Below are 57,671 nucleotides of genomic sequence, written 5' to 3' on the forward strand. Positions count from 1 at the left end.
CAAAAGGTTTAAACTCATCATTTCTTTCATGGTTTGGTGCATGGCGTCGGTTGATCCATCAAGGAAGATCACGTTGCCTTCAGAGTTTTCGGCGAAGTGTTTTATAGATTCTGTCCACATGGTAAACAATATTACCGATGTATCCATATGTGCGGTTTCCATTTCTTTAGCAGCTACGGTCATACCCTTGGCCACCTCCTGCCTGAACAGTGCCACACCCTGCCCGCGTAACTGCGATGCCTGGCGCTCGGCCTCGGCAGAAATTTTGATCGCGTTACCTTCGGCTTCGGCAGCCTTTGTTTTGGTGATCAGTAAGGCCTGGCCTTCGTTCTCGGCAGCGGCTTTTAAGTTATTTGATGCCACAACCTGGCTCATTGATTTCATGATCACATCGTCAAACGTAATGTCATTCAGTTGCAGGTCCTGCAGGTGATAGCCCCAGGTTTCCAGGATCTGGTCAAGCTGCTCTTTTACATGCTCAACAATATCTCGCCTTAATATCAATACCTCTGATTGCCTTTTGGTGGCCACAAAGGCGCGAATAGAGCCCTCTACCGTACGAATAAGCGCTTGCATAAGGTTACGTTCATCAACAAATTTAAAGGCCACGTTCTTGATGGTTTCTTCCTGCTGATCTAATACCGAGTACAACAGCATGGCCTTAAAATACACGTTGGCCTGGTCGAACGTTACAGCCTGGAACTCCAGTTCGACAGAACGGTTCTGGATAGATATTTTAGAATAGATGGATTCAACAAGCGGGATCTTGAAATTCAAGCCCGGGGTTAAAATGCGACGGTATTTACCAAATACGGTAATTACAGCAATAGTGCCTTGTTTAACCGTCACAAATGACGATAAAACAACTACTAATAAAATGAAAACTATTAAGAATGTAACTACCTGAGCTGCCATGAATGGTGATGTTTATATGTTGATAAGATTTAATAAATATAGGGCTATTTTTTTGGCGGGAATATTTGTTTTGCTAAAAACTAATTGTAACTTCCCCGTTACAATTATGCCCCACCCGGTGTGGATTTATGGGGACGTTTTACACAGTAAACGTTTCTTTTTATAACCTATTTATACACGTTTTTGAACTTAAATTAAGCTTATACACGCAATGGTGTGCTATTTGTATATATGATATTAACTAATTAAAAACTATTAAACTAAAGATGAACACAAAATCAAATTCTGGGCTTTCATTAACCGTTATCGGTATTAACGGTGTAACTTTTTCTACAGCAGGTTTATTAACACACGCAATAACTAAAGGCTTGTTTGAGGGGATAATATTGGCAAGTGTGGTTGTACTTGTTGCGGGTATAGCTATTTTACGCGGAGAAACAGCACATTCCTAATTTATAATTGATTAATATAGTTTTTAAGTATCCGTTCCTCTAAGACGGATACTTTTTTATTGCCCTGTTTTTTCTGCGGATATTATACCGGCCAGGTATAAGGTGATATTGCAATAGTGCCCTGTTTTACAGTCATAAATGCTGAGAAAAGTATTATTAATACTATGAATAATAATATTAAAGTAGTTATCTGGCCTTGCATTTATATATAATTTAAGTTATAGGTTAGTTGTTAAGGTTAATTGGATTGTTATTTGTTCTAAAACTAACGGATAACTTTTTAGAAATAACCTATGAATGTAAAACGAATATTTGGTACAATACTTACAATTTTGGGCATTATTGGCCTTATTTATACCGGCATAGTAATTATACAGCGCGAAGGCAATGCGATAAATCTTACTGTGATAGGCGCAATAAGCCTTATCTTTTTTTTAACGGGGATTAGCCTGGTGCGTAACACCAAGGACGAGGCTTAGCTAGTTTATAAAGGTAAGCATTCCGGTCTCTGAAATAGACAACTTATTATCCGGAAAATCAGTTTCGGTAAGCAATTTTATTCTTGCTGCCGCCCTGTCAAGGCTGTCTATCAGTAATCCCGTTTCATGCGATTGTTTAACAGATATGATCTGTGCTTTCAAGAACTCTCCTTTCCGGTTAACATGCACCTTTAATAAAGGCGCTATACCGCATATGCTGGCAATGCTTACACATTTATAGGTGCAAAAGTTCCCCAAACTGTAGGCTATCAGCCGGTTTTTGTATAATTCCATAGCCCGGCTAACATGCGGCCCGTTCCCGAAGATCAGATCTGCACCATTATCAACAGCATTGTGGGCAAATGCGTAAACATTGCCCCGTTTTTCGCCGATGTATGATTCATGTGCTTTTGTAACATGCTCAAAAGCGGGTCCCTCGCCGCCGCCATGAAATGAAACGATCACAATATCGCATTGCTGCTTCAGGTCGCTGATGATCCGCCCTGCTCCGCGCAGGTCAAAGATGGATACGGTATTACTGTTGGGCGCAAATGCGCAGAAGCCATATTTAATTCCTTTTACCGTAAATATCACAGATGGGTGATCCAGCAATCCGGCGTAGTGTATGCCGCAGCTATCTAAAGTAGCGGTGGTACTTATGCGCCCTGTTTTGTCAAAATCGTTGATATGATTATTGGCCAGGCTCAAAACATTAAAACCGGCATCCTTTAATACCCGGCCGTTATCTACCGGCATTCTGAATAAGTATGATTTGGATCTCTGATGTAATTTAAAATTGGCGGGTAATCCATTATTGAGCAATACACCCTCTAGATTACCAAAGGTAACGTCTGCGCTTTGCAGGTATTTAACCACATATGTAAAGCTGTTTTTACCGCTGTCGGGTTGTAAGGTACTATTGGTAGGATAAGAAGTCCCCAGCATAATGTCACCAACAGCCGCTATGCAAATAGAATCGGGCACTACTGGCTTGTAGGGTATCTCAATATATTTTTTAGGAAGTTGTTTTTTAGGAACCTGGTTTATAGCCCCGGTCTCGTTTTGCTGACATGACTGCGATGCAAACAGTAATGTTATTATAAATGCAGCAAAACGTATTTTCATAGCAAAAAAAAATCCTCTCATAAAATGAAAGGATCTGTTTAAATTCTTTATTCTGCCGGTGGCGTGTCTCCATTGTCGGCCGTCGTCGGCAGGTCTTTCTTAAAGGCTTCCAATACGCGGCCGCCTTTGTAAAAATACCTGCTATAATAAGCGTCGTCAAGGTTGCTGATGGCAACACCTCTTAAAGAGGCATGTGCAAACCTGCCATCGCCTAAATAAATACCAATGTGCGATATGCTGCGGCTATGGATCTTAAAGAAAACCAAATCACCTTCTTTCAGGTCGTCTTTACTAACCGGGCTAACCATGCTGAAAATATCGCGCGAGTTACGTTTGATATCAAGGTTAAAAACCTGGTCATATAGCTGTTTTGTAAATGCAGAGCAATCAACACCTTTTTTTGAATTACCGCCGAAACGATAAGGGGTGCCTATCCAGTCATAAACAAAACTAAAAAGTTTCATGTTTGATGTTGCCGATACAGCAACGTGCATAATTTGCGAGAGGTAATCTTTTGCTAAGCTTTCTTCTTCGTCCGGTGCCTTGTCAGTAGCTTGACTTGGAACGGTTTTTGTTTGTGCCTGTACGGCTAAAACGCTGAAAAATAAGGCTATTGCCAGTATTGTTTTCTTCATCTAATCCTTGTTTCGTTCTCGTTTAACGGACAAACTGTCCATTATGTTACACATATTCGATAAGGCTGGTCACAAAACTATCCATTTTTTTGGGAAACACAAATAAATGTCATTTTTTTATTGCAAAAGTAATTCTCCACTGTTGATAACAAAATTGTAGCGCAATGATTAAAGATTTGTATAACAGCTTAAGTTTAAACGTTGAAAATCAGGCGCGAAGTGTAATGCCCACTATCCAAAACTAATGCATTTAATCAGTTATTCTAACCAATCATCAACCTTTGATCACTAATCTTTAAACACTAAATAAAACTTTAGCAACAAATCCGTTCATGTTTCGATAATTTGCAAGATATAATTAGATTTGCGCATTCTACATAAAAAGATTGTTTGACAAATGAGTTCAATCGAAATAAATAAAGACACCTACTTAATGTGGTACGAGTCTATGCTTTTGATGCGCAAGTTCGAGGAAAAAGCAGGACAATTATACGGTCAGCAAAAAATAAGGGGCTTTTGCCACTTATACATTGGCCAGGAAGCCGTATTGGCCGGCGCTATGTCTGTGTTAAAGCAGGAAGATAGTATGATCACTGCTTATCGTGATCACGCCCATGCCATCGCCAAAGGCGTAACCTCAAAATCGATCATGGCCGAGCTTTATGGCAAGGCGACTGGTTGCTCAAAAGGTAAAGGCGGTTCCATGCACATGTTTAGCAAAGAGAAACACTTTTACGGTGGCCATGGTATAGTAGGCGGCCAGATCCCTTTGGGTGCTGGTATTGCCTTTGCAGAAAAATTTAAAGGTACCGAGTTTGTTAACGTTGCCTACATGGGCGATGGTGCTGTACGCCAGGGTGCATTGAACGAAACCTTTAACATGGCCGCGTTATGGAAATTGCCGGTAATATTTATTTGCGAGAACAATGGCTACGCTATGGGTACCTCGGTTGAGCGTACTACCATACAAACTGATATTTATAAACTGGGCTTGCCTTATGGTATCCCTTCATCAGCTGTTGACGGTATGGACCCGGTAGCGGTACACAACGCGATGGACGAGGCGGTACAACGCGCACGTAAAGGCGAAGGCCCTACCTTCCTTGAAATGCGTACTTACCGTTACAAAGGCCACTCGATGTCCGATCCGCAGAAGTACCGTACAAAAGAAGAGCTGGAAAGCTATAAAGCCAAAGACCCTATTGAAGCCATTAAATTAGCTATCGAAAAAAATAAGTATGCTGATGAGAAATGGTTTGAAGAGATCGAAGCTAAAATAAAAGCCGAGGTTGACGAAGCAGTTCAATTTGCAGAGGAATCACCATGGCCGGAAGCATCAGAATTATATACTGATGTTTATGTACAAAAAGATTACCCGTATATCAGGGACTAATTTTAGCCAATTATTGAATTAATGAATTGTTGATTTATTGAATTAAATCACGGAAACCAGGAAAACATCCCAAAGCATCATTATTCAATAATAGTTTAATTAATCAATAACTCAATAATTAGATAATTCAATAACTAATATAATGGCCGAAGTAGTTAAAATGCCAAAAATGAGCGATACCATGACTGATGGTGTAGTAGCGAAATGGCATAAAAAAGTTGGGGATAAAGTAAAATCAGGCGATGTGCTGGCCGAGATCGAGACAGACAAAGCCACCATGGATTTTGAATCGTACCAGGATGGTGTATTGCTATACATCGGCGTGGAAGAAGGAAAATCTGTACCTGTTGATGAAGTAATTGCTGTTTTAGGTAAAGAAGGCGAAGATTATAAAACTGCTTTAAGCGCTACAGCTGCGCCTGCAGCAGCCGAAGAAAAAGCGGCGGCACCTGTTGCTGATAAAGCACCTGCTGCAACGCCTGCTCCTGCTGCCAAAGTTGATACATCAAACATCCCTGCAACAGTGATCCGTATGCCGGCACTGAGCGATACCATGACCGAGGGTATCATTAACAAATGGAACTTTAAAGTTGGCGATAAAGTAAAATCAGACGACTCGTTAGCTGACGTAGAAACCGACAAAGCTACCATGGAAGTGGTAGGTTACGAAGCCGGTACACTATTATATATTGGCCCTAAAGAAGGCGAAGCCGCTCCTGTTAACGGAATTATTGCTATTGTAGGTAAAGAAGGAACTGATATTACCCCTTTATTGCAAGACGCCCCTGCCGCGACAGAAGCTAAACCTGCTGAAGCAGCAACATCTGCACCTGCCGCCGCAAGCGCTCCTGTCGAAGAGGAAGCAGAAGTGAGCCACAGTGATGGCCGCGTAAAGGCATCGCCGCTGGCACGTAAAATAGCCAAAGAAAAAGGAATAGATATCAATGCGGTTAAAGGCAGCGCCGAAGGTGGCCGTATTGTTAAAAAAGATATTGAAGACTTTAAGCCGGGCGAAGCAAAACCTGCTGCAGCTGCCGAAAGCGCTCCTGCATCAGCACCGTCTAAAGCGGCTGCCCCGGTAACTTTGCCAACCTTTATAGGCGAAGAGAAATTTACCGAGAAACCGGTTACCCAGATGCGCAAGGTTATTGCCAAGCGTTTATCTGAAAGCTTGTTTACCGCGCCGCATTTCTATGTTACCATGTCTATAGATATGGACCAGGCTATTGCTGCCCGTAACAAGATCAACGAGGTTGCCCCGGTTAAGATCTCATTTAATGATTTCGTATTAAAGGCTTGTGCTATCGCATTAAAACAACACCCTACCATTAACTCATCATGGCTTGGCGATAAGATCCGCACTAACGAGCATATTCATATTGGTGTTGCTGTTGCAGTTGACGAAGGCTTGCTGGTACCAGTTATCCGCTTTGCTGACGGTAAATCATTAAGCCATATCTCTGTAGAGGTTAAAGATTTTGCACAACGTGCAAAAGCCAAAAAACTGCAGCCTGCAGATTGGGAAGGTTCAACCTTCACCATATCAAACTTAGGTATGTTTGGTGTTGACGAATTTACCGCTATCATTAACCCGCCTGATGCATGTATCCTGGCCGTTAGCGGTATCCAGGCTGTGCCTGTAGTTAAAAACGGTGCGGTTGTGCCGGGCAATATCATGAAGGTAACCTTAAGCTGTGATCACCGCGTGGTTGACGGCGCATCAGGTGCAGCCTTCCTGCAAACCCTTAAATCATTATTAGAAGAGCCGGTAAGGCTGTTGATATAATTTGGATTTCGGATATCGAATTTTCATCCCGATAGCTATCGGGATCGAATTTAAAGAGCGATGGGTTTATACTTATCGCTTTTTTTGTTTCTGTTAGGCTATTTTGGGCAATAGTTCAAAATTCTTATCTTTGCAGTCTAAATATTTCAATACCACACACTATGTGATTCTGACAGATAGACTATAGCTTATTTCAAATCGAAAACAATTCCGCTATATTCATCCCCGCATTATAGAGTTAATTAAAGCTGCTGCATTTAAATGGCAGACCTGTTACAACAGCTTATTGCTTTTTGTAACTTGGCATTCTGATTGATAAATCAACATTAATGAAACAAAAATTTTATGATACTGCTGTGAAGCAGGAACGTGCTGTTTTGGTTGGCGTTATTACCGCTAACGAAACTGATGAACGCGCAAAAGAATATTTAGAAGAACTGCAATTTTTAGTAGATACCGCCGGTGCGAAAACCGAAAAGATCTTTACCCAAAAACTATCCAAACCTGACCGTGCTACGTTCGTTGGCTCAGGCCGCTTAGAGGATATTAAAGCTTATGTAAAAGAAGAAGAAATTGATATTGTTGTGTTTGACGATGAGCTTACGCCATCGCAACTGCGCAATATCGAAAATGAACTGCAGGTTAAGATATTGGACCGTAACAACCTGATCCTGGATATTTTTGCCAACCGTGCGCAAACAGCTCAGGCCAAAACCCAGGTTGAGCTGGCACAGCTGCAATATCTGTTGCCACGCCTTACCAGGCTTTGGACGCACTTAGAGCGCCAAAAAGGTGGTATCGGTATGCGTGGACCTGGTGAGAGCCAGATCGAAACCGACCGTCGTTTGATCCTGAATAAGATCTCCTTATTAAAAGAAAGACTCAAGCTGATAGATCGCCAGAACGAAACGCAGCGTAAAAACCGTACACAAATGGTTAGGGCAGCGCTGGTAGGTTATACCAACGTGGGTAAATCAACAATCATGAACATGATCTCTAAATCAGATGTATTTGCCGAGAATAAGCTGTTTGCCACGCTGGATACTACAGTGCGCAAAGTGGTATTGGAAAATGTGCCTTTCTTATTGTCAGACACTGTTGGGTTTATCCGTAAACTACCGCATGATCTGGTGGAGTGTTTTAAATCTACGCTGGACGAAGTACGTGAGGCAGACTTGCTGATCCATGTGGTGGACGTATCGCATCCAAGTTTTGAGGATCATATCCGTGCGGTTAATGACACTTTAAAAGATATCGGCGCAAGCGACAAGCAAACCATCACGGTATTTAATAAGATAGACGCGTTTAAGCCTATCCAAATGAACCCGGATGAGGAAGTTGAACCTGTTACGCTTGAAGATTTTAAGCATAGCTGGATGGCGAAAAACAATAGCCCTGCCATATTTATATCAGCCACTAAAAAAGAGAATATCGACGAATTTAGAAACCTGATCTATAAATATGTAATGGAACTGCATGTTGACAGGTACCCGTATGACAATTTATTGTATTAACCCCCCCCCAACCCCCTAAAGGGGGAGTAATTGGCTAATGTTAGGTTGTGAAGCAGCGTTTACATTGCTATATTCGTTTAAATTAAAATTAACATGATCAGATTTATTCAGGGCTTGCTATTGGCCGGTACGGCTGTAATGGTAGTTTCATGCAATCACAATAATACTATTGACGATAAAGACGGCTTATCCGCTTTCAATAAAGACAGCTTGGTCAATCATATCAAGGTTCTCTCATCTGATGAATATAAGGGTCGTCGCCCATTTACCGAAGGCGAGGTAAAAACGATAGCCTATCTGCAAAAAACATATAAAGACATGGGCTTACAACCCGGCAATGGCGATAGCTATTTGCAGGATGTGCCGATGGTCGAGATCTCGCCTAAGTCGGTATCTCCGCTTAAAGTACAGGCTGCAAAGGGGAGCTTCGAGCTTAAAAATATAGAGGATTTTGTACTATGGACAGAACGCACCGACACGGTACAAACTTTAAACAATGATGACTTGGTATTTGCCGGTTTTGGCGTTGTAGCACCCGAATATAACTGGAACGATTATGCCGGGCTTAATGTAAAAGGAAAGGTAGTAATGGTAATGGTAAATGATCCCGGCTTTGAAACCGGCGACACCACGATGTTTAAAGGTAAAACCATGACCTACTATGGCCGCTGGACCTATAAGTTTGAAGAGGCTGCCCGCCAGGGTGCAAAAGGTTGTATCATTGTTCATAATACTGCCGCGGCTTCATATCCGTTCCAGGTGGTGCAAACCTCAAACGGTGGTGTTAAACTGCATTTGGATAAGCGTGCAAACCATGCCTATCAATTGGCCTTACAAGGCTGGATGACGCATGAAAGTGCTGTTAAAATATTACATGCGGCCGGTAAAGACACCAGCGTACTACACACTGCCAATAATCGCGGTTTTAAAGGTTTTGATACCGGCGTTAAATTATCTGAAAAATTAACCGCTAAGGTTGTATTCAATAAATCGCACAACGTAATTGCCAAAATTACCGGCACAAAGCGCCCGGACGAATATATTATTTATACCGCCCATTGGGACCACCTCGGCGTAGGTAAACCCGATGCCAAAGGCGATACTATTTATAACGGCGCCCTCGACAATGCCAGTGGCACAGCCGCAATTTTAGAAATTGCCCGCGCATTTAAAAGCCTGAAAACTCCGCCCGAAAGGACCGTAGTTTTTCTTTCGGTAACCGCGGAAGAGCAGGGTTTGTTGGGATCTGAATATTATGGTGAGAACCCGGTATATCCATTAGATAAGACGGTAGCTAATATTAATATCGACGGTATAAACAATGTTGGTAAAACGCGGGATGTAACTATATCAGGCAGCGGGCAATCACAGCTGGAAGATTATTTAAAAGATCAGCTTAAAAAGGATGGCCGCTATTTAGCGCCCGAGGCTCACCCTGAAGCAGGGCATTATTTCCGGTCGGACCATTTTAGTTTCGCGAAGGTGGGCGTGCCATCAATTACTATCGGTGGCGGTATTGATAACGTTGAAAAAGGGAAGGAATACGGAAAGAGAATGGATGACCAATATACTGCCGTACGCTATCATCAACCGGCAGATCAGTATGATTCGACCTGGAACCTGGATGGCGGTTTAGAAGATATCCAATTGATCTTTAAAATAGGTAAGCGCCTGGCATTTGAAGGCACTTTCCCGCACTGGAATGACAATTCTGAGTTTAAGAAGTTGAGAAAGTAGGAGTTTTAAAAAAGGTCACTCTTGAGAGTGACCTTTTTTATGTACCGCTGTCTGTGTCCTCACAGACAGCTTGCTATGCAATTGCCGCCCGGCAGATGCTTCGTTCCTCAGCATGACAATCGGCTCTTTCAGGCATTCTTCAATAAATAATCCTTAAATCCTTCAAAATCTATCCCTAATTCAACCGATTGTTTATCTTTTGCCTGCAGGTCTTTCACTTGTGCGGGTACTTCAATATGGTCGGCAATTTTCTGCGGAAAAACGTCAGGGAATTTACAAGGGTGTGCAGTCGATAAAAAGATGCCGACTGTATCGTCAATGTGTATATCTTGCTGGTAATCTTTTAAAGCCTGCCAGGCAATAGCGGTATGCGGGCAAACCACATATTTGTAATGGTCGTAAACTGCGTTAATAGCGGCTAAAGTCTCGTCGTCATTAAAGCTGTAGCCGGTTATCAGTTTATTTAGCTGGCCTGCATCGTCTTTAAACAGATCAGCAATGCGTACCCAATTACTCGGGTTACCAACATCCATGGCGTTTGATAGGGTAGCTACCGATGGCTTAGGCTCATATACGCCATGCTTTAAAAACTGTGGTACGGTATCATTAGCATTAGTGGCTGCAATGAATTGACCTACGGGTAAACCCATCTTCCAGGCCAGTAGGCCCGCGCCGATGTTACCGAAATTACCGCTCGGAACAGAAAACACTACCTGGCTTTTGCCCTGTTTAAGCGCTTGTGCATAGGCATTAAAGTAATAAAAGGTCTGCGGGATCAATCGGGCTATATTGATAGAATTAGCTGACGTTAAACGGTATTTAGCGTTCAGTTCCGGGTCGGTAAAAGCCTGTTTAACCAATGCCTGGCAATCATCAAAAGTGCCATCGATCTCTAACGCGCGGATGTTTTGGCCGTTGGTGGTTAACTGCAACTCCTGTATATCGCTTACCTTTCCTTTTGGGTATAATATAGTAACACGGGTATTCGGTACACCCAAGAATCCCAATGCTACCGCGCCGCCCGTATCGCCTGATGTGGCTACCAATACATCCAGTTGCTTTTCTCCGGCCTCTAAAAAGTAGCTCATTATGCGGCTCATAAACCTTGCACCAAAATCTTTAAAAGCTAAAGACGGGCCATGAAAAAGCTCGAGTACGTAAACATCTTCCTCCAGCTTAACAATGGGCGCATAAAAGTTAATGGCATCTTTAATTATCGCTTTCAGGTCATCTGCCGGGATATCATCGCCTAAAAGATTCTGCGCGACATGAGATGCTATTTCGGGCAGGGTATAACTATCCAGGTTGTTGATGAACTTATCATCCAGGCGCGGGATCGTTACCGGCATGTACAAGCCTTTATCCTGCGGCATGCTGTTAAATACCGCCTCTTTAAAACTTACTCTTGATGATGTATTGTTGGTACTGTAGAATTTCATTTCTTTATTTCGGATTTCGAATGTTCGATTTCGAATTTATTTAATTATAGTAGTTACTCTTTTTGAGCGTTAGGTTGTCATCCTGAGGCACTCGAAGGGTGGGCTTAAAGGCCATCCCGCATACTTCGAGGACCTCAGGATGGCCCCTCCTTCTCATTCACTCATTCACAACTCACTCATTCACTAATTATACCACCCTTGGCCCTGCATCATTGATCGGTGACACATAACCGTTTGACCCTATTTTAATACCCGTTAAATGCTGCTGCAGTTTTTGAGTGATGGCATGTGCGGTTGCTTCATCGCGCGTAAACGCGAATACGGAAGGGCCTGAGCCTGAAATGCCGAAACTTACCGCGCCAAGCTCCATGGCCATATCGCGCATTTTGTAAAAATCGGGTATCAGCATAGAACGGACCGGCTCAACCAGTACATCCTGCATACTGCGGCCTATCAGGTCAATATCGTTCATAAACAAACCGCTTACCAAGCCGGCAATATTGCCCCATTGGGTAACGGCATCCTTCATATTTATTTTTGTGCGGATGATCTGTCGGGCTTCGCGGGTGGGCACGTCAACATCCGGGAAAACAATGGCGCAATACAGGTCTTTTGGATGTGGCAGTCGCACTACATCAAGCGGCTCATAACTACGGATCAGTACAAATCCGCCAAACAGGGCCGGAGCTACGTTGTCCGCATGGCCATGCCCGCAGGCCATCTCCTCGCCTTTCATGGCAAAAGGTAATTGATGTATCGGGTCGCTGGTATCGCCCAATAAAGTCTTGGCGGCAAACAAACCCGCAACCGTACTTGCCGAACTGGAGCCTAACCCGCTGCCAATCGGCATTTTTTTATGCAGCTCGATATCTAAACCAAGGTCGGTACGGCCTATGCTTTCCAAGTAATGCTTAACGCTTACACTTACAGTGTTTTTAGCTGGGTCCATTGGCAGGCGGCCATCATCGCCGGTAATTTTACTGATGGTAATGCCAGGTTTGTTGGTTACCCGCATCACTACCTCATCGCCGGGCGCGTTAACTGCGAAACCCAGTACGTCAAACCCGCATACTACGTTGGCAACGGTTGCAGGGGCAAACACTGAAACGGACGAACCAACGCCCCCCCCGCCCCCTAAAGGGGGTGCTAAATGTTGGGTGGGCTTTAAATCTTGTATATTATTTTCCATATAAATTTCAAACTATTGTTCCCCCTTTAGAGGGCGGAGGGGGCTTAGTTTGCCCCTACATTTATTAAATCAGCAAATACACCCGCGGCGGTAACCTCGGCGCCTGCGCCGGGGCCTTTAATAACCAGTGGGCGTTCTTTATAACGATCGGTAGTGAATGATATGATATTGTCGCTACCCGATAACATATAAAAAGGATGGCTTTCATCTACCATTTCTAATGTGATGGATGCCTTACCATTTTCAAGCTTACCAATGTATCTTAAAACTTTACCTTCAGATTCGGCTTTGTTTTTCAAGTTGGCAAAGTGCGCGTCTTCAGCTATTAAGCTCTTATAAAAATCATCTACGCTTGCTGCATCCAAACATGCCTGTGGCAACATACTTTCAATAGATACGTCTGACGTTTCTAAGGCATAACCTGCATCGCGGGCAAGGATCAGCATTTTACGCATAAAGTCTGTACCGCGTAAGTCGTCTCTCGGGTCGGGTTCGGTATAGCCTTTTTCCTGTGCCAGCTTTACAGTATCGTGGAAATTGGCATCGCCTTTAAAATTATTGAACAAGAAGGATATGGTGCCCGACAGGATAGCCTCAATTTTCTGCACCCTGTCGCCGCTGTTCATCAGGTCCTTTAATGTACGGATGATAGGCAGCCCTGCACCCACGTTGGTTTCGTAAAAGAAATCAACCCCGTGCTGGCGGGCGCTGTCCCTGAATGTTTTGTATTGCTGATAAGGTCCCGAATTGCCGATCTTATTACAGGTAACTATAGATATGGTCGACTTTAAAACCTGCTCATAAAAAGCTGTCGGCACCGGGCTGGCGGTATTATCAATAAATACGCAGTTAGGCAGGTTCATGCTTTTCATTTTAGCGATGAATGCCGGCAGGTCGGCCTGGTCAGGCGCCTGGTCGAGCGTTTCTTCCCAGTTGTCTAAGGAAATACCATCGGCATTGAAAGCCATTTTACGGGTATTGCTGATGCCCGCAATTTTAACCTGGATGCCATTGTTTTCCTGCAAAAACGCGGCATGCCCGTTTAATTGCCTGAACAAAGTTTTACCGATATTGCCGGTGCCCAAACAAAATGCGTGCAGGGTTTTGGTAAGCTGCACAAAAAAGGCATCGTGTACAGCGTTCAAGGCTTTTGCCAGATCGGTTGACGAAATGATAACCGAGATGTTATATTCTGACGACCCTTGTGCAATAGCCCTTACGTTAACACCGTTACGGCCTAACGAATGGAACAGTTTGCCGGATACGCCAGGAGTTTCCTTCATGTTCTCGCCCACCACGGCAAGGATGGCCAGATCTTTTTCTATTTCAACATGCTCCAATTTTTTGGCCAACAGTTCCAATTCAAACTCATGCTCTATTACCTGGCGGGCACGTTCGGTATCGCCGGGCTGTACGGCAAAGGTTATGCTATGTTCTGACGATGATTGTGTAATCAGTATCACGTTGATCTGCTCGCGGGCCAGTAAAGAGAACAGCCTACCGCTAAAGCCCGATTTACCCACCATGCCGCTGCCTTCAACATTTAATATGCTGATATTATTGATAGACGAAATGCCTTTGATAGCTAGGTTTGACGGTTTACAATCATGCTGAATGACCGTCCCCACAAATTCAGGCTCGAAAGTATTCTTGATAACGATAGGGATCTTCTTTAAAAACGCCGGGATCATAGTTGGCGGATAGATCACCTTGGCGCCAAAGTAAGATAGCTCCATGGCTTCTGTGTAAGTAAGCTCTGACAGGGAGAAGGCCTTTTTAACCATGCGCGGGTCGGCAGTCATCATGCCGTTAACATCGGTCCAGATCTGGATCTCTGACGCGTTAAGCGCCGCTCCGAATATGGCAGCGGTATAATCGCTGCCGCCACGACCCAAAGTAGTTATTTGCCCTGAATCATTACTGCCGATAAAACCGGTAACAAACAGGATCTGATCTTTATTTTCATGATAAAGACCACAGATCAATTGCTCGGTCAGTTCGGTATTAACCTTAGCCTGGCCAAATGTGCTATCGGTCTTTATAACTTCAGATGCGTCGACAAAAACTGACGGAAAATATTGAGCCGCTATTTTACTGATCATCAGGGTTGAGCAGCGTTCGCCGTAACTGATCACCAGGTCGCGGGTTTTTTGAGTAAGCTCACGCAGTGTTAAAATACCCTGTAACAATTCTTCCAGGTGATTGAAGTTGATCTTTAAGCGGGTAAGGGCAGGGTTTTGATCGCGGATCTCGAGCAGGGTCTTTACCGTGTCGAAGTGGCGTTTCTCCAATTCGGCCAGTTGAGCGGCAAAATCATTGCCTTTTGCGGCCTCTTCGGCCATCGCTATCAGCAGGTTAGTTACACCGCTCATGGCCGACAGCACCACTACAGGTTTATCAGCAGCGGATTGTTTTACTTCATCTTTTAAGATGTTTAACAGGGTTTTAATACTTTGAGCCGAACCTACGGATGTCCCGCCAAATTTTAGAATCTTCATTAGTAAGTATATTTAAAACAAAACGCCTTCCTCTTTGTGGAGGAAGGCGTTCATGTGGGTTTTCTTTATGTTTTTATACCATACGACTATCTTCCTCCGCGGCTTTTGCCGGTGGTTGTAATCGTTGTGGTGGTTGTGTTTATCAGTTTCATATAATGTCTGTAAAGTAAGTAGATATATTTTTAATAAGCAAGTACAAAATAAAAAAAATGATATTTGGCTAAAAGCGCTATACCCAAAACCTAATGTTGTACTACTGCAATGCCTACTCCCGTCGAAATTTTTGAGGATAGCTGGGTAAGCGTGTTATTTTTCCAATACACGGCGTATGTGTCCGAATAGCCTTTTGTGCCGGCTATATAGATGTTATTGTTATTTATAGTAAGCGCCGTCGCAGTAAATTGCTGCGTACCGTCGGTTATTTTATTAGCGATACCGTTTTTCCAGTATATGGCAAAGTAATCATAATAGCCTGTGGCGTATACATCAGATCCATTAATGGTTATGCTATTTGCTTCAGACGATAAGTTTTGATCGGTCATTAACGGAATACTCGCGCCATTTTTCCAATAAGTAGCCATTACCTGGTCGCCGGCCTTGTTTTGAATATTACCGGTAATATAAACGTCGGTGCCTGCTACGCCGATAGCAACATTACGCGGATAATACGGAACAGGGCTGCCGGGTAAATTTGACGCAACGGATACCGGTACTTTATTTTTCCAATAAGTAGCCGTTTGGAAACCGCCGGCCAAGCCAACATTGCCTGACAGGTATACGTCAGTCCCTGAAACTGCTATGCCGCTTATATAATTACATGATTGATCAGTAAATATCACCGGCGTTCCGTTTTTCCAATAAGCGGGATGATATAATGAGACATCGTAATTCATGCCGCCAATATAAATATCTTGCCCACTAATGGTAATGGCATTTGCCTCGGTACAATTGGGTAAGTGATTGGGTACCCCGTTTTTCCAGTAAGTGGCAACATTGTCAACCATGCCTACTATGTAAACATCAGTATCCTTAACGGCTATGGCATTGGTAAACGAATATAAGGTGCTATCCGCCAGTAAATGAACAACCCCATTTTTCCAATAAGCGGCAACAGTTACACTCTTGGTGGTAGTGATGGTGCCGGCTACATAGATATCTGTACCCGTTGGTGTAACTACGGGTGGCGTAACAACAGGTGGTGTAACTACCGGCGGGGTAGCGGTTGTATTTTGCTTGTTATCGGTTTTTTTGCAAGCTGTAAGGGCCGCAATAGCAATAATAAAAATCAGGGGCTTTTTAAAATGCATGGTACTCAAATGAAATTGTGATAATATACTACCGCAAATATCTGCTAACTATTTGGTTATAAGCTAAAATAAAAAATATTTACCGCTTGGGCATTAAACCTGTGCTCAGATAATATCTTCCGCATTCCTGTCAACTGTTGTCAAAACCACATGCAGGCTATTCCCGTAAATGCTGAAACACTATCGACACTAATGCACACCACTAAACTTCTTTGTCTTTTTATTTTCTGCGGATTTTTAACCAATGCTCAGGGGCAAAGTTTAGATACGGCAACCCTACATAAACGTACCATTAACCGTGACTTTAATGATATCTACACCCAGAATCTGAAACCGGCTACGTTTGGCAATGATTATGGCGGACCAAACAAAACCATGCTAACGTCCGACCTGATCGGCAATTTTGTATTGGTTAACTCACCCAAGCTGCCATTTTTTGTGGTGGCAACGCCCGAGATCAGCATCCGACTTTTTTCGGCCTATGGTTCGCCGGTAAAATCACCAAGTTATACGCCGGGGTTTGCCATATACTTCAGGGCTAACAATGACCAATATCACCCAAAATTCTTTTCAGTTGGCTATAACCACCACTCTAACGGCATTGAAGGCCCGACAGCTAACCCAAACGGAACTATTAATGTCGACAGCGGAAAATTCACTACTAACTTTTACACGTTTTTATACCATACCGGTACACGCACAGATAAAGAAAACCTGATCATCAACAGTTATATCACAGCGGGTACCGAGTTGCACGCGGCATTGATAGGGCTGGGTTATGCACATGCCTTACAGGGCAGATACGGTTGGGTGCGTGCAAAGGGCAGCTGGCTATATAGCCTGGCGAAAGGAAACAACGACCCGCTCGATCCGAATAAAAAGGTTTTTAACGACTGGATGCGTGTTCAGCTTGACCTGCAATACATTATGGACAAGTACAATAACTACAGCTTTGGCAATGTTAAAAAGCGCCTGAACGTAGGGCTTAAATATTATTACCAATTGCCTTTTATGCAAAACGTAGCCTTTACCGTTGGTGGTGGCTATCGCGGACAGGACGAGTACAATATTTATTTCCAGGACAGTTACGCTTACATGAATGTAGGCATAGCCGCAGGGCTATCCTTTGGTACGCGGAAAAAATAATCCGGTCGTTTTCTACGACTGGATATAATTTTTCAATTGCTCTATCGTATCTTCATGCGACAGGATTGTTTCTGTTACCACATCGCTCATGGAGATAATGCCCGATAATTTATTGTGGCTAAAAACCGGAAGATAGCGCAATTTGCTCTCCGTCATGATATGCATACAATGGTCTATCGTGTTATCCGGCAATAAAACCGGCAATGAAGTGCCCATAATTTCGCCAACGGTGGTATGGTCTGACGACCGGCCCTCTAAAATCACCTTACGTGCATAATCCCTTTCGGTAAGTATGCCGGCATATTCGCCATTTTTAGTAACAACTACAGATCCGATATTTTTATCGGCCATTAACCTTAGGGCATCCAAAACTAATGTATCGGCATCAATAGCAAAAACACTGCTGCCCTTACGGGCAAGGATATCTGAAACTTTACGCATAACATTTTGGGTTTAATAAACGGGTTATTCCAAATATAACGATATGAAAAACAAAAAAAGCCTCAATAACAGCCTTTTATATTAACATTTGTGAAATTCTTTTGTTTATATCGATATTTTTCGTGCGATCTGCGGCCTAAACCCTTACTAAGATGAGGCTATTTTATCCGGATAATTAATTACTCCTTTAGCTGCCCGGGCAACCAAACCCAGTATAGCGCCGTAATCCCTTTATCGGGATTAACCTGTTTAGCGGCCCCATTTAAGTAAATGACTCAACAACTACCGGCTTTAAAATTTAAAACCCTAAAACAATACGCCGACTGGAAATTACTGTTGCTTTTATTGCTGTTTTTAAATGTAAAGCTGGCCATAAAGATCCCCGCGATAGCGCTGATCTACCTGTTACAATTTGATTTCCGGTTTGGGTTCCGGTTTAAAGATCCAAGACTGCCGCTATTTTATCCGCTGATCATTGTTATAGCTATTGCAGGTTTTATTATTAACGGTAAGTATACTGATGCCGATTACAATTTGGTTTTTATAACCGGCATTGGCTTTTGGTTGTTGTGTATTTTGGCAGTACACCAAGTTAAATTATCTGTCGAACGTAATACTACTGCGGTGGTCCATCAGACCATCCTCGTGTTTTTCATCATTAACATTATCGCATCGCTGCTTAACCTGGCTTTTATTGTGTTGGAGACACACGCCTTTAACCCCTATACTTACCAGGGTCAATATCAGAAATACTTTATCAGCACCGGCGATTTTGTGAAGGGCATTACTTTTGATACCTCGACCACCAACGCGGTACTGAATGCTTTCGGCGTTATTTATTTCCTCATCAAAAAAAACATGGGGATGACGCTGGCCTGCATGGCTATATTACTGCTTACCGGCAGCAATTTTACCAATGTTTTTATACTGGCTGTGCTGGCATTCCTGTTTGTATTTAATAGCACGCGCGACCAAAAAAGCGTGATCATTATTTGCGTTTGTTTCCTGGTGCTGTTTATGGCCAAGATCTCGCCGCAGAATAATAATTATGTGATGAACACCGTCAAAACTGCTTTTTATGGGCGCGAGATCATTTCGCCATGGCCTAAAAGCCAGATCCCGGTAACACAAAGGCCTGATAGCACGCTTAACCCCGAAGAAAAGAGAGAAAAAATAGCGACTCTTTATTTAGACAGTATTGCCGCTTTACCTATTAACCAGGTACAGCGTGAAAAACTACCGCCGGGTGTGCCTGTAACGGCTACCGGCAGGGTGGTTTTGCCCCAGGCCGATGTTAATTCGCCGTCTTACCAATGGCTCAGAACAACCCCGCCCGAGCAAAAGCAACTGGTTGACTTTGTTAATACCCACGAGGCCGATCTGCCCGTTTCGCGAACCAGAAAATTAAGCCTGGTGCCGGGCAAGGTGATGGGGCTATTGCAAACATTTAACTTTTACAAGCACCATCCTGCAAAGATCTTAACGGGCGATGGCGTTGGTAATTTTTCGTCAAAGCTGGCTTTCAGGGCTACGGGGTTAAAGTTTACCGGAGGGTACCCGCAAAAGTATATTTATATCAATCCTGATTTTTTGAGTAATCACCTGGATGTTTATTTAAGTTTCTTCAGCCAGTCGGCGGCAACACACTCATTAACTAACAGCCCTTTTTCTGTGTATGATCAGCTGCTGGCAGAATACGGATTGTTGGGCCTTTTGGCCTTATTTATTTTTTACCTGGGCTTTTTTGCAAAGCATTATGCAACTCTTACCTATGGTATCCCGGCGATATTATTGGTGATGTTCCTGTTTTTTATTGATTACTGGTTTGAACAGTTATCGATCATCATATTTTTTGAACTGCTGCTCTTTTTAAATATCAAAGAGGGCAAAGAATTACTTACCGCAAAATCAACTACCGCTAAATGAACGCTAACCCCAGCATAACCGTTTTAATGCCTGCCTATAATGCCGAGAGGTATATCAGCGAGGCTATTACCTCTGTTTTGCAGCAAACTTATACTGATTTTGAACTGCTTATTGTAAACGACGGATCTACCGATAACACGGTGAATATTGTCCAGAGTTTTAAGGATGAACGCATTGTATTGATCAACCAACCCAACAGGGGTGTAGCCGATGCCTTGAACACCGGCTTACAACACGCCCGTGCACCGTACATTGCCCGGTTTGACGCGGACGATGTTTGTTACCCTTACCGGTTGGAAAAACAGATCCGCTTTTTGCAGGACAACCCCGAATATATTTTAGTGGGCAGCGAGGCCAAGTATATTTTAGAGAACGGCGACTTTTTGTTCGACTTTCATTGCATAGCCTACTCGCATGAGCAGGTAATGGATAAGCTATATTTTTATTGCCCCTTTGTGCACCCCAGCGTGATGTATAAAAAGCAACCGGTGCTTGATGCCGGTGGCTACCCAACCCATGCCCATAATTTTGAAGACTATTTACTGTGGACCAACCTTGCCGGGGCCGGACGGCTTTGTAACCTTACCGAGCCTTTGATAAAATACCGGCTTAACTCGACATCAGTAACTATTGACGAAAAATGGCGCGGCAGGCGTTTCAGAGAGTTAAAGCGCGAGATCGTATTGCGCGGATCAATCACAGCAGCAGAGGGGAATGAATTACTTGCCATCATCAAAGACCAGGACATCCGCAAAATAAAAGAGGGGGCCTACAACTCACTATGCGGTAAAAAATACCTGACGGATAACCATCAGCCCGAAAAGGCCCGGGATTATTTTAACAAAGCTATTAAGATCTATCCTTTACGGTTGGAGAACTATCTATTGTACACCCTAAGCTATTTCCCCGAAGGGCTAATTAACTGGCTGCATAAATTAAGCCCTAACCGGTTATGATAAAGATAGCTATCATAGCGCGGTCTACTTTGTTTACGGTGCCCGGTGGCGATACCGTGCAAGCCGTGCAAACGGCCAGGCATTTAGCGGATATGGACGTTTGGGCGGATATTAAGCTATCCAACGAGACGATCGACTATGAGCTATACGACTTACTGCACTTTTTCAATATAATCCGCCCTGCGGATATTTTATACCATAGCAGGCAAGCTAAAAAGCCTTACGTAGTATCAACCATATTGGTTGATTATAGCGAATACGACAAGCATCATCGCAAAGGCTTGGGCGCTTTGTTTAGTTACCTGCCGGCTAATGGTATTGAATACATAAAAACCATGGCCCGCTGGCTGCTGGGCCGCGATCATTTATCAAGCCGTGATTATATCTGGAAAGGTCAGCGGCGAAGCATCATGGAGATCATGCAAAAGACCAAAATGATCCTGCCGAATTCGACGTCAGAATACCTGCGGGTTTTTAAGGCATATTCGGTACCCGTAAAATATCAAGTGGTACCTAACGGTATCGACCCACAATTATTTAAATATACTGATACAGATCGTGATGCTAACCTGGTTTTATGCGTGGCAAGGATCGAGGGGATAAAGAACCAGCTAAATCTGATCAAAGCTTTAAATAATACCCGGTTCAATTTATTACTTATAGGCAATCACAGCCCTAATCAGCAGGCTTATTACGATGAATGCAAAAGTATCGCCGCAGCAAACATCAGGTTTATTGACCATTTACCCCAAGCCAAACTGGTGGCTTATTACCAAAAGGCCAAAGTGCATGTATTACCCAGCTGGTTTGAAACAACGGGACTCAGCTCGTTAGAAGCCGGTGCAATGGGCTGCAACCTGGTTATAACCGACAAAGGCGATACCCGCGAGTATTTTGAGGATGATGCGTTTTACTGCGACCCGGCGAGCCCAGCCGGTATTCTGGCAGCTGTTGAGCAGGCAAGCCTGGCACAAGAAAGCAGGCACTTACGCGAAAAAATATTAAAAAAATATACGTGGCAGCAGGCAGCCAATTGCACACTTGCAGCGTATCAATTAATAATAGCCACAGCATGAAACTTAAAATAGCCATTTTAGGAACCCGGGGCATCCCCAATCACTACGGTGGGTTTGAACATATTTCAGAATATGTTTCGGCCGGTTTGGTTGAACGCGGACATACCGTTACGGTGTATAATTCGCATAACCATCCTTACACTAAGGACACCTGGAATGGCGTGAATATTATTCATTGCTATGATCCTGAATACCTGATCGGCTCGGCCGGGCAATTTGTGTACGACTTGAATTGTATCCTCGATGCACGCAAAAGAGATTTTGATGTGATATTGATCATGGGTTATACCAGCAGCTCTGTTTGGGGCAGACTGTACCCTAAGCAAAGCGCTATTGTAACCAATATGGATGGGCTGGAGTGGAAACGGTCAAAATATTCAAAACCGGTACAAAACTTTTTAAAATATGCCGAAAAACTGGCGGTTAAACATAGCCAGTATTATGTGTCCGATTCGATAGTGATCAAACAGTACCTGGCACGTAAATATGATATTAACAGCCGTTATATCCCTTACGGCGCTGATATGATTACCCCGGTTGAACGCGAGCAGATCACTCCTGCCGAGGCAGCTAAAGAGGATTACTTTTTGCTGATGGCTCGCATGGAGCCTGAGAATAATATTGAAACCATATTGGATGGCTACAACCTGAGCAATTCTGCTAAACCTTTTAAGGTTTTAGGTGATACTGGCAACCGGTTTGGCAAATTCATCACCCATAAATTTCAAAACGACAGCCGGATTGAATTTAAGGGATCTATTTTTGACACCGCCAAAGTACGCGCGCTGCAAAATAATTCATACCTGTATTTTCATGGCCATAGTGTTGGCGGTACTAACCCGTCGCTGTTAGAAGCCATGGCCAGCGAGGCGCTGATAGCCGCCCATAACAACCCGTTCAACCAGGCGGTTTTGAATACTGATGCCTTCTATTTTTCAAACCCGGCAGACGTAAAACAGCTGGTTGAAAACGTACAAAGGCAGGAAACCGAAAAACTTATGGTTAACAATAACTTGCAAAAAATAAAACACCTGTTTAACTGGGAAAGTGTAGTTGACGGTTATGAGCAGTATGCCATAGAATGTTACCTGAACTATAATAATGGACGGATTATTTCTTAAAGAAGGCACAACGGCTACCAAAATAAGCTACTACCATTTACTGCTTTTTTTGGCCAGCCTGCCGTTTGATTTTTTTTACAGCCATATAATCCTCATCAGCTTTTGTGTACATACCCTTATCCAACTAAATAAAAAAGATATACAGCCGGTTTTCACATTCCGTAACCTGGTTTTGCAATCGGTATTTTTTATTACGCTGTTCAGTACTATCTATACTGTTAACCGCCCCGGGGCTTTTGCCGAATGGGGTAACCATATTACCATCCTGCTCTTCCCGGTATTGTTTTGCCTGACATCTTTTGATATTCGTAAATATCGCCCGCAATTGTTAATGGGTTTTGCCATGGTTTGTACCGGCACTATTGCCTATCTGTACATTGATGCCTTGCGCGCCATCAGGTTTTACGGTTTGCCATATTCGTCTATTATCAGTTCGGCATTTACCAATCATAACTTTGCGCTGCCAATTAATATGCATGCTACGTTTTTGTCATTACAGATCGTTATCGCGCTGATCTACCTCATCTCAGTGATATTAAAGGAACAGCAAAAAAAATTGCGCTTGTTTTATGTGACTTGCGCTTGTGTTCTCCTGGCGGGATTAGTACAATTGTCTTCAAAGTCGGTTTTTGTACCGGTATTTTTCATTATCAATATCGGGGTTCCTTATTACCTGCTGCAGGGTAAAAAACGATCGAAGTTTATCATGATCACAGCATCGTTATCTGTATTGGCCCTTGCCGGGATCTTTACCTTAAAGATCATGAAAACAAGGTATGTAACCAACTTAAAATACGACCTGGCATTAACCTCAAAAGACCAACGGTTTGACTCAAGACTCGACCGCTGGAGTACCGCTGCAGAACTGATCAAAAACAGGCCAATTACAGGCTATGGTGCAGGATCGGAAATAGGTTTACTGCATGAAAGTTTCTACGCGAAAAAATACTACAATTCATTCCTTAACCATCTGAATACCCATAACCAGTATTTAAGCTTCTGGTTAAAGTCGGGCATTATCGGGCTGCTAATTTACCTGGGAACACTTTGGTTTGGCTTTAAACAGGCCATAAGGCAAAAGGACTTGCTGTTTTTAACCTTTATGTTGCTGATAGCATTTGTATCATGCTCAGAAAACCTGCTGGATGTAGATAAAGGCGTAATGTTTTACGCTTTCTTTTTCTCTTTCTTTATTTTTTCGGGGGGATGGGAAACAGAAAACTCCTGTTAAGGAATAATCATCTTAGTTAATAACGATCACCTGCACATCCACATATTTGCATATCTGCACATCAAAGCGCTGCTTTGATCTTATCTGCAGTAGCCTGGAACTCTTCGGGAGTAAATTTTAATTTGAGCTTGGTAAAGTTCATGTCGTTAACGCCGTTTATCGGGATAAGGTGTACATGCGCGTGCGGTACTTCAAGGCCGATAACTGTAACACCTATACGATTGCAGGGGATAGCTTTTTCCATAGCCGCGGCAACAGTTTTTGCAAACTGCATCAGGCTGGTGTAGGTGGCATCATCCAGGTCGAACAGCTTATCAACTTCCTTCTTGGGGATAACAAGCAGATGTCCCTCGGCCAATGGCGCAATATCCAAAAATGCCAGGAAACCCTCATTCTCGGCCACTTTATATGACGGGATATCCCCGGCTATGATCTTTGAAAATATGCTTGACATGTGTTAATTATTGAATTAGTGATTTGTTGAATTAATGAATAGTATTGCATAAATCAATAATTCATTAATTCAATAAATCTATAATTGCTATCTGCTTACTTCAAGTATCTCAAATTCCATTTTACCTGCGGGTACGCTAATTTCGGCTATTTCGCCTACTTTTTTGCCCAGCAAACCTTTAGCAATTGGCGAGCTTACTGATATTTTGCCTGATTTCATATCGGCTTCACTTTCGGCTACCAGTTGGTAGCTCATGGTGGCACCGTTCTTCACGTTTTTTATTTTAACAATTGACAGCGCCAGCACTTTCGACGTATCTAATTTAGATTCGTCAAGCAGGCGGGCATTAGCAAGGGTTTCCTGCATTTGGGCAATTTTAGCCTCGTGCAGGCCCTGTGCTTCTTTAGCTGCATCGTACTCGGCATTTTCAGAAAGATCGCCCTTATCGCGCGCCTCGGCTATTGCCTTTGATATATTTGCCCGGCCTGTTGTTTTTAATTCCTGTAACTCTTGTTTTAATTTCTCTAAACCGTCTTTGGTAAAATATGCTACCTCTGCCATAACTCACTATTTAATTTCTTTATTATTTTATCTTAATTGAGCGCCAAAAAAAACCGCCCTCCCTTTTATAGAAGGACGCAATGACTTTAAAAACAAACAAGACTATAAAGGCGTGCCCGTATAGTCTTGTTTTATGTAAAACGAAGATAAGTCTTTTCCGTTTGAAAAAACAAATTTTTATTGCTGCGTTGCAAAAATTTGTTTTTCAAACTGGGTGATTAGTGGTTAGAGATCGGTGATTAGTTAAGCTTAGAAGCCCCTGATCTCTAATCAACTAATTACTAATTTCCCCAAGCTCTTTGAGCTTGGCAGCCATCACTTCACTTATCCTGCGGTATGAATCAAATGTCCACCCGGCTACGTGGGGGGTCAAAATTACTTTGCCTGAAGCTTTCAGATCGTTAAACCATTCTTGTTCGTCAAGGGCGGGGAATTTTTCTGTTTCGAGCACATCCAGTCCAGCGCCCAGGATCTTGCCTTCTTTTATCGCGTTCAGCACTGCTCTTACTTTTGCAACCTTACCGCGCGAGGTATTGATAAAGAATATCGGCTTTTTAAAGTGGAACAACAGTTCATCATTGATCATGCCATTGGTTTCTTTTGTCAACGGGACATGCACACTTAAAACGTCGCTGTATTTAACAATTTCTTCCATGCTTACTTCGCGGGCATAACGGTCAGAGAAACCGGTTTTATATTTATCATAGGCGATAACCTCAACCTCAAATCCCGACAACTTTTTGGCGAAACTTTTACCCATGAAACCATAACCTATAATGCCCACGGTTTTGCCTTTAAGCTCAAAACCGCGGTTGGCTTCGCGTTTCCATTCGCCATTGCGTATTTCTGCATCGGCGGTATTAAAATGGTTCATCAGGGCCAGTAATAGCCCAACGGCATGTTCGCCCACAGCATCCATATTACCTTCTGACGCGTTGATCAGCACCAGCTTTTTTTCGGCAGCGTAGGCTTCATCTATATTGTCCATACCCGCCCCTGCCCGGCAAACAAAACGCAAATCTTTAGCTGCATCAATAACCTGTTTATCTACATTAAATTTTGAGCGAATAACCAGCCCGGCATAATCGCCGATGATTTGCAATGCGGCATCCAGTTTTATAGTAGGCAGGTAATCGCATTTGTAACCCAGGGCCTCAACCTGTTCAATAAATATGGGGTGGATATCGTCTACGATAAGAATTTTGTTGTTCAACGTAATATTATTAGTATTTAATATTAAGCCTGCTGATGCAGACTGTATTCTTTAAGTAATGCGGATGCCGGCAAGTGCAGCAATTCGCTAAATTTCCTGATCATTGTTAATGATAAAGGTTGCTTGTAGTTAAGTACTTTACTAATTGTGCCTTTATCGCCATAAACTGCTGCAAGGTCGGCTGCTTTATAACCAAAATCATCCATACGGATTTTGATCATCTCAACCGGGTTTACTTCAGGAAGATCCCAAAGGGTATTTTCATAATTTTCAATCAAATGCACCAGCAACAGCTTTTCTTTATGTTCAGCACCAGTTGTTGTGTCCTTGATTTGTTCGTACCTTTCAATAGCTTTATTATACTCTTGTTCGGTTTCAATTAAAAACCATTGTGGCTTTTGATTCATAATTTTAAAAATTTAGCCTTCGCTAAACAGACGCTGCGTCAATCTTATCGTATTCAGAGTGGGTTCCAATAAACCTGATCTCTACGATTCCGTCGGCGTAATCAACTTCAATGATAAGCCGATATTTATTACCGACGATTTTAAAGCGCGCTCTTTTTGAAGGTATAAGTTTTGCCTTAGGAAAATCGATCAGGATATCTGTTCCTTTTTTCCAATTGGCTTCTTGGACAATTTTTCGCCATGTACTTATGCTGCTGCTTGAATCAGCATGCTTCTTTGCAAAATCCTGCAATTTCTTTTGAAAGATAATATGCATTACTTCCTTGTATTTGTGTCATAATTCTGCTTCCTGATTGATTTTATACGCCGGTTCGAATTGATTGCCCATTCGAACAAGATGGGGCTTTCCCATGCTGAAACAAAAATAAGCAAAAAGTTGGTTGTTTGCCAACTTTTTCTGTAAATATTACATAAAAGATGAATGACTATGATCTACTAGCACTGATCAACTGCGTTATCTTCACAAAATCTGCAACCGTTAGTCGCTCTGCCCGCAGTTCAAGTAAAGGCTCTTCGCCCATTTTTTCTTTATTAATGAGCGATGATAACGCATTACGCAAAGTTTTTCTGCGTTGGTTAAACCCTGCTTTTACTACCTGCCAGAAAAGTTTTTCGTCGCAATCCAATTGCGCTACTTCATTACGGGTTAGCCTGATCACTGCCGATAGCACCTTAGGCGGAGGGTTAAATACGCCAGCCTTTACGGTAAACAAATATTCAACCTTGTAATACGCCTGTAAAAACACACTTAGTATGCCATACTCTTTACTGCCGGCTTTGGCGGCGCAGCGCTCGGCTACTTCTTTTTGAAACATGCCCACCACCTCAACCACCTGCTGCCGGTTATCCAAAACCTTAAAAAGTATTTGCGATGATATGTTATAGGGGAAATTACCAATGATGGCCATCGGCCCGGTGAACCTTACAGCAAAATCCAGTTCCAAAAAATCGGCATTGATCAGTTTGCTGCCCAGCTTGGGATATTTCTTCTGTAAAAACTCGTACGATTCGGTGTCAATATCTATTAATGACACTTCATACACATCTGTACGCTCTAACAAAACGTCAGACAGGATACCCATACCCGGGCCTACCTCAAGCACTTGTTGGTACCGGTTTTCGGGGTGCAGGCTATCAACTATTTTGGTAGCGATATTTTTATCGGTAAGAAAGTGCTGACCTAAATGTTTTTTTGCCCTTACTAATGTCATTATTAATCAAATATTTGAGCAAATTAAGGCATATTTGTGCTTTTATCATGAATTATACGCTTAAAATCTTTTCTTTGCTTGTTGGTCTTTAAGGATAAAGACAAAAGCTGAAAGGTAAAAGGTTGCGGTAAGCTATCGGTGAAGTCACAACCAAACCAGTGAAATCATAAAAATATGAACAAACTAAAATTAGGCATCAGCATAGGCGACGTAAACGGGATAGGGCTGGAGATCATTATTAAAACGCTTGCCGACAGCATGATATTTAACTACTGTACGCCTATTGTTTACGGGCATACCAAAGTAGCGTCGTTTTATCGCAGGATAACCGAAGCAGGCGAACTGAACTTTAACGTGATTGATCATCCGTCGAAAGCGCAGCATAAGCGTGCCAATATGATCAACTGCTGGGAAGAGGACGTGAAGATTGAACCCGGCGTTGCTAATAAAGAGGTAGGCAGATTTGCATTTGCTTCATTAGAACGCGCAACCGCCGACTTGGTTAATGGTGACATTGATGCCCTTGTTACCGCACCTATTAATAAAGATACCATACAAAGCGAAGATTTTAATTTCCCCGGCCATACCGAATATTTGCAGGACCGTGATGGCGCAGCCGAATCATTGATGTTTTTGGTGAGCGATACCCTGCGTGTAGGCGTTGTTACCGGCCATATCCCGGTTTCAAAGGTGTCTGAAAGTATCACTACCGAAAAGATCCTGGCTAAATTAAAGCTGATGAATAACAGCCTGCGCGATGATTTCTGGATCCGCAAGCCTAAGATTGCGGTGCTTGGCCTTAACCCGCATGCCAGTGATAACGGGTTGATAGGCACAGAAGAGCAAACCACCATTATCCCTGCTATTGAGGAAGCAAGAGCAAACGATATCCTGGCTTTTGGCCCATATGCTGCCGACGGCTTTTTTGCGAACGCCACCTACATGCAGTTTGACGCTGTATTGGCTATGTACCACGACCAGGGGCTGATCCCGTTTAAACAGATCGCTTTTGAATCGGGGGTTAATTTTACCGCGGGCCTGAAATTTGTTCGTACTTCGCCTGATCACGGAACGGCTTATGATATCGCAGGGAAAAACCAGGCATCAGAAGTATCTTTCCGCGAAGCAATATTTACCGCGCTGCACATTGCAAAGCACCGTAAAGAAGGGTTGGAGTTGAATGAAAACCCGTTGCAATTTACCAAGCTAAGCAGGGACCGCGATTAACAACTAAAAGCGTTGTAAATTAAGATTACCGGTAAGTATTAGCTCAATATTGCCCTTAGCCGCTTTGTGTCGTTTATTTTTACCTGCCCGGTAATAAGTAGAAGCAGAACATAAAACAATACCGAAGCAGGTATCACCAGCCAGTTATCGCCCAGCAAAGTTTTTGCGCCAAAACCGCTGCCCACTGCGCATGCGGTACAGATAATTAGCGGCTGCCAGATTCTTTTTAATTCAAACAGGGTATTCCTGCTCAGATAAAAAATGATCTGCGCTATGCAAGCCAAAAGAAAGGCGAAGGCGGCTCCCTCGTTCTTATAAATGGGAATCAAGATAATATCGCCCAAAACATTTACCGCAAGGGTAACTATAAACGCGTGAAGGATCATTTTTAGCCGGCCCTGCGCAAAAAAGATGGTCCACAGAAAATTTTCAATGTATAACAGCGGCAGGCAAAGCGACAGGATAAATATCGTATTAACATTTACCGCGCCGTATTTGCCATGGGTGATCCAGTCGGTAATTGGTGCCCAGTAAATGTTGAGCAGCAACACTGTTAAGGCGGCAACGGCAACCTCTATCCTGATAAAAAGCTTTAAATCTTCGGTATTAATATCGCCCTGTTTAAACATTTTAGTAAACCGTGGTATCAATAGCGGCGCTATAGCCAGCAAGGGCAGCATGGCTATTTCAAAAAGCTTGTAGGCAAAGCTGTATTCAGCCAGTTTAACGGCTGATAACATGAAGCCGATAAAGATCCAGTCGAACCGTGCCAGCGACGAAGTAATGAGCACCACACCCATTTGCGGCAATGCCTCGCGCACCAAGTTTAGGTATTTAGTCTTGTCCCATTTCATTATAATGGGGATCCGGGCAGATCTTTTAAATAAAGCCAGCCCGATTATAAATTCCAATACATCCCCCGCAATAAAAATGGAAATGATAACCGGCAGATCAAGTTTGTGTAATAGTAAAAACACCACCAAACAAACACTGCGGACAAGATTGGAGATGACCGAAAGCCAGGCCATGAGCTTAAACATTTCCAAACCATTCGCGGCTTGCTTATAGGGTGTCGAAAAATAGATCATCAGTTTACCTATGCCAATAAGTAACAGGATATGGTATACCGCAGGCACGTTGGGGAATAACAAGAGACCTATCAGCAATAGCCCGTAAAACCCCAGGCCGGTAATAGTTGTGTGGATAATATAAAGCGAGAGCGCAGATTGTTTATCCTCATCTGCCGCGATTTTTTTAACGATCAGTTGGTCCATCCCGCAGGAAAGGATATTAAATGCGGACAATAGTATAGCCAGCGCCAAATTAAGTTGGCCAAAAGCATCTTTGCTTAACCCGGTAGAGAGTACGTAAAAAATGACTAAGCCCAAAAGCTGGTTAATCACAAGCTGCAGGGCATTGGCTGAAAGGTTTTTAAAATGAACTTTGCTCATCAGCCTGTTAAATAATTAATATTCAACAGCTAAATTAGGTTTTATGAATTGCTTTTTCCGGCTGCTTTTTTCTAAACGGCTCAGGTAGTGGTATTTTAGCCATTTATTTTTATAGGTGATCTTGGCTATGATCAACCCTTCTTTACCATCTAAAAAACCACCAAATACCAGGTAACTTTTAACAAAGCTAAATATGGGCGAGATGTATAAGTTGATCATGCCCGCCTTTTTACCTGCTGTTAAATATTTCTCGGCGCTAAGCCGGGCATAGTAAAGGGCCTTGCTGTTACACTCTTTCCTGTCTTTAACCGAATAATGATGGATAGCTCCATCTAAACGCTGCATGTTTGTCTGATCGGGCAGCAGCAAAGTTTCATGTACATTGGCCTGCGACCATTTTACCCTTGTACGGTTAAACAGACGGATATGATGATCACGCCCCCAACTGCCGTAACGGATCAGTTTTTTACCGAAATAAGAATTGAATTTGATGTCATAAACCATTGCCGGATCATCCAGTTTCAGGCTATGTAATGCCAAGGCCAGTTCAAGGTCGGCAATCTCGTCGGCATCAAGGCTCAGTATCCAATCGTACTTTGCCAGCTCAATGCCTTTGTTTTTATTGTTGCCATAGCCGTCCCATACACGCTGGTAAACCCGACACCCTTCGGCAGCGGCGATATTAACCGTTGCATCCGTACTGTAATTATCAATTATCACAATGTCGTCCGTAATTAATTTGGCAGCTGCAATGCATTCGCCTAAAATTTCAGCTTCATTTTTGGTGATAATAACTACCGATACAGGGATCATGTTAATGTAATTTATGTTTTACCAGTAAGATAATATAAACACGAACCCCGGCTGCAAAAGGTTGCCTGCACTGATGAAAAATCTAAATGAATATTTTTTATATCGCGAAAAACGGCACTTAACGGGCTTGGGTAATTAAATATTAAATAAGCTGATCAGCTTTATTTTTAGCATTTTTAATTAAATTTAAATGCTTGGGCAACCTTTTGGCAACATTCTACGTGATATGTTTTAAGAAAAGGGGAATATTACATAAGCAACAATTTTATAACCCATATGGGCGAAGAAGAGTTACATCACTTAATTAAAGGCTGTGTAAAACAAGACAGGAAAAGCCAGAAAATGCTTTATAAGGCATTCTACGGGTTTTCTATGGCGATATGTTTGCGCTATGCCGGCGACCGTGATGAGGCTGCTGAAGTAATGAACCAGGGTTTTTTTAAGGTTTTCACCAAGATAGAGACCTACGACAGTACCCGCCCGTTTAAAGCATGGCTTGGGCGGATCATGACCAATGTTTCTATTGATTATTACCGTGCCAACCTTAAAATGGCCTATGCCGAGGATCTTGAGCAGGCAGAACATATACATGATGCCAGCGTGGCGACGGACAATAACCTCAACTACAATGATCTGCTGGCTATGGTGCAGCGCCTGCCGCAGGGATACAGAACGGTTTTTAATCTTTTTGCTATAGATGGCTACTCGCACGAGGAAATTGCTGATATGCTGAACATTAATATCGGCACATCAAAATCAAATCTGTTTAAGGCAAGGCAAAAACTAAAACAAATGATACTGGATGCAGATGAATCTAGTAACTATATAAATGGCGTAAGTTTCACACCGATAGTCGCGATAAATGCGGCAGGTATTAGCCCGGTGTTTTACAATAATAAAGGTATCAGGGAATGAAAAAGGAAAAGGGCATAGATGACATCTTTAAGCACGGCCTCGGGGACCCGGTTGACGAAACCGCGTTCAGGGAAAGTGATTGGGATAGTCTGGCGAATATGCTTGACAAGGATAAGCGTAGGGGGAAGGTATTCTGGCTGCCAATTTTAAGCAGCGCGGCTGCATTATTATTGGTGTTTTTTGGCTGGTGGATGTTCAGATCAAAACCGGTTAACACCCAGCAAAACACACAACAGGTAGCAAATAATAGCGCTGCCCAAAAAACCATGCATGACACGGCTGCACAGCACGCGCAACCACAGGTAGCGGCTACGCATCAGCCTGAAAAAACAGGTACAATAGTTTCAAAATCACCAAACACAACTGCGGATGATAAAACATTTACACAACACAACAATGTACAAACCGGCGTTATAGCCAAGCGGGTAAATAAAGGTAACAGCAAAGCAGATCTTACTGCATCCACCGGGACAAAACCTGCGGGTAATAAGCCTATTGCCGGTCGCCAAAACAACAGTGATACGGCAAGAAATTATGTTTCTTTAACAGCGGTGAGCCTGTCGCCTGCTTTTGGGCAAACTAATACTACTGCTGCGCCTGTTATTGCCTCGGCACAGGTAACACCGAGCCGGGGTATCGATGCATTAGCGCTATCATCAAAACCGGTCATTAAAAAAACGGTGACAGGGGGGCTTCGCCCGCAATATACTTTGAGCGCGTTTGCAGCTTCAGAAGCTAACGGTGTGGGTACCTTCCAGTCTACCAGTGCGGGTACTAACGTTGGTTTGATGTTTTCGGCGGGCGTTAAGCGGTTTACACTAAGTACCGGTGTTAACTATTCTGCAAAGCCATATACCCTGCCGTTTGACCAATACCATACCGCGTATAAGTTTAAAAACGATCCGCAGTATGTTACTGCCGATTGCCGTGTACTGGATATCCCTATAAATGTGGGTTATCAATTGTACAATAAATCGCGTAATAAGATCAGTGTGGGTACGGGCATATCGTCATACATCATGATGCATGAAAGCTATACCTATGATTATGGCAGTCCATCAACCGTATTCGGTCCATCATATTATGCCGTGAAAGGCAAAGGTAAATACCTGTTCAGCATCATGAACATACAGGCAAGTTATGAGCGGCAGGTAAATTCAAAAGTAGGGATAAGCCTGCAGCCTTATTTAAAAGTACCACTATCAAACATTGGGTACAGCCAGGTTAAAGTACAAACCTATGGCGTAGCTGTCGGCCTTAATTGGAACATAAATTCGTTAACAAAACCTAAGTAAAACATGAAACATATCAGTATTATTTTACTCGCCTGGTTAAGCATCATTAACCAGACGGGACAGGGCCTCTATGCTTGTAAAAATGCCCAGATCAGTCTTTATTCATCGGCGCCAATTGAGGATATTGCTGCTAAAACATCCTCAGGATCATCGGTTTACAACTCGGCCACGGGCGACCTGATGTTTAGCGTACCCATCAATACGTTCAAGTTCCCCAAGTCATTAATGCAGGAACATTTTAACAGTGATTACCTGGAAAGTGACAAATATCCAAGGGCTACTTTTAAAGGCCAGGTAAAGGAAAAGCCCGACCTGAGCAAGGATGGCAGTTACCCCATTACCGTTACCGGCGAGCTGGATGTGCATAATGTTAAACAAACACGTACCATACCAGGCAACCTTACGGTAAAAGGCGGCGTAGTTACTATGACAGCCGAGTTTATGGTAAAATGTGCCGACCACAATATTACCATACCAAGGCTGGTGTTTCACAACATTGCAGAGAGTATAAAAATGAATGTTTCTGCCACTTACACGGCAGCTAAATAGCTAATACATAACACACAATTATCACAACAATGAAAAAACGCATAGCATTAATAGCTTTACTGGCAGCAAGCCTGGCAGTAAATGCGCAAAACGGAGCAAAAAAGCCCGCGTCGTCTGCCGATTCATTAATGAACGCCATGAACGCGACCAATGACAAACCCATGCCGGTTGCCATATTCAAATCAACCCGGCTGGTTCTGGCGCAAACTACAGAGATGGTAAAAAAGAACGAGTTCAACTTCCAGATCATCCACCGTTTTGGTGATATAGCCGGGCATGATGGCGGTGGCCAGACCGCGTTTGGTATTGACCGTGTTAACGACGTTTTCTTCGGCTTTGAATATGGCGTAAGCGACAATTTTAACATAGACCTTGGCCGTAGTACCATTGGCCAGTTGGTGCAGTTAGAACTAAAATGGGCGCTGGTGCACCAGACAACTGATGATAGCTCGCCTTTTGCAGTAACCTTAGTTGGCGAGGCGGGAGCTAAACCTTACCAGCAAGCGCAGTTTCCTACTTTCAGCAGCAGGCTTTCGTATTTTGGGCAGGCTATCATAGCACGCAAGTTCTCTCAGGATATCTCGCTGCAGGTAGCGCCTTCTTATGTTCGTGATAATACACCGTTCCCTAACTTGCCCGGAAATGAGCAATCTTTCTTTGCCTTGCAGGGATCTGCAAGGGTAAGATTATCAAATCACACAGGATTAATTCTGGACTACGCGCACCCATTCTCAAGCTTCAGGAGCAATAACTACAATTTTGCAGACCCGATCGGTATAGGTTATGAGGTAGAGACCGGAGGCCACGTATTTACCGTAAACGTTACCAATGCAAACTCGGTATCAGAAATGAACATGCTAAGCAATACCCAGCAACGTTTTTCAAGGGGGCAATACCGCATAGGTTTTACCATATCAAGGATGTTTGATTTTAACCCAAAGGTTAAAAAAGAGAAATAAGATTTTGGTAATAGTTAAATAGTTTATTAAAAGCGATGGCATTTGTCATCGCTTTTTGTTTTATGGATGGATCAAGCCTGTTATATTGCTTTAAATACGCCGGTAATTGCAGGTTTTAACACCTTGCCGATGTATTCAATCAAGAAAATTTACAATAACAAATCATTAAAACCGTTGTTATAACAAACAATCACTCACAACTATGAAATTTTTAAGAGCAGTATATTTTTCGTCTTTAATACTATCAGCAGCCGTTTTGATGCAGGCATGCCATGCAAAAAAACCTGTTGTAACACCCGTTGCACCGGTAGCAGAAACCCCGCCGCCACCGCCGCCCGCTCCAAAACCTGCGCCTGTACAAGCTGCTACCCCGCCACCACCACCGCCTGCACCGGCTCCGCCTAATTATAACTTTAGCAATATCCAGTTCGAGTTTAACTCGGGTATATTAAAAACAGATTCATACCCTATTATGGACAAAGCTGCCGCAGAGATGAAAAAAGATCCTTCTGTGAAGTTTGTATTAAACGGACATGCATCTGCAGAAGGTACTGACGCGCATAATATGGCACTGTCAATTGAAAGAGCTACATCAGTAAAAGCATACCTGGTTAATTCGGGCGTAAGCGGCGATAACCTGACTATTAAAGGCTATGGCGATAAAGTGCCATTGGCAGATAACAGCACAGAGGAAGGCCGTGTTAAAAACCGCCGCGTTGAGATAAAGAAACTGTAAAAACCCGCTGGTTTATGAAGTTAACCTGTTGATATATAGGTTAATGTTAACAAATAAATCATCATAAGGTAATGTTTTTATAGTTGATTATGCTTTATCTTTAGGATATGCATTAACGGACTACTAAAAAACGAACTTTATGACCTGGAGAAAGTTTAGCGGTGAGATCATCCAATCGCCAATAATTGAAGAAGTAGAACAAGCAATTGAGCGGGAAACCCTGCAAGGCAACAAGCTCAAAGTTTGCATCGGCACCGACTCGCAGGTTAAAGGGACCATTACCGATTTTGCTACCGTTATTGTGTTTTTGCGCGAAGGCCGCGGCGGGTTTATGTTTATCCACCAGGAACGAACGTCGCAAAAAATGAGCATAAAAGAGCGTATGCTTACCGAGGTGCAAAAATCAATTGACATCTCTTACAAGCTGTGCGATCTGCTTGATCTGTACGATGTCGACCTGGAAGTTCATGCTGATATCAATACTAACCCTATGTTTAAATCAAACCAGGCCCTGCATGAGGCCATGGGTTATATATTAAGCATGGGCTTTGTATTTAAAGCCAAACCCGAAGCGTTTGCCAGCTCTTGCTGCGCTAATAAGATGGTGCAGTAAGGTTATTGATTTTTGATAAGTGTTTCTTTAACTTGCAGAAACTTTATCATGAAAAGATCAACCTTTATCCTGCTCGCTTTGTTGTTGCCTTTGCTTTGCCGGGCGCAACTGTCAGACACCACCACCTTCACCAAGGTGGGTGATACTGCCCCCGTTTTTGATTTCAACCTGACAAAAACGCAAAAAGCTAACATAAAAGACTATCGCGGTAAAATAGTAATGTTAAATTTCTTTGCAACCTGGTGCCCGCCATGCCGTGAAGAATTGCCGCGGGTACAAGCCGAAATATGGGATAAATACAAAAACAACCCAAAGTTTGCCTTATTTATATTTGGCCGCGAACAGGGCTGGGATGTAGTGCTGCCATTTAAGCAACAGAACCATTACACGTTTACTGTGTTGCCTGATGAAGGCCGCAAGGTATTCAAATTATACGCCAGCCAATTTATCCCGCGAAACGTAGTAATTGACGAGAACGGTAAGATCATTTATCAGTCTATTGGCTATAGCACAGATGAGTTTCAAAAACTGCTTGATCTGATGGACAGTAAATTAAGAGCCTTAAACTGATTGAGTATCAGCTCTACTTTATTGCTTTGAGATAATATTTTAAAGCGCTGTATCCATCATTAACAGTACGTTAGCGTACAACTACTGTAACAATACCGTACAGTTTGAAATTAGTCTAATTTTTTAATTGGCTAATAGTCAATTATTTAATCAGAAGGTATTTTATTTGAGGTTGCCAGGTTACTAACACCAGCCTTATGATCAAAAACTACATCAAAACCGCCTGGCGAAACCTGTTGCGCAGTAAAGCCTATTCATTAGTTGCCATTTTGGGCTTGGCCATAGGCCTTGCCGTAAGTATTTTATTGTTTTGGGGTGTGAATGATGAGCTGAGTTATGATACCCAGTCAAAGGATGCGGAGAACATTTACAGGGTTAACGCCAAAGGCAGAACAGGCGACCATTACGAGACTTGGACAACCACGCCGGCCCCCGTTGGCCTGGCCGCTGTTAAAAATTACCCGGATGTAAAACGTATGGCGCGGACAACCGGAGGGGGTGTCCTGGTGAATGTAGGCACGTTTAGCTTATACCAGGACCACGTGGCATACACCGAACCGTCTTTCTTTGATATTTTTGATATTCACTTTATTGAAGGCAATGCTAAAACAGCCATCAGCGAGGTTAACTATGTTGCGCTGAGTAATACCTTGGCCATCAAATTTTTCGGATCGGCAAAGAAGGCAATGGGCAAGATCATGTCTATAAGAGAAAAGCAATTGCCCTATGTGGTGTCTGCTGTGTACGAGGACATGCCGTTGCGCAGCAGTGTGCATAAGAACATGATCTTATCGCTTGACAATATCCGTAAAAACTTCGGGGGCAATGGTAGCTGGAAAACCATTGATGAGGATTGGGGCAACTATAATTTTACAACTTTTTTACAGCTAAAACCGGGCACCAATACCAAGGTATTAGCCGACAATTTAGCCAGCATAATGATTAAAAGTAACCCTGCCGCTAAAAAAGGCGAGGCCAGCTTTATATTGCAACCGTTAAGTATGCTTAGGTTATACAGCCCGGACCTAAGCCCGGATGGTGTTAAAACGGTGCGAATATTTATATTGATAGGCGTGCTGATCTTATTGATCGCGGTTATCAATTATATCAACCTGTCAACCGCGCGCGCTACCAAGCGTGCCAAAGAAGTAGGGCTAAGACGCGTTGTAGGTGCCGACCGTATGCAGCTGATAATGCAGTTTGTGGCCGAGTTTGTCATTATTTTCCTGGCGTCTATTGTTTTAGCATTTATCTTAATAGGTGCATTGGTGCCTGTTTACCAAAACATTAGTGGTAAAGACTACCCTATAGATTACTGGCAACCATCAACCCTTAAAATTATTTTATGGGTTGGAATAGGTACAATTGTTATGGCCAGCATTTACCCGGCATGGGTGCTATCGTCTTTCAAGCCTACAGAAGTATTAAAAGCCACGTTTAATGCCCCTGCGAAAGGCGGTTGGCTACGCAAAACGTTAGTGGTAGTACAGTTTACATTTTCAATTACGCTTATAATTTGTACGGTTGTAATAGCCAAACAACTCTACTTTATTCAACATACTAACCTCGGCTATAACCGGGATAATACGTTTACCGTTTGGTTGAATGACAACATGGGTAAGCATTTGTCCGCAGTTATGAATGATATTAAAAGTGATAGCCACATAGTTGATGTTTCTTATGGCGACCAGGACTTTATGAGCATGAGCGGATTAACCGATAATATAGACTGGCCTGGTAAAACCGACCATACCGCCCATATTACAAACATGGATATATCGGCCAATTTCACTTCAATGATGGGGATAAAATTTGCCGATGGGAGCGGGTTTACAGGTGCTCCGTCTGATAGTTCATACTACCTGGTTAATGAAGCGGCTATAAAAATGATGGGCTTAAAACATCCTGTCGGTACAATTATCAGCCTTTGGGGAAAGCCAAAGCAGATAAAAGGTGTTTTGCACGATTTTAATAACACATCACTAAAAGGGCAGATTATGCCGGCGATATTCAGAATAGCAAGCCAGCCGATAACCAACGGGGCGTTGTATGTTAAAGTGCGGTCGGCTTATGCTAAAGAAAGCATTGAAAAAATGGAGCAGCTTTATCGAGCTTATGCGCCGGGGCACCCTTTCAGTTACCAGTTTTTAGATGATGCCTTTGATGACATGTACCGGCGCGAGATACAAACAACGCAACTGTTTAAAGCTTTTGCAGGTGTGACTATCCTGTTAAGCTGTATGGGCTTATTCGGCCTGGCAGTTTTCTCGGCCGAACGCCGGGTTAAAGAAATAGGCATCCGGAAAGTGCTGGGCGCCAGCGTGAGGGATATCTCAGTTCTTGTATCCGGTGAGTTTACGACGTTAATTATTATCGCTAATATTATAGCCTGGCCTATTGCCTGGTATTTTACGCACCAATGGCTGCAGGACTTCTCGTACCGTACAAGTGTAAGCTGGTGGTTGTTTTTATTGTGCGGGTTAGTTTCTTTAACGATAGCTATTATTACGGTAAGCTCGCAGGCTATTAAAGCGGCAATGGTAAACCCGGTTAAAAGTTTAAAGGCAGAGTAATTTATTGTACCGGCCGGATAGCAGGGGCATTACTTGGCTGAGTTTTTGCACAGATCAGGTTGTGAAAACATACCGACTGCAATTTGCACAAAACCTGCCTATTCCCTTAGCCGAAACCTGGGACTTTTTTACATCGCCTTTAAATCTTGCTAAAATAACGCCACCGCAAATGCGGTTCGAGGTTACATCGCCATATGAGGCCAACAGCAAGGTGTATGAGGGTATGATCATTACCTATAAAATAACCCCGCTGTTTGGCATAAAGATGAACTGGATGACCGAGATCACCCACGTAAAGGATCAGCAATATTTTGTAGATGAGCAGCGCTTTGGCCCATACGCGTTATGGCACCACGAGCATCATTTTAAAGAAATTAAAGGCGGCGTGCAAATGACCGATATTTTAAACTATGCTGTCCCATACGGCGTAATTGGCCGGTTAAGCAACAAGCTGCTGGTAGGTAATGAAATTAAAAAGATCTTTAAATACCGCGAAAAAGCAATTAACGAAATGTTTGGCGTTTACCGCCAGTCGTGATCACTCAATTGCAGCCGAATCGTTATCCGGGTTCCGTGGCTGATTTTTGATCAGGAAATTTGAATGACGGATATAATGGTTAAGCGGTTCCTCAATAGTTTTAAACAACAGAATGGCTATCGCGTTTAGCAAAACAAAAGCGTATAAAAGGTTAAGCTTATCGCTCTCAAACGGCGAGTGCCAGTCGACATCCCAATTGTCATAAAGTTTAAAGATGGTGTTATTAAGCAGGTCGAACGCTTTGTGTATCAGGTTGGCCATCCACCCCAAATGGATCAGGTAAAATATGTACGAGCTTTTGCCCAGTAACTCCACAAACGGATTTGCCAGTACTTTTTTAAGGCCGGTAGTTTCGGTCAACAGTCCGTAAAAGAACAGCGCGACAGATACACATAAAAAATAATTGTTGGTGATGATACCCACAGTGCTCTCCACGCCCGCCGACCAGCCTTTGGGTATTGGCTGCAACGCCATAACAAGTACGCATAAAAATATCAGCCCAAAACCTAAATAAGTAAACCTTACTTTATTGGTACGATGAAAGCCTTTGTTTAAGATGATCCTGGCTAATTGTACACCTACAAAAAACTCGAAACACCGCCCGAAAAACGTGAACAACATTATAAACGGAAAATTACCAAAGAACCCATGCCAGTTTATTGGGCCAAACACCAACACCATCGCAACGGCAAATGCGGTTAACACTATGGGCTGGATATAAAGCCTGCCATACTTTTTAGTGATAAAAAATATTAAAGGGGCCGAAAAGTAAAAACATTCCTCAACAGTCAAACTCCATCCCTGGGCTATGCCGGTATCCCAAAATTGATAAAAGAAACCGCGGACAAACGTAATATTTAATACCAGCAGCCAAACCGGGTTTTGGTAGCCTTTGGTAATGCTTTGGTCCTTAGTGATAAAGTAATACACAAACGCTCCTATAGTAAGCAGCGCATACATGGGGTAAATACGGGCAACGCGGTTCTTCAGGTAACGTTTAAACCAATCGGCAGTGAGGTGAAAGTTATTGTAGTACCGGTAGGTAATTAAAAAACCCGACAGTACGAAGAAGATAGACACGCCGATGTGGAATTCGCCGAAGAAACGTTGCGCAAGGGGCGGCAGCACATCGTTAAACACATAGCTGTAATGCGATACAAAAACCAGGTAAGCCGCCAAGGCCCTCACTCCTGTTAAAGCCGGAAAATAATTTGGTATAGCTTTTTTTGACAAATGCCGCTGTAGTTTATTACTCTAAATATAGTTGTTTCTTACTATAAGTTTAAAGCGCGCTTCCCTGCACCACCCCGCTGTTCAATATCTTCTGATCGATATAGTATTGGATCTCTGATTTCTTTAATCCCCAGTTAGGGGCTATCAGCAGTTCGCGGTCACTTAGGCCAAACAGGCGTTGTATCACCACATCCGGGCGTACAAGCGGCAATAGCTCGCATAAAAATTCGGCATATTCATCCAGGCCGAAAAGCTTAAACGGCTCGCGTTTGTATTTTACACCCATTACCGATCCTTCAACAATGTGCAGGTGATGAAACTTAACAAATTTTATCTGCGGGTGGCGGTTTATCTCATCGGCATATTTAAGCATCATCTCTTTAGTTTCCCATGGGAAGCCAAAAATGGTGTGCACACAAATATCCAGCTTGCTGTTCTCTACCAGTTTCAGGGCGGTCAGTAAATCATCATGGCTGCAGCCGCGGTTTATCTGGTCGAGCGTTTCATTGTAAATGCTTTCCATGCCCATCTCCAGATCAACGTCAAAGCGGTCGGTATAGCTCTCAAGCAGCGCTATCTTTTCGGCATCTATACAGTCGGGGCGGGTGCCTACGCTCAGGCCCACAATATCTTCGGTACAGTAGCTTAGCGCTTCGTCATACAGCATTTTAAGGTAATGCACCGGCGCATAGGTATTGGTATTGGGCTGAAAGTAAATAATAAACTTATCGGCTTTGTTGCCCTTACGCGCGCGCTCCATGCCCTCAATAACCTGCTGCCTGATGGTTGGCGCATTACGGCTAACCGACGGCGTGAACGAATCGACATTACAATACGTGCAACCGCCAAAGCCCTTACTGCCGTCACGGTTAGGGCAGGTAAAGTTGCCGTCGACAATCACCTTAAACACACGGTGCCCCGGGTACTTTTCTTTAAGCCACGGCCCATAGTTATTGTACCCCTTCTCCCAAATACCTGCTGATGTGTCTGTTAATTGCATTGCGTTTTTTGTGATTCCACTGATTTTTATGATTTCACAGATTGCAAAGATACGGAATGATGCGTGAATGTGCAGATGTAAAGCGACAAGCCTGATCTCTGATCACTAATCGCTGATCTCTGCGCTTGCAAAACCCGCATTAATAAGCTTTATTTACTGTACCAAACAAGCCCGTTTTATGAAAAGATTATTAGCTGTACTTTACTTATGCTTCGGCAGTGTTGTAGTTGCAAATGCCCAAACTGTGCGCCCCTTTAAACAAGGCGACAGGGTGGTATTTACCGGCAACAGCATAACCGATGGCGGGCATTACCATTCATATATCTGGCTGTATTACTTAACGCATTACCCTAACATGCGGTTTAGGGTGTTTAACGCCGGTATTGGCGGCGACGTAGCGCAGCAGATCTACGACCGTTTGGATAGCGACATTTTTGTACACAAGCCTACGCTGGTTACACTTACCTTCGGGATGAACGATACCGGGTACCAGAATCTACCTAAAGACAAAGCCGACTCGACCTACAAAGCATTGATAGCAAAATCATTGGCAAGCTTTAAGCTGATAGAAGATAAATTAAAGCAGCACCCCGAGGCTGATAAAGTAATGATCGCTTCATCGCCGTACGACGAAACATCAACCATTAAGGCTACGCCGTTTAAAGATAAGAACGCGGCTATTATGAAAATTGCACAACAGCAACAGCTTGTTGCTACGCAAAACAAATGGAGTTACCTTGATTTCAATACCCCGATGCTGCAGATCAACGCGCGCGAACAACAGCGCGACCCGATGTTCACTTTGCAGGGCTCCGACCGCATCCACCCCTCAAACGACGGGCAGATGGTAATGGCTTATGTGTTTTTAAAGGCGCAGGGGCTTGCCAATAATAAAGTGGCAAAGGTTGTTATCAACCCGGCAGCTAAGAAGGCTGAGACGGCCGAGAACTGCGTCGTAACCCAGGTTAATGTTACGCCATCGTCCATTAAGTTTAACTACCTGGCTAAGTCACTGCCTTACCCTACGGATACTATCCCAAGCGGTTGGGGATCGCCGCAGAAATCGCAGCGCCAGGCCTTGCCGCTGATACCTTTCACCGACGAGTTTAACCAGGAAATACTTCAGGTTAAAGGGCTGCAGAGCGCCCAATACCAGTTAAAGATAGACGACAAACCAATTGGCACCTTTGCCGCTGCCGACCTTGAAAAAGGCCTTAACCTGGCGACGCTGACCAACACCCCGCAATACCAGCAGGCCATGTCTGTAATGTTGCTTAATGAAGAGCGCTGGGAAATTGAGCGCCGTTTCCGCGAGTATTACTGGATAGAATACGTGGTGTTAAAACCAAAGGGCCTGTTGTTTAACGACAGCGAGGCCGTGGCAGATTCGGTACAAACCGAGGCTAAGAAAAACTTCTTTATCGCCATGTCATTATCAAGCTACCGCAAGGCCCGGTTTAAAAGCGTACGCGATACCTGGAACAAAGAAATGGACCTACTGATAGACCAAATGTACACCATCAATAAACCGGTAACGCGCCATTTTGAGCTGGTGGCGGTGAAATAACAGCGCTGTAGAAGAACTAAATGCGGTAAAAAGGGGTGTCATGCTGAGCCCGTCGAAGGATGTGCGAAAGGCCTTTGCGCTCACGCCTGTCTGTCGACGGGCAGGTGTGATGGTGCACAGTATGCACCCTATTGACCTATCACCCCCTTGTTTTGTCCCGATTACACCCGACGGAGCCTGTGCCGTCAATATATCTTTGTTTAACAAATAGAGGCAATAACTTAAAAAACAATTACCATGCGAAAATTAAAACTACAGGCACACATGACCATTGATGGTTTTGCTGCCAGCCCAAACGGCGGAAGCGACTGGGTATTCCTTTCAGGACCGAATGCTGCCGGCTTTCAAAAAATAACTGAACTGGCCGCCACATGCGACACACTTATATTAGGCCGCAAAATGGTGCCCGAGTTTGTTGGCTACTGGCAAAATCAGGCCCAAAGCCAGGTCGATACACCACTAAAAGCTTTTGGCCAGCTAATAGTAGATATGCGCAAAATTGCATTTAGCCGTACCGAAACAGAAAGCCCTTTTGATACGGTAGAAATGAAAAACGACGACCTGGCCACCGCAATACAAGCGCTGAAAAACCAACCGGGCAAAGACATTATTGTATACGGCGGCGGCGAATTTGTAACCTCATTGGTTAGCCTGAACCTTATTGACGAGTATTACATTATAGTAAGCCCGGTAGCCATAGGCAACGGACAAAGCATTTTCAAGGAGCAAAAGATCCTGAAATTAGAAAGCTCAACCCCATTTAAAAACGGGAAACTCATGAATAAATACCTGCCGGCGTAGGCAGGTATTTACTGCCTTTGGCTTGTGGCGTGGGTTATCAGTACCGTTACAAGTTATGCTCTATTTCGTTAATACAGCAGATCAACTCGGCTAATTTCTTTGACGTATTGGGCGGCTCATCTGTGTACGCTATGCTTTCAAACTCATGCCAAGTTGGGTCATCATAGGGGTCAAAATGATTGGTAAACAAATCTGGCAATTGCCATTCATTAGCATAAAACCATTCGCCGTAAATTAATTTTGATCTAATAAGTTCTTCTAAATGTTGAAGGGTCGCGTTTTGCGGATTGCTAAATACCACATAGCTGTAATTTTTATAGTTGCAGCTGTCGCGATAGCGGTAGGAGAATTTAATATTAGCCATGCACTAAAGTAGTTTAGTAATGTATGGCTGTCAATCGGATATAAGTGAACTTTATCCTTTAAAAAATTCGTTATGTGCTTTTAGAAAATCCAGCCCAGGCGTGAATTTTTTAGGTTCGATTAGTAGTTGACCATCATAAGCAATAAAGTTTTGTTGAATGCTTTCAACGTTTTTGGCTTTATAAAACCGGGAAGATATTTTGATCTTCAATTCTTCTGTAATGGTGATCAACCCGCAATCAAAAGCTTTGTCATGTAAGGTGTTTAACGCTAAACCATTTTTAGGATTAAGGCGATTGCCCTTGTCTTTACTCCAAGGCAATATATGGCTGGCTACTATTAGTTCTGGAACGTCAATGCCGGTTATACAACACTGATTATTAAAATTAGTCAGCACTATCTTTCTAAATAACGATTGATTCACCCTAACTCTTACCAGCCGTTCGCGCTCTTTTCCCTCAACATCTTTTAGATTATCTAAATCGATGTTATTTAATTGTTCGATTGTGGTGTGTTTCTTTTTAGCAAGTAGTTTTTCGCCCTCAATAAATTCTTCATCCCAGTTTTGCATAAACTCATGCCAAACTTGCGCATCTAACTTGCTGATGTTCTCTAAGCCTTTTACGCCGCGTTCGCGCAGTTTTGGATCAAGGCTGGCAAAATTCCCAAGCTTCCGAGCAACAGCGCTCGGGCTTCTATCAATTAATATAGCCAACTCTATCACGTCCTTATTGCGCGAATGCATTTGGCCAAAAGGAATTTTACAGTAAAGATTTATGGCTAAAATAGATTCTTCTTTAGTCCATAAACTTTGGCCTTCTTTCATTGTGACGGTTTAATCTTCTACCTCTAAAAATACGTGTTTACAGTTGATATTTAGACATTCATTAATCATTAGTTGCAGGTTGGTGTGATATAGGTCTGCTATGATATCGCTTCTTATAACGCATAACGGACAAGTTGTTGGTTGATCAGTCATTAAATAAAACATTAGGCTAAGCTATTTAACGTGCATGAAAACAGTAATCGGATATAAGTGAACACATATTTGATTTGCATGTGCAGAGATTATCAATCCCATTAAAAATGGCGACACCATTCGTCAGCGTATGCCAAAACTCGCCTAAAATTTATAAAAAGGTGTACCAAACTGTACCATGAAACCCGGAGTGGGAAATTAACTATTTTATTATCAGTGCTTTGCAAAAACAGGTGTATCAAATGTTCCAACTGTCACACATTCGGTTTGGTACACTATAGCTTTTATCGCTTTGCTACCCCCCCTAATTCAATTGACATTGTTAGTTGGCAGTCAGCAGCCCCAATCTTCAAAACCTAACTCACCACTGGCCACTCACTACTCACCACCTCAAAACTCCATTACTTCTTTTTTCTTCTTATTCTTCATGCGTTTGGGTACAAACTCCAGGATCTCGGTTTTTAGGGCTTCAATCATGCGGCGTTTCAGGTAGTTGCGCTGTATCACTATGCTTACTTCGCGGGCGGGTTCGGGTTGTTTAAAGTAGCGTACGCGGTCAAGCTGCTTTTCGGTCAGGTCGGCCAGGGCAAGTTCGGGCAGTATGGTGGCACCGTTGTTTTGGTCAACCATGCGTTTAAGCGTTTCAACGCTACCGGTATTGTATTCAAAGTGCTGAAAGCCCTGGGTTGATTTGCGCCGCTGGCAAATGTTGAGCACCTGCTCGCGCATGCAATGCCCCTCGTTCAGCACCCAGATCTCTTCCATATCAATATCGTCGGGGTTAATGTTTTTCTTTTTGTACAGCTTGCTGTGCTTGCTGGCGTAGGCCACAAAGTTCTCGTAAAACACGGGTATCTCTATCAGGCTGCTTTCATGCAGCGGGGTGCTTAAAATGCCGCAATCCAGCGTCCCCAGCTTTAACTGCTGGATGATCTGCTCGGTTGTTTGCTCCCACACCACCAGCTTTACCTGCGGGTACTTCTGGATAAAGCCATTCAGTATCTTAGGCAATATGTAAGGCGCCACGGTGGGGATAATTCCCAGCTTAAGCTCGCCGCTTAGTTCTTTCTGCCTGTCGGATATGATCTCTTTGATCTTCTCGCTTTCGGCCAGCAGCACGCGCGCCTGCTGAATGATATCTATCCCAATTTCGGTAGGCGTCACGGGCTGTTTGCTGCGGTCAAAGATCTTTACACCCAGCGTATCTTCCAGCTTTTGCACCTGCATGCTTAGGGTGGGCTGGGTAACAAAACATTTGTCGGCCGCCGAAACAAAACTGCGGTAAGTATCAACCGCCACAATGTATTCTAACTGTGTTATTGTCATGATATAGATATAATCTATGTAAAGATATAAATTATTGATTTTTTCTATCAACTTATTATGCTCAAGTTTGTTTAAGAAACAAAACCAATTAGATATTATGGAAACTCCGAAGAAAAAGCTAACCACGGCATCGGGCAGGCCCTTTGCCGAGAATGAGAATTCGCAAACCGCGGGCCCGCGCGGACCGATATTGCTGCAAGATTATATCCTGCATGAAAAAATGGCGCATTTTAACCGCGAGCGCATCCCCGAGCGCGTGGTGCATGCCAAAGGCTCGGGCGCTTACGGTACGTTAACCATAACGCATGATATCAGTAAATATACCCGCGCCAAGCTGTTTAACACGGTAGGCAAGCAAACAAAGCTGTTTTTGCGCTTCAGCACTGTGGGCGGCGAGAAAGGATCGGCCGATACCGCGCGCGACCCGCGCGGCTTTGCCATAAAGTTTTATACCGAAGACGGTAACTGGGACCTGGTGGGCAATAACACCCCCGTGTTTTTTGTGAAAGACCCAAAAAAATTCGGCGACTTTATCCATACCCAAAAACGCGACCCTTATACCAACTGCAAAAGCGCTACCATGATGTGGGATTTTTGGTCGCTTAACCCGGAGAGCCTGCACCAGGTTACTATATTGATGAGTGACAGGGGTACGCCTTACGGTTACCGCCATATGGATGGTTTTGGCAGCCACACCTTCTCATTAATCAATGCCGATAACGAACGCTTTTGGGTGAAGTTTCACTTTAAAACCCAGCAGGGCATTAAAAACTTTACAGACGAGGAAGCCGGCAATATGCGCGGCAAAAACCCTGACTTTGCGCAGCATGACCTGTTAACCTCGATAGACAACGGCGATTTCCCGAAATGGAGCATGAAGATCCAGGTAATGCCAGAGGCCGATGCAAAGACCTATCATATCAATCCGTTCGACCTGACCAAGGTATGGCCGCATAGCGACTACCCGCTGATCGATGTTGGCGTAATGGAATTGAATGAGAACCCGGATAACTATTTCGCGCACGTAGAGCAAGCCGCATTCGCGCCGGCACATGTGGTGGATGGTATAGGTTACTCACCCGATAAAATGTTGCAGGGTCGAATCTTGTCTTATCCTGACGCGCACCGCTATCGCCTGGGCGGCAATTACGAGCAGATCCCGGTTAATAAATGTCCGTTCATGGTAAGTAACTATCAGCGCGACGGACAGATGCGTGTAGACGGTAATCATGGCTCTGGGCCAAACTATTTCCCTAACAGCTTTGACGATATCGAAGCCGATCAGGCTTATAAAGAACCGGCCTGGGATTTCGGATCATCTGTCGGCGACTGGTATGACCGCAATGCCGAAGGTGAGAACGATCACTACACCCAACCAGGCAACTTATACCGCCTGATGGACAGCACTCAAAAGCAGGACCTGATCAACAACATCGTAAACTCAATGAGCGGTATTGATGGTCCAAAAAAAGAGCAGATAGTAAACCGCCAGCTTTGCCACTGGTTCCGTGCCGATATTGGCCTGGGAATGGCAATAGCCAAAGGCCTTGAACTTGATCTGCAGGAAACGATGAAACATATGCCGGCTTGATTTAGTTAGCAGTGGGCAGTATATAGTTTGCAGTAAGCAATTTGCAGTTTGATATTTAAAAGAGAAAAGCCATCCAAAAATCTGGATGGCTTTTCTTTTATGACTTTGGACTAACTGCCCACTGCAAACTAAAAACTGCAAACTACTCTACCGTTACCGATTTAGCAAGATTACGTGGTTGGTCAACGTTACAACCGCGCATTAATGCAATATGGTATGATAAAAACTGTAACGGAATGGTTGCCAGCAACGGTACAAAAGCATCGTCGGTTTGCGGTATTTCAATTACATATTCGGCCATGTCGCGTACTTCGGTATCACCTTCGGTAACAATGGCAATAACACGTCCGCCACGAGCTTTTACTTCCTGTATATTGCTCACTACTTTTTCATAAGATGAATTTTTAGTAGCGATAAATATAACAGGCATATCAGCATCAATTAAGGCAATAGGGCCGTGTTTCATTTCGGCTGCTGGATAACCTTCTGCATGCACATAAGAGATCTCCTTTAGCTTCAAAGCGCCTTCTAACGCCACAGGGAAAGAGCTGCCCCTGCCCAGGAACAAGCAGTTATTAGAATCTTTAAAACGTGCGGCAATTTCTTCAACACGGTTATTACATTGTAAAGTACGTTCAACTAAAGCTGGGATGCTATCCAGCTCGGTTAAAAATTCGATCAGCTTGCTTTGGCTAATGGTACCGCGTTGTTGCGCGATATAAAATGCAATCAGCGTTAAAACAGTTACCTGAGCGGTGAACGCTTTGGTTGATGCAACACCAATTTCTGGTCCGGCGTGTGTATAGGCACCCGCATCGGTAATACGCGGGATAGATGCACCAACTACGTTACAGATACCAAAAATGGTAGCTCCGCGCTCTTTGGCAATTTCAAGCGCCGCCATGGTGTCGGCAGTTTCGCCCGATTGAGAAATGGCTATTACAATATCTTTATGGGTAATGATGGGGTTACGATACCTAAATTCAGAAGCATATTCAACTTCAACGGGTACACGTCCATACTCTTCTATAAGGTATTCGCCAACAAGGCCGGCGTGCCATGAGGTACCGCAGGCAACAATGATGATACGGTCAACCATTTTAAGCTTTTCCTTGTATTCCTGCAAGCCGCCAAGCTGGATCTTCCCCTGGGCCGGGTAGATACGACCACGCAGGCAATCGCGGATAGAACGAGCCTGTTCATAGATCTCTTTTAACATAAAGTGATCATAACCGCCTTTTTCAAGTGCTTCTAACTTCATATCCAACTCATGGATGTATGGAGTTTGCACGTCGTTATCAGTAGTTTTGATCAGTAATTCATCGCGACGGATATGGGCAATCTCATTATCATTTAAGTAGATAACGTTTTTGGTATATTCTATGATCGGCGTAGCGTCAGATGCGATAAAATATTCGCCTTTGCCAACACCAATTACCATTGGGCTGCCTTTACGCGCTGCTATCAAAGAATCCGGTTCGTCGGCACTCATAATAACAATGGCATAAGCACCAATAACCTTGGTTAAGGTAATCCTTACAGCTTCAAGCAGATCAAGGCCGGTTTCTTTTTGGATATCTTCAACAAGATGTATTAATACTTCGGTATCGGTATCGCTTTTAAAAACATGACCTTTGGCTAAAAGGGTATCTTTAATATTACCATAATTTTCGATAATACCGTTATGTATAATAGTAAGTTTTCTGTCGCCAGATGAGTGTGGGTGCGAGTTACGGTCGCTTGGCGCGCCGTGTGTAGCCCAACGTGTGTGGCCCATACCGACAGAGCCTTTAGGGGTAACATCTTTAACAAAGTTTTCAAGATCACTAACCTTTCCGGCTTTTTTATAAACTTTAATACCCTGGTCAAAAACAGCAACACCGGCGCTGTCATAACCCCGGTATTCAAGGCGCTGAAGGCCTTTAATTAGTATTGGATAAGCTTCTCTGTAGCCTATGTATCCTACAATTCCACACATAAATAATGATAAAATAGTTTTTCTTAGTAAACGCCAAAAATAAGCAGCTTTATAACAATAACAATAGCTATTAGTTTATCTAATTGCTATTGTTATTTTAAATAAGTGTTATTTTACGACTTTTGTGTAGTAAAGGTTAAGCTTTATATGGTAGGGTGATGAAGAATCCGCCCCTATAGCTATAGTGCGGCCATCAACCTGTGCGGTTGGTGCTACAGTAATAGCAGTAGTTGGTATTACAGATCCAATATAAGTTCCGTAATCTTTGGTTATACCGCGCATCAAATCCTGGATATAGGCGGTGATCAGAAAATGGTATTGCCCCGGCAGGGGATTTCCTGTCTTATCTACCGGTTTAGCAATGTAGAACCCGCTTGCAGCATTATTTGTAAAATATCGCGGATCAGAGCTTGCAGCATCCTGTATCAATTCAAGTTGGTTTGCCAGGTCATACCGGTACATGGCCAACTTTGGCAACGTTGCAAACGGAATGTTAGATCCCGGCACGATAGATACAACCAACTCGGCTCTGTTAACAACTACATCGCCCCCAACTGTTTTCAATATATTTTTAAGATACGGAAAGCTTATTTTATTACGTAAGCCACCCATACCTTGCAGGTAAATAACCTTACTGTTGGTAGTGCTGTTAATAGCGTTACTTATAGTAGCAGATTTTGTATGATTGATAAATGCGGCATGCAGGTTACTTGGCAGCGTTAAAATACCGGTATCAATTACAGTGCCGTTAACGTTTCTATAATAAACCTGTACGCTGGCAGTATCAAGGTCAAACATAAATGTACCGCCCGGGCCTGCCTGGTTTTGATCAAGTTTAACGTAAAGCCCTTTTACATTATTTTTAAAGATAAGGTTTGAGCTTAATTGAGAAGCAGGCGCGTCATAAAGGATACTCCTGATAAAAGATGTGCTGATAGGGATACGTAACTGCGGCCTTACTTTTACAGCCGTATCCGGACCACCTGTAACAGGGTTTACTATCCTTACGCTATCAGAAGTTGCCGAACGGAACGCGGTTTTTGTGGTGCCTAACAGGGTAGATTCAACCGCCCATGTTTTTCTATTTGAGTAAGATATACCACTAAACATCCGTTCGTCAAGCTGGTATACATTAGCCTTATATCTTGAAGCGATCGAGTCGCCATAGAAGCTATTTGTGGCATAATTCATAACCAACACAGCAGAGTCGACAGTAAAGGTACCGGTAGGCAAGGTGTAGGCCGTGCTGCCGGGTAAATTAAGGTCAAGTGCTATATCTGCTTCTGTAGTGCCAAAAACAGGATCCTTAAAATAGGATAGCGGTGTGCGCGAAAGCCCGTTAGTAATCACAGTATCCTCTGCCACGGTATTTATTACGATGGTTGATGTATCTATCAGGCTGCCACTTATTTGATTTGACGAAACAACGCCCAAACCTATGCTATCCTGATTTTTACAACCGCTCAAAATAAAAAGACTTATTAACAGGGTCAATAAGTCTAATCTTAAAAATTTCATATATGATCTCAAAGCTTATACAACATTCACCAATTCCTCGTTGGCAATTTCGTCGTAAAAATTGTAATAATTTTCGAAATCAGCGGTAGAATTGAATTCCAAAACCGATTTTTGGCTGTTTTTAACATTATTTAACACATCTTCATCAATATGCTCGCTGCCCAATACAATGGCGTCACTGTATTGAATAGCACCTTCATATAAAGCTGTATTTGTGCCTGCCTTAAACGCCTCGGTATGTTTTTCGGTCATATCGCCCATAACGGCTTTACGCGCAAAATCCGGATTCATCTGGCCTTTAAAATCATTCTCATAAATAGAATAAACCACTTTTGAGTGCTTAAAGGTAGGGTCGTCCTTGTAAGTAGTTTTTAAATAAGCAGGAACCAACGCGCTCATCCACCCGTGGCAGTGTATCACATCCGGCGCCCAGCCTAATTTCTTCACAGTTTCTAATGCACCTTTGCAAAAGAAGATCATACGCTCATCGTTATCAGCGTAAAATTTGCCGTCCTTATCCTCAAACACATGCTTGCGCTGGAAATATTCTTCATTATCTAAAAAATACACCTGCATACGCGCTGCCGGGATAGATGCAACTTTTATGATCAACGGGTTATCGTTATCGTTAATAATGATATTCATACCTGATAACCTGATCACTTCATGAAGCCTGTTCCTTCTCTCGTTGATATTTCCAAAACGCGGCATAAGGATACGGATCTCGTAACCTTTTTCCTGCATAGCCTGCGGAAGCTGGCGCGTTATTTCAGAAATTTTAGAGAGTTCAAGGAAAGGTGACATTTCATGAGTTATAAACAAAAGCTTAGATTTACCCATCTCCAAATCAGAATTTAAATTATGTAACACCTCAAAAAATTTGAGTTTGCAAATATAAGCATTATATATGAAGTATCAATCAATTATGCAAGTAGTTTTGGTAATTTTGTATCATTTATGCAACTTCGCCCACTTTTTGTAATATATTATATTGAAAAATTTCGCTAAAAAGGATGAGTTGCAGCAATACCTGTCCGGTTTAAAGGCTGATGGCGCTGTAATAACTTTTGTACCTACCATGGGGGCATTGCACCAGGGGCACCTGTCGCTTATACAACAGGCGCGGCAACTGGGTAACATAGTGGTTTGCAGTATTTTTGTAAACCCTACCCAGTTTAATGACCCTAAAGACCTTGAAAAATATCCCCGCCCCATCCAAGATGATATAAAAAAACTGGAGCAGGTTAATTGCGATGTGCTTTTTAATCCGGATGTGACCGAAATGTATGCCGGCAATGAGAAATGGCATTTGGACATAGGCGAACTGGAGGGCTTGCTGGAAGGCAAGTTCAGGCCCGGCCATTACCAGGGCGTAACCCAGGTGGTATACAAACTGTTTAATATTGTTAAGCCTGACATTGCTTTGTTTGGTCAGAAAGATTACCAGCAGGTTTTAGTGATCCAGAAAATGATCGACCTGCTGCAATTGCCGGTTAAGCTTGAAATGTGCCCCATTATGCGTGAGCCGGATGGCCTGGCCATGAGCTCGAGAAATATACATTTAACAGCCGACGACAGGCAGCGCGCGCTTGTTCTGTCTAAAGCTTTAAATTACGTAAAAGATCATTTTAGCCCTGAACAAGTTGATCAATTACAACAAGAGGCAATAGCTATTATCAATAATGAATCGGGGGTAAACCTGGCTTATTTTGAAATTGCAGACGGTAATAATCTGCATCCTGCCAACAAAAATACCAAAAACTTTGTTGCCCTTGTAGCAGCCACTGTTGGTAAGACACGGTTGATTGATAATATGTTACTAAAGATTGACGAATAAAGATCAAAGATTAGGCCTGCCGGAGTACTATCCGAATCATTTTACATTGTAAAGTCAACTAATCTTCAATCTTTATTCTTTAACAACTAAAACGCTACCTTTGCGCCATGATTATTGAGGTATTAAAATCAAAGCTTCACCGGGCCAGGGTAACCCAGGCCGAACTAAACTATGTTGGTAGTATTACTATTGATGAGGATTTGATGGATGCGGCAAATATTATTGCCAATGAGAAAGTGCAGATTGTAAACAATAATAATGGTGCCCGTTTTGAAACTTATGTTATAAGAGGCGAACGCGGCAGCGGTACCATTTGCCTTAACGGCGCAACCGCGCGGCTGGCCCAGGTTGGCGACATAGTGATCATTATGTCATACGCCTATATGGAAATGGATGAGGCCCGTACTTATGAGCCTATTTTGGTTTTCCCGGATATTGATAATAAGCTTTTAAAATAGTTATTTTCTTCCTGCAGGATACGCGTTAAGGCTCAATACCAAATGCAGGCTCACGTCGGTATCTATGTTTTTGCGCAGCTCGTACACCATTTTTATCCTGATATTAGGTTGGCGCACCAGCTTGTCTAAAAAGGTTGAATTGTCAACATCCAGTACCAGTGTATTGCCGACATCGGCAGTAATATCAGAACGCGTAGCTACCAGTATCTCATCGTTGCCATCCTCGGCAGACAGGTAGATCCTGATAGATTTGATATTGCCGATATTATAGCGGGCCGGCTCTTCTGACACCAGCTTAGCCGAGATAAGGCTTACCTCGCTAACCCTATCGCCATTATTGCCGCTTTTTGAAAAATTTTGATCAAAGCTTGTAGCCAGGCTTACTGCCGCATAGCTTTTATCAGTTACAGATGTTTTTGGTATGGTAATATTTGCTGTATAAGGGAAAGTTGATTTAACAATCGACTGCATCATGCCGCAGGCGCTGATAAATAAGGGTAATATCGCAATAACAAATAGGGCTTTTCTGGTCATTGAAATAGTTTAAGTCGGTTAAATACAATTTATAATTGGGCGCATGAAAGCTATTATTCGATAATAAAGCTAATCGAAATTTCATTAATAAAAATAAATAAGTTCAAAATATCATATTTTGCTTTTCAGCCGTCATCCACTGCCAAAATGTTAACGATATGTTAAAAATTTACAATTAAAAATTTAAATGATAATTTAGCGTTTTATCTGGTGAAATTACCGTTTATAAACACAATTAAATATTAAATATATATATCCATGAAAAGAATTCTATTTTTAGGTTTAGGTATGGTAGCACTGCTGGCCTCATGCGTAAAAAAGAAGGGACCTGCACCCGATGCCCATGTAAGATTTATTAATGCGGTAAGCTTTCTACCCGCACAGGACATATATATTGATAATGTATTGGCAACAACCAGCGGCGGCGTAGCATTTGGGGGCGTAACTAATTATTTCACTTACGAGTCTGGCCTTAACCTATTAACTTATTATAACACAGGGACAACAACTCCAAATTTGTCATATACCTACGGTTCAGCCGCAGGCGAGTATGCCACTGTATTTTTCTATTCAGATACGTTGCAGAATATCTATTCGGCCGGTATTAAAGATAATATGTCTGCCCCGCCAACAGGTAAAGCCCGGGTTAGGTTTGTTAATTTGGATAATTATTTAAAAAACGCGCTTAAAATGACAGTAACCGGGGGCGCAGATCTGTTTACAAGTTTGGATAAAGGGAATGCATCAATCTATTATGATGTTGATCCGGGTGCAACATTTACACCGTCATCTGTTGGTGTTACTAATGCACCTGTAATTAATCCGCAAGTGCAGGCTGGTAAAATCTACACGATCTGGTTATCGGCCACCTCATCAACCGAACTTGTAGCGCACAGTACGTTGCAAAATTAATAGCGTGTTTTTATTGCGTTTACAATCAGTTAACAGGTAAATAACAGGGCCGCATCGGGGTAAAAAAAGCAATTGTAATTTTTGAAAAAAAGAGCTAAAAAATAGCAACATAAATTCTATCTTTGCACCCCGACGCTGGGGTCGGGAAACCTGCTATCAGCGCATAGTATTTAGTCCATAGTCGACAGTCGATAACCCATGGTTGTTATACCCGGGCAAGACTCAAGGCGAAGGACTTAAGATTCTAAGACTTTAAAAGACTATGCCCAAAGACACCTCCATTAAATCAGTATTGATCATCGGTTCAGGCCCTATTATTATTGGCCAGGCCTGCGAGTTTGATTACGCCGGATCACAAGCCGCGCTATCTTTAAAAGACGAAGGTATTAGCGTATCTATCATTAACAGCAACCCGGCAACTATCATGACGGATAATGTTATTGCAGATCATGTTTACCTGTTGCCGCTAACCTGCGAAAGCCTTGAAAAGATCCTTAGCGAAAGACAGATAGATGCCGTGTTGCCTACTATGGGTGGCCAAACGGCGCTAAACCTTTGTATCGAAGCAGACGAGCAAGGCATCTGGAAAAAACATGGTGTTAAAATAGTAGGTGTTGATATTGCCGCTATTGAAAAGACCGAAAACCGCGAAGCCTTCCGCCAGTTAATGATCGATATAGGCGTTGGGGTTGCTACCTCAAAAATTGCCAACTCGTTTCTTGAAGGTAAAGAAGCCGCGCAGCAAATCGGTTTTCCGCTGGTTATCCGTCCAAGCTATACGCTGGGTGGTAAAGGCGCGGGTTTTGTACATAAAAAAGAAGATTTTGACGCCGCGTTAAGCCGTGGCCTGCAGGCATCGCCAACCCACGAGGTATTGGTTGAGCAGGCTGTACTGGGCTGGAAAGAATATGAGTTGGAACTATTAAGGGACAATAATGACAACGTGATCATTATCTGCTCTATCGAGAACTTTGACCCGATGGGCATCCATACCGGCGACTCGATAACCGTAGCTCCTGCCATGACCTTAAGCGACCGTTGCTACCAGGAAATGCGTAACCAG

General features: G+C 43.1%; 54 protein-coding genes (2 of these 54 cut by a window edge). 29 read left to right on the forward strand and 25 right to left on the reverse strand.

Annotated elements, in window-relative coordinates; genetic code table 11:
- On the reverse strand, window positions 1–915 hold the 5' portion of the coding sequence (locus FO440_RS04980; RefSeq protein WP_144247111.1) for an SPFH domain-containing protein. The gene continues 33 nt to the left of window position 1, outside the view; the window shows 915 of its 948 coding nt (coding positions 1–915); its start codon is at window positions 913–915; its stop codon lies beyond the left edge, outside the window.
- A gap of 266 nt (window positions 916–1,181) precedes the next feature.
- Between FO440_RS04980 and FO440_RS04985 the strand changes: the two genes are divergently transcribed.
- Window positions 1,182–1,367: a hypothetical protein gene (locus FO440_RS04985; protein ID WP_144247112.1), complete on the forward strand. Its 186-nt coding sequence runs from the start codon at window positions 1,182–1,184 to the stop codon at window positions 1,365–1,367.
- 293 nt (window positions 1,368–1,660) lie between these two features.
- On the forward strand, window positions 1,661–1,846 hold the full coding sequence (locus tag FO440_RS04990; RefSeq protein ID WP_144247113.1) for a hypothetical protein: 186 nt from the start codon (window positions 1,661–1,663) through the stop codon (window positions 1,844–1,846).
- On the opposite strand, the gene FO440_RS04995 is transcribed toward FO440_RS04990, so the two are convergent.
- Together FO440_RS04995 and FO440_RS05000 are read right to left on the reverse strand one after the other, a co-directional pair.
- Window positions 1,847–2,971 (reverse strand): CapA family protein, encoded by a 1,125-nt coding sequence (locus FO440_RS04995; protein WP_186292568.1) that lies wholly within the window; start codon window positions 2,969–2,971, stop codon window positions 1,847–1,849.
- Between the two features lie 47 nt (window positions 2,972–3,018).
- Window positions 3,019–3,606, reverse strand: a complete 588-nt coding sequence (locus FO440_RS05000) for a C40 family peptidase (protein WP_144247115.1) — start codon at window positions 3,604–3,606, stop codon at window positions 3,019–3,021.
- A gap of 397 nt (window positions 3,607–4,003) precedes the next feature.
- Between FO440_RS05000 and pdhA the strand changes: the two genes are divergently transcribed.
- The 4 genes from pdhA to FO440_RS05020 all read left to right on the forward strand — a co-directional run bounded on the left by pdhA (window position 4,004) and on the right by FO440_RS05020 (window position 10,036).
- Window positions 4,004–4,999: a pyruvate dehydrogenase (acetyl-transferring) E1 component subunit alpha gene (pdhA, locus tag FO440_RS05005; RefSeq protein WP_144247116.1), complete on the forward strand. Its 996-nt coding sequence runs from the start codon at window positions 4,004–4,006 to the stop codon at window positions 4,997–4,999.
- A 142-nt stretch (window positions 5,000–5,141) separates the two neighbouring features.
- Complete coding sequence (locus tag FO440_RS05010) at window positions 5,142–6,785, forward strand: dihydrolipoamide acetyltransferase family protein (RefSeq protein WP_144247117.1); 1,644 nt, start codon at window positions 5,142–5,144, stop codon at window positions 6,783–6,785.
- Window positions 6,786–7,114: 329 nt separating this feature from the next.
- Window positions 7,115–8,299, forward strand: a complete 1,185-nt coding sequence (gene hflX, locus FO440_RS05015; protein WP_144247118.1) for a GTPase HflX — start codon at window positions 7,115–7,117, stop codon at window positions 8,297–8,299.
- A gap of 93 nt (window positions 8,300–8,392) precedes the next feature.
- Window positions 8,393–10,036 (forward strand): M28 family metallopeptidase, encoded by a 1,644-nt coding sequence (locus FO440_RS05020; protein ID WP_144247119.1) that lies wholly within the window; start codon window positions 8,393–8,395, stop codon window positions 10,034–10,036.
- 128 nt (window positions 10,037–10,164) lie between these two features.
- On the opposite strand, the gene thrC is transcribed toward FO440_RS05020, so the two are convergent.
- The 4 genes from thrC to FO440_RS05040 form a co-directional block, all read right to left on the reverse strand.
- Complete coding sequence (gene thrC, locus FO440_RS05025) at window positions 10,165–11,475, reverse strand: threonine synthase (protein WP_144247120.1); 1,311 nt, start codon at window positions 11,473–11,475, stop codon at window positions 10,165–10,167.
- Window positions 11,476–11,662: 187 nt separating this feature from the next.
- Window positions 11,663–12,664: a homoserine kinase gene (locus tag FO440_RS05030; protein WP_144247121.1), complete on the reverse strand. Its 1,002-nt coding sequence runs from the start codon at window positions 12,662–12,664 to the stop codon at window positions 11,663–11,665.
- Between the two features lie 44 nt (window positions 12,665–12,708).
- Window positions 12,709–15,162: a bifunctional aspartate kinase/homoserine dehydrogenase I gene (gene thrA / locus FO440_RS05035; RefSeq protein ID WP_144247122.1), complete on the reverse strand. Its 2,454-nt coding sequence runs from the start codon at window positions 15,160–15,162 to the stop codon at window positions 12,709–12,711.
- Between the two features lie 242 nt (window positions 15,163–15,404).
- On the reverse strand, window positions 15,405–16,469 hold the full coding sequence (locus FO440_RS05040) for a hypothetical protein (RefSeq protein WP_144247123.1): 1,065 nt from the start codon (window positions 16,467–16,469) through the stop codon (window positions 15,405–15,407).
- 192 nt (window positions 16,470–16,661) lie between these two features.
- On the opposite strand from FO440_RS05040, the gene FO440_RS05045 reads away from it, so the two are divergent.
- The gene (locus FO440_RS05045; protein WP_222103928.1) at window positions 16,662–17,615 is read left to right on the forward strand and encodes a hypothetical protein; all 954 of its coding nucleotides are present in this window, start codon (window positions 16,662–16,664) and stop codon (window positions 17,613–17,615) included.
- A 12-nt stretch (window positions 17,616–17,627) separates the two neighbouring features.
- Here FO440_RS05045 and FO440_RS05050 read toward each other — a convergent pair whose 3' ends face one another.
- Window positions 17,628–18,056 (reverse strand): CBS domain-containing protein, encoded by a 429-nt coding sequence (locus tag FO440_RS05050; RefSeq protein ID WP_144247125.1) that lies wholly within the window; start codon window positions 18,054–18,056, stop codon window positions 17,628–17,630.
- A 270-nt stretch (window positions 18,057–18,326) separates the two neighbouring features.
- Here FO440_RS05050 and FO440_RS05055 point away from each other — a divergent pair, with 270 nt between their 5' ends.
- Genes FO440_RS05055 through FO440_RS05075 form a run of 5 tightly spaced genes read left to right on the forward strand, consistent with a single transcriptional unit; the run spans window position 18,327 to window position 24,366 of the window.
- Window positions 18,327–19,982, forward strand: coding sequence for a hypothetical protein (locus FO440_RS05055; RefSeq protein WP_144247126.1), 1,656 nt, complete (start codon window positions 18,327–18,329; stop codon window positions 19,980–19,982).
- A complete protein-coding gene (locus FO440_RS05060; protein ID WP_144247127.1) occupies window positions 19,979–20,938 on the forward strand; it encodes a glycosyltransferase family 2 protein in 960 nt (319 codons plus the stop codon). Before FO440_RS05055 ends, FO440_RS05060 begins: the two co-directional genes overlap by 4 nt.
- On the forward strand, window positions 20,935–22,014 hold the full coding sequence (locus FO440_RS05065) for a glycosyltransferase family 4 protein (protein ID WP_144247128.1): 1,080 nt from the start codon (window positions 20,935–20,937) through the stop codon (window positions 22,012–22,014). The genes FO440_RS05060 and FO440_RS05065 overlap by 4 nt, the downstream gene beginning before the upstream one ends.
- Window positions 22,011–23,135 carry a DUF1972 domain-containing protein gene (locus FO440_RS05070; protein ID WP_144247129.1) on the forward strand — a complete coding sequence of 375 codons (1,125 nt, stop codon included), beginning with the start codon at window positions 22,011–22,013 and terminating at the stop codon, window positions 23,133–23,135. Before FO440_RS05065 ends, FO440_RS05070 begins: the two co-directional genes overlap by 4 nt.
- Entirely contained in the window at window positions 23,116–24,366 is a 1,251-nt protein-coding gene (locus FO440_RS05075) for an O-antigen ligase family protein (protein WP_144247130.1), read from the forward strand. Before FO440_RS05070 ends, FO440_RS05075 begins: the two co-directional genes overlap by 20 nt.
- 61 nt (window positions 24,367–24,427) lie before the next feature.
- Here FO440_RS05075 and FO440_RS05080 read toward each other — a convergent pair whose 3' ends face one another.
- From FO440_RS05080 to rsmA, 6 genes are all read right to left on the reverse strand, one after another.
- The gene (locus FO440_RS05080; RefSeq protein ID WP_144247131.1) at window positions 24,428–24,820 is read right to left on the reverse strand and encodes an HIT family protein; all 393 of its coding nucleotides are present in this window, start codon (window positions 24,818–24,820) and stop codon (window positions 24,428–24,430) included.
- Window positions 24,821–24,907: 87 nt separating this feature from the next.
- Complete coding sequence (gene greA, locus FO440_RS05085; protein WP_144247132.1) at window positions 24,908–25,381, reverse strand: transcription elongation factor GreA; 474 nt, start codon at window positions 25,379–25,381, stop codon at window positions 24,908–24,910.
- A gap of 274 nt (window positions 25,382–25,655) precedes the next feature.
- On the reverse strand, window positions 25,656–26,594 hold the full coding sequence (locus FO440_RS05090) for an NAD(P)-dependent oxidoreductase (RefSeq protein ID WP_144247133.1): 939 nt from the start codon (window positions 26,592–26,594) through the stop codon (window positions 25,656–25,658).
- 23 nt (window positions 26,595–26,617) lie between these two features.
- On the reverse strand, window positions 26,618–27,001 hold the full coding sequence (locus FO440_RS05095) for a helix-turn-helix domain-containing protein (protein ID WP_144247134.1): 384 nt from the start codon (window positions 26,999–27,001) through the stop codon (window positions 26,618–26,620).
- 22 nt (window positions 27,002–27,023) lie between these two features.
- Window positions 27,024–27,317 carry a type II toxin-antitoxin system HigB family toxin gene (locus FO440_RS05100; protein ID WP_144247135.1) on the reverse strand — a complete coding sequence of 98 codons (294 nt, stop codon included), beginning with the start codon at window positions 27,315–27,317 and terminating at the stop codon, window positions 27,024–27,026.
- A gap of 169 nt (window positions 27,318–27,486) precedes the next feature.
- Window positions 27,487–28,272 carry a 16S rRNA (adenine(1518)-N(6)/adenine(1519)-N(6))-dimethyltransferase RsmA gene (gene rsmA, locus FO440_RS05105; RefSeq protein WP_144247136.1) on the reverse strand — a complete coding sequence of 262 codons (786 nt, stop codon included), beginning with the start codon at window positions 28,270–28,272 and terminating at the stop codon, window positions 27,487–27,489.
- A gap of 174 nt (window positions 28,273–28,446) precedes the next feature.
- Between rsmA and pdxA the strand changes: the two genes are divergently transcribed.
- Window positions 28,447–29,499 (forward strand): 4-hydroxythreonine-4-phosphate dehydrogenase PdxA, encoded by a 1,053-nt coding sequence (gene pdxA, locus FO440_RS05110; RefSeq protein WP_144247137.1) that lies wholly within the window; start codon window positions 28,447–28,449, stop codon window positions 29,497–29,499.
- A 38-nt stretch (window positions 29,500–29,537) separates the two neighbouring features.
- Here the strand turns inward: pdxA and FO440_RS05115 are convergent, their stop codons facing one another.
- Both FO440_RS05115 and FO440_RS05120 read right to left on the reverse strand, forming a co-directional pair.
- Window positions 29,538–30,950: an oligosaccharide flippase family protein gene (locus FO440_RS05115; RefSeq protein ID WP_144247138.1), complete on the reverse strand. Its 1,413-nt coding sequence runs from the start codon at window positions 30,948–30,950 to the stop codon at window positions 29,538–29,540.
- 15 nt (window positions 30,951–30,965) lie between these two features.
- Window positions 30,966–31,763 (reverse strand): glycosyltransferase family 2 protein, encoded by a 798-nt coding sequence (locus tag FO440_RS05120; protein ID WP_144247139.1) that lies wholly within the window; start codon window positions 31,761–31,763, stop codon window positions 30,966–30,968.
- 276 nt (window positions 31,764–32,039) lie between these two features.
- Between FO440_RS05120 and FO440_RS05125 the strand changes: the two genes are divergently transcribed.
- From FO440_RS05125 to FO440_RS05165, 9 genes are all read left to right on the forward strand, one after another.
- Window positions 32,040–32,678: an RNA polymerase sigma factor gene (locus tag FO440_RS05125; RefSeq protein ID WP_144247140.1), complete on the forward strand. Its 639-nt coding sequence runs from the start codon at window positions 32,040–32,042 to the stop codon at window positions 32,676–32,678.
- Window positions 32,675–33,973, forward strand: a complete 1,299-nt coding sequence (locus FO440_RS05130) for a hypothetical protein (RefSeq protein WP_144247141.1) — start codon at window positions 32,675–32,677, stop codon at window positions 33,971–33,973. The genes FO440_RS05125 and FO440_RS05130 overlap by 4 nt, the downstream gene beginning before the upstream one ends.
- A gap of 3 nt (window positions 33,974–33,976) precedes the next feature.
- Window positions 33,977–34,522, forward strand: coding sequence for a YceI family protein (locus FO440_RS05135; protein ID WP_144247142.1), 546 nt, complete (start codon window positions 33,977–33,979; stop codon window positions 34,520–34,522).
- A gap of 29 nt (window positions 34,523–34,551) precedes the next feature.
- Complete coding sequence (locus tag FO440_RS05140) at window positions 34,552–35,481, forward strand: DUF5777 family beta-barrel protein (protein WP_144247143.1); 930 nt, start codon at window positions 34,552–34,554, stop codon at window positions 35,479–35,481.
- Window positions 35,482–35,683: 202 nt separating this feature from the next.
- Window positions 35,684–36,217, forward strand: a complete 534-nt coding sequence (locus FO440_RS05145; RefSeq protein WP_144247144.1) for an OmpA family protein — start codon at window positions 35,684–35,686, stop codon at window positions 36,215–36,217.
- A 139-nt stretch (window positions 36,218–36,356) separates the two neighbouring features.
- Window positions 36,357–36,830 carry a ribonuclease H-like YkuK family protein gene (locus tag FO440_RS05150; RefSeq protein WP_144247145.1) on the forward strand — a complete coding sequence of 158 codons (474 nt, stop codon included), beginning with the start codon at window positions 36,357–36,359 and terminating at the stop codon, window positions 36,828–36,830.
- 48 nt (window positions 36,831–36,878) lie between these two features.
- Window positions 36,879–37,400: a TlpA family protein disulfide reductase gene (locus FO440_RS05155; RefSeq protein ID WP_144247146.1), complete on the forward strand. Its 522-nt coding sequence runs from the start codon at window positions 36,879–36,881 to the stop codon at window positions 37,398–37,400.
- Between the two features lie 197 nt (window positions 37,401–37,597).
- Window positions 37,598–39,973: an ABC transporter permease gene (locus tag FO440_RS05160; protein WP_144247147.1), complete on the forward strand. Its 2,376-nt coding sequence runs from the start codon at window positions 37,598–37,600 to the stop codon at window positions 39,971–39,973.
- 61 nt (window positions 39,974–40,034) lie between these two features.
- Window positions 40,035–40,511 carry an SRPBCC family protein gene (locus FO440_RS05165; protein ID WP_144247148.1) on the forward strand — a complete coding sequence of 159 codons (477 nt, stop codon included), beginning with the start codon at window positions 40,035–40,037 and terminating at the stop codon, window positions 40,509–40,511.
- Here FO440_RS05165 and FO440_RS05170 read toward each other — a convergent pair whose 3' ends face one another.
- Window positions 40,512–41,744: an acyltransferase family protein gene (locus FO440_RS05170; RefSeq protein ID WP_144247149.1), complete on the reverse strand. Its 1,233-nt coding sequence runs from the start codon at window positions 41,742–41,744 to the stop codon at window positions 40,512–40,514.
- A 49-nt stretch (window positions 41,745–41,793) separates the two neighbouring features.
- Entirely contained in the window at window positions 41,794–42,744 is a 951-nt protein-coding gene (locus FO440_RS05175) for a TIGR01212 family radical SAM protein (protein WP_144247150.1), read from the reverse strand.
- 178 nt (window positions 42,745–42,922) lie between these two features.
- Here FO440_RS05175 and FO440_RS05180 point away from each other — a divergent pair, with 178 nt between their 5' ends.
- Both FO440_RS05180 and FO440_RS05185 read left to right on the forward strand, forming a co-directional pair.
- Window positions 42,923–44,311: an SGNH/GDSL hydrolase family protein gene (locus FO440_RS05180; RefSeq protein WP_144247151.1), complete on the forward strand. Its 1,389-nt coding sequence runs from the start codon at window positions 42,923–42,925 to the stop codon at window positions 44,309–44,311.
- Between the two features lie 237 nt (window positions 44,312–44,548).
- The gene (locus FO440_RS05185; protein WP_144247152.1) at window positions 44,549–45,112 is read left to right on the forward strand and encodes a dihydrofolate reductase family protein; all 564 of its coding nucleotides are present in this window, start codon (window positions 44,549–44,551) and stop codon (window positions 45,110–45,112) included.
- Between the two features lie 46 nt (window positions 45,113–45,158).
- Here the strand turns inward: FO440_RS05185 and FO440_RS05190 are convergent, their stop codons facing one another.
- The 3 genes from FO440_RS05190 to FO440_RS05200 all read right to left on the reverse strand — a co-directional run bounded on the left by FO440_RS05190 (window position 45,159) and on the right by FO440_RS05200 (window position 47,780).
- The gene (locus FO440_RS05190; RefSeq protein WP_144247153.1) at window positions 45,159–45,476 is read right to left on the reverse strand and encodes a hypothetical protein; all 318 of its coding nucleotides are present in this window, start codon (window positions 45,474–45,476) and stop codon (window positions 45,159–45,161) included.
- A 51-nt stretch (window positions 45,477–45,527) separates the two neighbouring features.
- Window positions 45,528–46,301 carry an HNH endonuclease gene (locus FO440_RS05195; RefSeq protein WP_144247154.1) on the reverse strand — a complete coding sequence of 258 codons (774 nt, stop codon included), beginning with the start codon at window positions 46,299–46,301 and terminating at the stop codon, window positions 45,528–45,530.
- 543 nt (window positions 46,302–46,844) lie between these two features.
- Window positions 46,845–47,780 (reverse strand): hydrogen peroxide-inducible genes activator, encoded by a 936-nt coding sequence (locus tag FO440_RS05200; protein WP_144247155.1) that lies wholly within the window; start codon window positions 47,778–47,780, stop codon window positions 46,845–46,847.
- Window positions 47,781–47,877: 97 nt separating this feature from the next.
- Here FO440_RS05200 and FO440_RS05205 point away from each other — a divergent pair, with 97 nt between their 5' ends.
- Complete coding sequence (locus tag FO440_RS05205) at window positions 47,878–49,371, forward strand: catalase (protein WP_144247156.1); 1,494 nt, start codon at window positions 47,878–47,880, stop codon at window positions 49,369–49,371.
- Window positions 49,372–49,513: 142 nt separating this feature from the next.
- Here FO440_RS05205 and glmS read toward each other — a convergent pair whose 3' ends face one another.
- The 3 genes from glmS to FO440_RS05220 form a co-directional block, all read right to left on the reverse strand.
- Window positions 49,514–51,349 (reverse strand): glutamine--fructose-6-phosphate transaminase (isomerizing), encoded by a 1,836-nt coding sequence (glmS, locus tag FO440_RS05210; RefSeq protein ID WP_144247157.1) that lies wholly within the window; start codon window positions 51,347–51,349, stop codon window positions 49,514–49,516.
- A gap of 108 nt (window positions 51,350–51,457) precedes the next feature.
- Window positions 51,458–52,867, reverse strand: a complete 1,410-nt coding sequence (locus tag FO440_RS05215) for a DUF4270 family protein (protein WP_144247158.1) — start codon at window positions 52,865–52,867, stop codon at window positions 51,458–51,460.
- A gap of 15 nt (window positions 52,868–52,882) precedes the next feature.
- Window positions 52,883–53,707, reverse strand: coding sequence for a glycogen/starch synthase (locus tag FO440_RS05220; RefSeq protein ID WP_144247159.1), 825 nt, complete (start codon window positions 53,705–53,707; stop codon window positions 52,883–52,885).
- A gap of 151 nt (window positions 53,708–53,858) precedes the next feature.
- On the opposite strand from FO440_RS05220, the gene panC reads away from it, so the two are divergent.
- Window positions 53,859–54,704 carry a pantoate--beta-alanine ligase gene (gene panC, locus FO440_RS05225; RefSeq protein WP_144247160.1) on the forward strand — a complete coding sequence of 282 codons (846 nt, stop codon included), beginning with the start codon at window positions 53,859–53,861 and terminating at the stop codon, window positions 54,702–54,704.
- Between the two features lie 107 nt (window positions 54,705–54,811).
- The gene (gene panD, locus FO440_RS05230; protein ID WP_144247161.1) at window positions 54,812–55,162 is read left to right on the forward strand and encodes an aspartate 1-decarboxylase; all 351 of its coding nucleotides are present in this window, start codon (window positions 54,812–54,814) and stop codon (window positions 55,160–55,162) included.
- Here panD and FO440_RS05235 read toward each other — a convergent pair whose 3' ends face one another.
- Window positions 55,163–55,696 (reverse strand): hypothetical protein, encoded by a 534-nt coding sequence (locus FO440_RS05235; protein ID WP_144247162.1) that lies wholly within the window; start codon window positions 55,694–55,696, stop codon window positions 55,163–55,165.
- Between the two features lie 258 nt (window positions 55,697–55,954).
- Here FO440_RS05235 and FO440_RS05240 point away from each other — a divergent pair, with 258 nt between their 5' ends.
- Together FO440_RS05240 and carB are read left to right on the forward strand one after the other, a co-directional pair.
- On the forward strand, window positions 55,955–56,608 hold the full coding sequence (locus FO440_RS05240) for a DUF4397 domain-containing protein (protein WP_144247163.1): 654 nt from the start codon (window positions 55,955–55,957) through the stop codon (window positions 56,606–56,608).
- Between the two features lie 262 nt (window positions 56,609–56,870).
- A protein-coding gene (gene carB, locus FO440_RS05245; RefSeq protein ID WP_144247164.1) for a carbamoyl-phosphate synthase large subunit crosses the window boundary here: on the forward strand, window positions 56,871–57,671 show its start. It continues 2,019 nt past the right edge of the window; the window shows 801 of its 2,820 coding nt (coding positions 1–801); the start codon lies at window positions 56,871–56,873; its stop codon lies off the right edge, out of view.

Source organism: Mucilaginibacter corticis (assembly GCF_007558865.1).
In the GTDB taxonomy this organism is placed as follows: domain Bacteria; phylum Bacteroidota; class Bacteroidia; order Sphingobacteriales; family Sphingobacteriaceae; genus Mucilaginibacter; species Mucilaginibacter corticis.

Bases quoted from the DNA above. Each gene is read 5' to 3' on its own strand.
- FO440_RS04985 (WP_144247112.1), top strand. From the start codon at position 1,182: ATGAACACAAAATCAAATTCTGGGCTTTCATTAACCGTTATCGGTATT.
- FO440_RS04990 (WP_144247113.1), top strand. From the start codon at position 1,661: ATGAATGTAAAACGAATATTTGGTACAATACTTACAATTTTGGGCATT.
- FO440_RS04995 (WP_186292568.1), bottom strand. From the start codon at position 2,971: ATGAAAATACGTTTTGCTGCATTTATAATAACATTACTGTTTGCATCG.
- FO440_RS05000 (WP_144247115.1), bottom strand. From the start codon at position 3,606: ATGAAGAAAACAATACTGGCAATAGCCTTATTTTTCAGCGTTTTAGCC.
- pdhA (WP_144247116.1), top strand. From the start codon at position 4,004: ATGAGTTCAATCGAAATAAATAAAGACACCTACTTAATGTGGTACGAG.
- FO440_RS05010 (WP_144247117.1), top strand. From the start codon at position 5,142: ATGGCCGAAGTAGTTAAAATGCCAAAAATGAGCGATACCATGACTGAT.
- hflX (WP_144247118.1), top strand. From the start codon at position 7,115: ATGAAACAAAAATTTTATGATACTGCTGTGAAGCAGGAACGTGCTGTT.
- FO440_RS05020 (WP_144247119.1), top strand. From the start codon at position 8,393: ATGATCAGATTTATTCAGGGCTTGCTATTGGCCGGTACGGCTGTAATG.
- thrC (WP_144247120.1), bottom strand. From the start codon at position 11,475: ATGAAATTCTACAGTACCAACAATACATCATCAAGAGTAAGTTTTAAA.
- FO440_RS05030 (WP_144247121.1), bottom strand. From the start codon at position 12,664: ATGGAAAATAATATACAAGATTTAAAGCCCACCCAACATTTAGCACCC.
- thrA (WP_144247122.1), bottom strand. From the start codon at position 15,162: ATGAAGATTCTAAAATTTGGCGGGACATCCGTAGGTTCGGCTCAAAGT.
- FO440_RS05040 (WP_144247123.1), bottom strand. From the start codon at position 16,469: ATGCATTTTAAAAAGCCCCTGATTTTTATTATTGCTATTGCGGCCCTT.
- FO440_RS05045 (WP_222103928.1), top strand. From the start codon at position 16,662: ATGCACACCACTAAACTTCTTTGTCTTTTTATTTTCTGCGGATTTTTA.
- FO440_RS05050 (WP_144247125.1), bottom strand. From the start codon at position 18,056: ATGCGTAAAGTTTCAGATATCCTTGCCCGTAAGGGCAGCAGTGTTTTT.
- FO440_RS05055 (WP_144247126.1), top strand. From the start codon at position 18,327: ATGACTCAACAACTACCGGCTTTAAAATTTAAAACCCTAAAACAATAC.
- FO440_RS05060 (WP_144247127.1), top strand. From the start codon at position 19,979: ATGAACGCTAACCCCAGCATAACCGTTTTAATGCCTGCCTATAATGCC.
- FO440_RS05065 (WP_144247128.1), top strand. From the start codon at position 20,935: ATGATAAAGATAGCTATCATAGCGCGGTCTACTTTGTTTACGGTGCCC.
- FO440_RS05070 (WP_144247129.1), top strand. From the start codon at position 22,011: ATGAAACTTAAAATAGCCATTTTAGGAACCCGGGGCATCCCCAATCAC.
- FO440_RS05075 (WP_144247130.1), top strand. From the start codon at position 23,116: ATGGACGGATTATTTCTTAAAGAAGGCACAACGGCTACCAAAATAAGC.
- FO440_RS05080 (WP_144247131.1), bottom strand. From the start codon at position 24,820: ATGTCAAGCATATTTTCAAAGATCATAGCCGGGGATATCCCGTCATAT.
- greA (WP_144247132.1), bottom strand. From the start codon at position 25,381: ATGGCAGAGGTAGCATATTTTACCAAAGACGGTTTAGAGAAATTAAAA.
- FO440_RS05095 (WP_144247134.1), bottom strand. From the start codon at position 27,001: ATGAATCAAAAGCCACAATGGTTTTTAATTGAAACCGAACAAGAGTAT.
- FO440_RS05100 (WP_144247135.1), bottom strand. From the start codon at position 27,317: ATGCATATTATCTTTCAAAAGAAATTGCAGGATTTTGCAAAGAAGCAT.
- rsmA (WP_144247136.1), bottom strand. From the start codon at position 28,272: ATGACATTAGTAAGGGCAAAAAAACATTTAGGTCAGCACTTTCTTACC.
- pdxA (WP_144247137.1), top strand. From the start codon at position 28,447: ATGAACAAACTAAAATTAGGCATCAGCATAGGCGACGTAAACGGGATA.
- FO440_RS05115 (WP_144247138.1), bottom strand. From the start codon at position 30,950: ATGAGCAAAGTTCATTTTAAAAACCTTTCAGCCAATGCCCTGCAGCTT.
- FO440_RS05120 (WP_144247139.1), bottom strand. From the start codon at position 31,763: ATGATCCCTGTATCGGTAGTTATTATCACCAAAAATGAAGCTGAAATT.
- FO440_RS05125 (WP_144247140.1), top strand. From the start codon at position 32,040: ATGGGCGAAGAAGAGTTACATCACTTAATTAAAGGCTGTGTAAAACAA.
- FO440_RS05130 (WP_144247141.1), top strand. From the start codon at position 32,675: ATGAAAAAGGAAAAGGGCATAGATGACATCTTTAAGCACGGCCTCGGG.
- FO440_RS05135 (WP_144247142.1), top strand. From the start codon at position 33,977: ATGAAACATATCAGTATTATTTTACTCGCCTGGTTAAGCATCATTAAC.
- FO440_RS05140 (WP_144247143.1), top strand. From the start codon at position 34,552: ATGAAAAAACGCATAGCATTAATAGCTTTACTGGCAGCAAGCCTGGCA.
- FO440_RS05145 (WP_144247144.1), top strand. From the start codon at position 35,684: ATGAAATTTTTAAGAGCAGTATATTTTTCGTCTTTAATACTATCAGCA.
- FO440_RS05150 (WP_144247145.1), top strand. From the start codon at position 36,357: ATGACCTGGAGAAAGTTTAGCGGTGAGATCATCCAATCGCCAATAATT.
- FO440_RS05155 (WP_144247146.1), top strand. From the start codon at position 36,879: ATGAAAAGATCAACCTTTATCCTGCTCGCTTTGTTGTTGCCTTTGCTT.
- FO440_RS05160 (WP_144247147.1), top strand. From the start codon at position 37,598: ATGATCAAAAACTACATCAAAACCGCCTGGCGAAACCTGTTGCGCAGT.
- FO440_RS05175 (WP_144247150.1), bottom strand. From the start codon at position 42,744: ATGCAATTAACAGACACATCAGCAGGTATTTGGGAGAAGGGGTACAAT.
- FO440_RS05180 (WP_144247151.1), top strand. From the start codon at position 42,923: ATGAAAAGATTATTAGCTGTACTTTACTTATGCTTCGGCAGTGTTGTA.
- FO440_RS05185 (WP_144247152.1), top strand. From the start codon at position 44,549: ATGCGAAAATTAAAACTACAGGCACACATGACCATTGATGGTTTTGCT.
- FO440_RS05190 (WP_144247153.1), bottom strand. From the start codon at position 45,476: ATGGCTAATATTAAATTCTCCTACCGCTATCGCGACAGCTGCAACTAT.
- FO440_RS05195 (WP_144247154.1), bottom strand. From the start codon at position 46,301: ATGAAAGAAGGCCAAAGTTTATGGACTAAAGAAGAATCTATTTTAGCC.
- FO440_RS05200 (WP_144247155.1), bottom strand. From the start codon at position 47,780: ATGACAATAACACAGTTAGAATACATTGTGGCGGTTGATACTTACCGC.
- FO440_RS05205 (WP_144247156.1), top strand. From the start codon at position 47,878: ATGGAAACTCCGAAGAAAAAGCTAACCACGGCATCGGGCAGGCCCTTT.
- glmS (WP_144247157.1), bottom strand. From the start codon at position 51,349: ATGTGTGGAATTGTAGGATACATAGGCTACAGAGAAGCTTATCCAATA.
- FO440_RS05215 (WP_144247158.1), bottom strand. From the start codon at position 52,867: ATGAAATTTTTAAGATTAGACTTATTGACCCTGTTAATAAGTCTTTTT.
- FO440_RS05220 (WP_144247159.1), bottom strand. From the start codon at position 53,707: ATGGGTAAATCTAAGCTTTTGTTTATAACTCATGAAATGTCACCTTTC.
- panD (WP_144247161.1), top strand. From the start codon at position 54,812: ATGATTATTGAGGTATTAAAATCAAAGCTTCACCGGGCCAGGGTAACC.
- FO440_RS05235 (WP_144247162.1), bottom strand. From the start codon at position 55,696: ATGACCAGAAAAGCCCTATTTGTTATTGCGATATTACCCTTATTTATC.
- FO440_RS05240 (WP_144247163.1), top strand. From the start codon at position 55,955: ATGAAAAGAATTCTATTTTTAGGTTTAGGTATGGTAGCACTGCTGGCC.